Below are 55,875 nucleotides of genomic sequence, written 5' to 3'. Positions count from 1 at the left end.
GGTTCTCAGCTTAAGGATGATCCGCCACGGTACCGGCACTCCCGTACCCATCGGGCGGTAATGCCACTCCTCATTGGCAGGCACATCGTCGCTGACGGCTACGTGCGCGGCATGCAGGAGATCTGAAACGGCGTCGATTCCCTCATCGTCAACCCGCCAGGGCTGATCAACCCGGCTCGTCGACCACACCTCCACCGACGGGTAGCGATGCCCGAATCCAACCGTCATGACGGCGCCGTCATTGCAGGCCAGCACTAGACCATGCTCTACCGCAAAGTCGGGTCCCCACCGATTAAAAATGCCCGGGTCGAGGACAGCCTTCGGCAGCACCGACTCATTATCGGCACCGACCTAGTCAATTGCCACCACCTGCTTATGCAAGTGATCGAAAGAAGCCCCAGCCGGCTTAAGCCAGTTCTGGAAAACCACCACATATCGCACATGTTCGTTGTGACGATGCAGCTGAGCCATTGAATCGACGGTCAGCGCCATGAACGCCCGATGCTCGTTGACGGAAAGACTCGCCGATCCAGCAATGTCGGCGGTTGTCGTGCCCTCATCGGTGTAATGGCGACGAGCGACGATGACGTCATGTCCGCCGGCAAAGAAGGCTGCGGAAGCCTCGCGTAGTTCTTGGGGACCGAGGTCCTCGGCGCGCCGGTCTGACCCCACCGCCTTGAACTTGGCGTTAAGGCCCGACCTCACGTGAGCCTCCCCTGACGGGTTAGACAGGTATTCCTCCTGCCAGTCCCGCGCTGCCCGAGGCAAGCTCATCCCCCAGTTGAGCTGCCAATACCGCCACGACAGGATCTCGAAAAGATTGGGGACGCGTCGAAACTCCGGCACCGTCGCGTCGAGTCGGTCAGCCGGAACGCAACGGATGAGATCATGGCCGCGCACCAGGCCGCCCGCCCGCTTCACCAGCCGGGTCTTCTCCGGCGGCGTAGACAAATAATTATCGGGACAGAACACGCACGCGGCACGACGGTCATGGTCGGCCAATTCCCGAGTTTGCTCGGCTGGCTTACCCAGTGGCCGCGCACCGCGGCCCGGAACCGTCCACACTTTCGTTCCAGTAAACGGGTTAACCTGCTTAATCGTGCCGTCGGGCAGCTCCCGGTAGTACGGGTCGTCGTTCACTTCACAGGCTCAATGAACTCACGCCCACCCAGATAAGGACGCAGTGCCTCGGGTATGCGCACCGAGCCATCAGCCTGCTGGTGGTTCTCCAACAGCATGATGATGATGCGAGTCATCGCGCATAAGGTGCCATTGAGAGTGGCCAGGGGTTCAACGCCGTCAGGTCCGCGATGGCGAATAGACAGGCGCCGGGCCTGGAAGGTAGTGCAGTTCGACGTCGAGGTGATCTCACGATAGCGGTTCTGGGTTGGCAGCCAGCCATAACAATCGAACTTGCGGGCAGCAGACAGGCCCAAGTCACCGGAAGCAACGTCGAGCACCTGGAACGGGATTTGTAGCGCGGTAATGAAGTCCTTCTCGAAACTCAGCAACTTCTCATGCCAGGCCTCAGCCTCCTGCGGTAGGCAATAAACGAACATCTCGACTTTGTCGAACCAATGAACGCGAAAGATACCGCGGGTGTCCTTGCCATACGAGCCAGCCTCGCGTCGGTAGCATGGAGAAAAGGCGACGTAGCGTTTGGGCAACTCGGCATCGTCGAGAATCTCGTCAAAATGGAAAGCTGCTAGAGCCACCTCGGAAGTTCCGACAAGGTACTGGTCATCCTTGGGTAAGTAGTAAACGTCATCGGCAGCTTGACCGAGGAATCCGGTACCCTCCATAGCCGACGGCTTGACGAGGGCCGGCGGGATCATGGGGGTGAATCCCCACTGAGCCGCTTTAGACATCGCTAGGTTGAGCAGCGCGAATTCCAACTGAGCGCCAACGCCGGTGAGGACGTAGAACCGGGATCCAGAAATCTTTGTGCCGCGCTCCATATCGATAGCGCCGAGGGCTTCACCGATCTCGAGGTGATCCTTAGGCTCGAACCCTTCAGCGGCAAAATCGCGGGGAGTTCCGACGGTTTCCTTGATGACACCTTCATCCTCACCACCAGCAGGAACCCCGTCAATAACGATATTGCCGAGAGTCTTGGCAAGCTCGGTAAACTTGGCATCTGCCTCGTCCGCGGCTTTCTTGAGGTCAGCAACCTCACCGGAAATCGTCTTAGTACGGGACAGCAACTCCGCCTTCTCGTCACCGGATGCTTTAGCGATTCGCTTGCCGAGTCCCTTCTGTTCTGCACGCAGGTTCTCATGGGCAGCAATAGCCTCACGACGAGCCTCATCTGCGGCGACAACGTCGTCCACAACCGAGGAGTCCTCGCCGCGGGCGGCCTGGGAGCGACGAACGGCGTCCGGATCCGTTCGCAGGAGCTTGGGATCGATCATGTGACCGATCCTACCGGCCTAATGGCATCCCGACGCAGACAGAGGCCCAGGCCGTAGGAATCTGGGCCTCACCCGTCGTCAGTGCATCACTTGGTGTGCTTGGCGTTATCGATGTCGATCTGCTCCTTGGCAACCTTGCCGGACACGGTCTCGGTGTCCTGCACGGCCTCCTTACCAATCTTGATCTTCTCGACGCCGACAGTCTCCTTATTGACGACCGGGCGCTCCTCATGGGTCACGATGTCCTGGGTGCCCTCGGAAAGCTTGGCATCGTCAGCGGCGACCTTTTCGTCAAGGGGAACGCGCTCGACGTGGATCTCCTCACGCTCAACCGGAACCTCCACGGTCTCAGTGTCGTGAACGACGTGCTTGCGGATACGCATGCGTCCACTCTCGACTCGCTCCTTGCCCACGTTGAGGCGCTCCTCGTGGCGGACGACCGAACCATCCCCGGCGACCGGGGACTTCTGATCAGCCGTGGTCTGAGCCTTGGTATCAGCGGCAGATTCGGTGCCGGCAACCTTCTGACCAGCAACACCCTGGTTCGTGTTTGTATCGGCGGCCTTCGAGTCCGAAGCGAAAGTGTCGGAGTAGTAACGGTAAAGCTCGTCAGTCTCGTCCTCAGAGAGGTGACCGTCGGGGTCAACGTTCGGGGCATCCTTCACCTTGTCCTTGGTGTAGGGAGCGCGGATCTGGTCGCCTGAGGTCTCCAGGCCCTTGAAGGGGACGAAGGTCTCATTGCGTCCGAAAAGCCCAGTCTTGACAGTCACCCAAGCCGGCTGGCCTGAGGCGTCATCGAGGTAAACCTGACCGATCTCGCCGATCTTGTTACCGGACTGGTCAACAACACTGCGGTCGTAAAGAGCGTCGATAGTAGCGTTCGTAGGCGTCTTGTCGTTCGTCATTCTTATGTCCCTTCGTTTTGATTTCTACCAAATCCCGCCGGGGAACCGAACGGGCTCGGTTGATGTGTTCAACGATACGGACCGGGGAGTCACACACAAACCATCCTGACGACCGACTTCTACAGAATTCTCCAAACCCTTGTTCCGACAACCTAACCGTGGTAAGGTGCGCGACTCCCGGGAAGGCGAGACCGTCATTATTTTCCAGCGACCTGGGCAATCTACTCCTCGGCCGCGACATAGTCCTCATCACTGAAAGCACGGACCGCGCTAGGTCCTTCTAGCGAGGTAAAACCCCTTGTGAAGACACTTTTGATAGAACCTAAGAAAGATCATCATTCGGCTGCTTCGATACAACCCTTTCAGCGCATCAGCTATCCTCTCGTCCTCGACGTGGCCGATGGCATCGATAGAGAAGCAGTACCCACCGAGGCGGTCCTTCGTAGGACGGAACGCAATTCTCGACATATTAATTTTCCGGAAAGTGAAATGTTGCAAGATTTCCAGCAAGGTACCCGGATGGTCACTCGAGGGAACGATGACAACAGCGGTTCGATCATCGCCGTTCGAGCCATCATCTGACCACCTCTTGCAACCAGAACGAATCGCGTTATGGCGTCACGATTATCGGCAATTTTCTGTGCCGCAGCTGTGAGCCCATATATCGTTTCCGCGACCTCTGTGCATACTGCAAGTTTCGAAACCGCGACTCCGCTAGTTGGTCATTTTTCGCAATCGCTCGAGTAGGTGACCGCCATTCCACGCTGGGTCATCTAGACTCGTCCACTGTGGGCTCGGACGCTCAAGGGCGTCGGAAAGAAGGGCAAGGTACTCAGCGCGGTCCACATCGATGACGCCAAGTCTGGCCAAATGTGGAGTGCTCCACTGCACGTCAAGGAGACCAGGGCCAAGTTCGCAGACCAACCTCATCAGAGCCGTCTTGGAGGCATCACGGCCATACTCCGGGTCGTGAAACATAGACTCACCACTGAAAAATCCCCCAACACTAACGCCGTAGAGGCCTCCTACCAGACGGCCTTGCGCGTTCCACGTCTCAACTGAATGGGCCCACCCGCGATCATGGAGGTACCGGTAAACTTCCATAACCCGATCGCCAATCCAGGCATAGGGGCGCGTCGGGTCTGCACACCGCGTGATGACCTCATCAAAGGCGCGGTCGACGGACGTCGTGTGGTGTTTGGTCGTTTTGCGCAGGCTGCGGGCGACCTTGAGCTGGCCGGGTAGCAGGATGCCGCGGCGCATGGGAGACCACCACGCCGTCGCACCTCGGAGTTCCCGCGGCACCTCATCGCCGGTAATGGGCATAGGGAAGACACCTTCGTGGAGGGCCGCCAACACTAGGTGCGGACTGAGCACTCCCGTAATCGCGATAAGGTCGTCGTCAGGCCATTGATCCGGGTCTCCGAAAAGTTCTGGAACCGTCACTGGCCTGACCTCCTGAGTTCGCTGCCGGTCTATTGTCCACCCGGCGGCAACATATCAGCGCCTACGTGAGGTTTCCCCTCACGCCTCGCCTGCTCTCGTACCCCCTTTTCCACTCCCGACGAACACCGCTCTGCTACCCGGCGATTTTTGTCAGCCAACGTCACGGCCAGGCACTCCAGTGCCCTTTCCCCGGCTGTGCTGACATTTTTCGCACCACACCTCAGTCGGCGCCATCGCCGCCCCTATGGGGACTCAGGTAGCTGGATTCAGAAACGACATTGGTTGAAATTACATCCATGTGAGTTGTCCCCAGTTGGTGGATAACCCTGTGGATAACTCCTGAGGAGACTTGTTTCGGACCCTCGGGTACCCCTCCCCCAGCAAGGACCTCCGCCCATTTAAAAACTCAACCGTTTCGTAATTGCTGTAACCTGGCCCCCATGGCCAAAACCCAATGTCTCGCACGGATCCGCGAGGTCCGCCATGACATCCCCCATGTCATTTCGATCGACTTCGAGCCTTGCGGTATGCCATCCATCACCTCGGTCGACGAGCACGTCAAAATCGTCCTGCCATCTGATGGCTCTGACTTGCGCCAACCCGTCCGTGACGATGCAGCACTGCCGTTTCTACGCACATACACCCGGCGCAGGTGGTTCGAGGATGGGTCGTGGGGCATTGACGTCCTGGTTTGGCCCTGAGTCCGGAACCGAAGCCCATCGTGGGCCCGGCACCCAGTGGTCCCAGGCCGTCCAGCCGGGAGATCAAGTCGCGGTTCGTGGACCGGGAGGTCACTGACAGACGCCCGACGACATCTGCCACCTGCTCGCCGTCGCCGACGCGGTGGCCCTCCCCGCGGTCGCGAATACCCTTGCCACCCTACCGATATCGGCCCGAGCGACCATCGTTCGCGTCAACAGCCACCACGATTACCCCCTTCCCCTAACCGACCGCGTCACCGTCGTGACGGCGCCTCGCGACCCCGACGGGATCGTCGCCACCGTCCAAGGCCTAGACCTTCCCCAGAACACCCACGCCTTCGTTCACGGAGAGGCCGCCATGGTCCGTCCGATGCGCCGCCACCTGCGGCTAGAACGTGGGTTGCCCAGGGACCGCATTCACCCGTCGGCCTACTGGTTCGCTGGTCGCGACGCTGACGGTTGGCGCGCAATAAAGCAGGACTTCAACCGCTCCATGGACGCCGAGTCGGGAGACTAAAACGGTCCACCTGGGGCATTCCCTGCTCACACCAAGCTTGTCGCATTTCAGGTCAGGCGGTGACGACGTTGGACAGAATCAGACCAATTATGATGAGCCCCACGACGACGCGGTACCACATGAACCCAGTGAACTTATTCGACGAGACGAACTTCAGCAGCCACGCGATGGAAACGTAGGCCACGATGAGGGAGACCACGGTCGCCAGAATCGTCGGCCCCCAACCGATCGCGACAGCACCACCTTGAGCGATGGAAATGTCACTAGCGGCGGAGACCGACTCGTAAATCCCGGCCGCAACCAGCGCCGGAATGCCCATGAAGAATGAGAGTCGGGTGGCTGTGGCACGGTCGAACTTGCGGAACAAACCGGCAGAAATCGTCGCACCCGAACGGGAGATACCAGGAAAGAGCGGGGCCAGAGCCTGGAAACACCCGATAACAATGGCGTCGACGATGCCAATCTCTTTCATGCCCCTGTTGAGGCCCAACTGACGATCGCCCAACCACATCACACCGCTCCAGAGGATAAGAGCAATGGCAACCACCCACAGAGAGCTCAGCGTGGTCTCGATGGCGTCCTTGAATACCAGCCCTACGACGCCCACCGGAATCGAGCCCAGGATGATTCCCCAGCCGAGGGTGTAGTCCGGGTCGTCACGGTCTTCTTTGTGGGCCAGACCCTTGCACCATGCGACGACGATGCGCACGATGTCAGACCAGAAATACAGAATGGCGGCAATGATCGCACCAACCTGAATGATCGCGGTGAAGGCAGTGATCCCGGCACCCTGGATGTCGTACCCCAGCAGCTTCTCCACGATACGCAGATGTCCGGTGCTGGAAACAGGCAGGAACTCGGTGATGCCCTCGACTATGCCGAGGATGATGGCGTGCAGCCAGTTCACGGATGAAAACCTCTCGATTGGGGGGCCGTGCGGATGGGGGTCAGTGCACCCGGGCTCACACACTAGACGCTGAGAGCGACAACGTCCGCATCCCTGTCACCTCATATTGGCAGCCGTGACCGGGACCGGGTTCCCGTTCGTTACGCGCGCCACAACCGCACAGCGATCATGGCGCAGGCCGCGCATATCGTTTCCCGAAAGAGGTCTAACGTCACCCTTCGTTTTCGGTGGACTCCACGTTGCGGGAACCAAGCTCAGCGTCGAGACGGAGCAACCCCGGGCCGTCGTCCCCAATGAGTTCAATGCGACCGACGATTTCGTCAACAGTCGCCTCTTCCTCGATCTGCTCATTGATGAACCACTGCAACAGCGGAATCGCGTCGATATCACCAGCTGAGGTGCAGGCACGGTAGAGCTCGCGAATAGCCTCAGACACCTTTTCCTCGTGGGCCAGAGCAGCCTGGAAGATCTCGAGCGCAGAGAGGCCGACTTCAACCTCAGGGGCCTCGATAGTGCCGATACGCGGATGGCTACCGCGATCGAGGGTGTGATCAATGAACTTGTTGGCGTGAACGATCTCCTCGTCAGCCTGATGGCGTAGCCATGCAGCCATCCCGGAAAGATCCTGTGCGTCGGCCTCGATAGCCAACTGGCGGTAGGTCATGTCGGCAGTGAGTTCGAGGGTGATCTGATCGTTGAAAGCTTTGAGGATGTCATCGGACATGTTCATGTTTCAATGTTATGTGGGCGATCCAAGCGCAGACCGGTGACCGGCGGATGGGTGTCGAAAAAAGTCACCTCGGGTCGCGCCGCATCATCTCAGTGACCCTTCTTTACTCGAGGCGACGTTTTTCGCATTTATTCACCCTCGCCCTGGCCACGAGTCCCCAGCTCGGCGCCGAAGGCCTTCAAGGCTGGGTCATCCGCACCCGCTTAATGATTTCCCGCGGCCATGGATTCCTCACCGCCTAGGCCCGCACCCAGGCGGCGATGCCCGGGATAGCCCGCAGTGGCGAGGGAAATCTGACGGTACGTGAGATCAGCGATCTTCGCCGCCTAGTCAGGGCCACAGACGGTAGGCGTGGCCATCACCTACCCGCCAGACTGAGACCCCTGCTACCCCCACTTCCAAAGACCCCACGCCAGCGACAATTCTGACGGCTCGCCCTTGTAGTTCGGGCGGAACTTGATACCCCATCGTGACGTGGGGGTTCCACCACCTAGGGCCGTAATAGTTGAAAGCGATGACCCCCGCCGCAGCCAACCGCCGGTGCAGCAACTCATGAGGTCGCCGGAGGTCCTCCGGTAGACAGGTCAGCGCGCGAAAACTACCAACAGAGGGAGGTGCGGAACACAATTCCGGCTCCCCCTCGCTCGAGGTGTCAAAAATCGTCACGGGGTCAGAAGAGGTGGGGTCGTGAGGGCACAACCCGACGACGCCGTCGGAATTAGGAAGGCGACATGATTTCGTGAGCGTGATTCTCTCGGGCCACCCGACATCAACAAGATGAGAGTCGACTCCCTCCATGGTCGAAACCGCCGCGACCGTGATATGGGCTGGCTGGTGCAAGACAGGTACGCCAACTGCCATGAGCTGGTCCCGGATACTTTGAAGGATCTCTTGGGCCTTGTCGTCGAGGGTAAGGGACAAGGTGTGGGTGAACACAATACCGGGCTGCCAGTCGACGTCGTCTGTCACAACTCACCCCCTCACATGTGTTATAAAGCTGTGAACACTGTCACCTTTTCCTTCAAGGACGGGCCGCGTTCCAACCACGACGCTGAAGGAGGTGCCAACGGTGGCAAGTGAAACACAGCGCGAGGAGCACAGTGCCGGACGAGCTGCACTCAACACCATCGCTACCTGGGGTTGACACATCATCTTTGGTATTGGCGGCCGCGCGCGAAACCCCTGAAGCACCGTAATGAGATTACTTCGTCATTTACTTTCGCCGGTGGTGACGGAGCAAAGGGAGGGCACCCAGTTGGATGCCCTCCCTTATGTCTGCGTGTACGTCAGATCACGCGGCGGGAACAGTCTCGACCGTGACGTGACCCTTAATAGCGTCATGCAGCTTGACGCCGACAGTGTGCTTGCCGATGGTCTTGATCGGCTTGGTGATCTCGATGGACCGCTTCTCGAGGGCGGGGCCACCGGCCTTCCTGACTGCCAGCGCAATATCGCCAGGAGTCACGGCCCCGAACAGACGACCGTTCTCGCCGACCTGGACAGTCACCTGGACGACCAGGTGCTCCAGCTGCGAGCGGATCTGCTCAGCCTCCTCCTTGGACTTGATCTCCTTAGCCTTACGGGCGCGAGTGATGTCCTTGATCTGGGCCTCAGCACCGCGCGTCCACTTGATGGCGTAATTCTGCGGCAGCAGGTAGTTACGGCCATAACCGTCCTTGACCTCGACGATGTCACCGGGGACACCGAGCTTGGCCACCGGAGCAGTGAGAATGAGCTTCATGTCTTCCCCCTTCTCAGCGAGCCGTCGAGGCGTACGGGAGCAGTGCGAGTTCGCGTGCGTTCTTAATCGCAATAGCGACCTTGCGCTGATCCTGGACAGACAGCCCGGTGACGCGACGTGCGCGAATCTTGCCTCGCTCAGAGATGAACTTGCGCAGCAGGGCGGTGTCCTTGTAGTCGACCGCGCCAATATGCACGGTCTTGATGGGGACGACCTTCTTCTTGTTCACAGACTTGCGCTGTGGACCGGCCATTGTGGTGCTCTCCTTCGTATGAAAGCCCGGCTCTTGCCGGAATGTGCCTTGTCCGCGACCCCGAATAGGGGCGCCGAACCTGATGTTTGTTGATGACGCCGCTTGTCAGCGGTGTAGCCCTACCGATCAGAACGGGGGCTCGTCGGTCTGGGCTGAGGCCCAGGGATCGACTCCACCACCACGGTTGGCGTCACCGTTGTTATAGGACCCCTGGTTCCCGGGGTTTCCACCCCAGTTACCACCCTGGCCACCATTGCCACCAGACCAACCGCCTTGGCCACCAGCGGAGTTTCCACCCCAGTTACCTCCGCCGGAGGACTGGTTACGCGAAACCTTCGCCGCAGCGAATTTCAGCGACGGGCCAATCTCGATGACGTCAATCTCATAGGAGGTGCGACGGTTGCCGTTGCGGTCCTCATAGGAGCGAGCCTTGAGGTTGCCGCTGACGATGACGCGCATTCCCTTGGACAGGGACTCAGCGACGTTCTCGGCGAACTGGCGCCACACCGAGCAGTTGAGGAACATGGCCTCACCGTCACGCCACTCATTAGTCTGTCGGTCAAAGGTTCGCGGGGTTGATGCCACCGTGAAGTTCGCGACAGGCACCCCGTTGGGGGTGAAGCGCAGCTCAGGATCGGCGGTTAAGTTGCCAATCACCGTGATGGGTGTTTCGCCAGCCATGTCAGTCTCCAGATCGCAGTAGTTCTAGTAGTTTGCAATCAATGGTTCCAGTGTGCCGTTCACCCTGGACAGTCTCCCATGTATCGCCTGGGAAACAGGGCAAACAGACTTGTGGGACCCGCGATCCTCAGTGGATCTCGGGACGCATGACCTTAGTGCGCATAATCTTCTCGTCGATGGCGAGAAGACGATCCAACTCCTGGATGGTCGCGGGCTCGCAGGTCGCGTTGACGACGACGTAGATGCCTTCCGACTTCTTCTGAATGTCGTAAGCGAGACGACGCTTGCCCCACACGTCGACATTGTCGACGGTGCCCTTCTCGTCAGTGATGACCTTCAGGTACTTCTCCATGAGGGAATCGACCTGACGCTCTTCGACGGTCGGATCAATGATGATCATGACCTCGTACTTACGCATACGCTGACTCCACCTCCTCTGGTCTCAGCGGCCACGGGTACATCCCGTGGCAGGAGGGCGAATGCCACCGATCGGGGTCTTCCCGATCGGCCAGCTGTCATGACAGGCAGCTAGTGAAGAAGGATACCGGGCGACCCGCCGTTCTCCGAATTCAACACATTGCTACGGCTATTGCAACATGGCGATCCCATCCGATCTCGCTCACTACCTGGCCACACCGACGGATCGAACCGTTCCGCAACCCCACACCGCCGCTACCAGCTGCCTTCCACCGGCGGTGATCCCGCGATCGGTCTACCCGGAATTGCCGGGATCGTCGGCCTGGGAGCAGTCATCACCACGACAGTCACGGCCACCCATAAGTCGCGCCGCTGACGCATGACGACGCATCTCTCTCTTACCGATCAGTAAGAGGGAGATGTTTTTGTGGGGATTGTTATGAAGTGCGCCGGGGTGGAACATAGCCTCTGTTAAGGAGGAAGTGCGGCGCAGACGCTGACACCCGTTTCGCGAGGTTAGCTTCAGCGACCTCGTGGCGGACCAGGAATAAGAATCTCCCCACCCGCGCGCCAAGCATGCAGCCCAGAGGCGAGAAAGTCGCAGTTGTAGCCCTTTTCCCGCACCGGAGCTACCAGATGACCGGACCGAAACCCCGTGTCACACACCAGGATGAAATGGGGGTTGGGTTCAGCCAGCGGGTCATCGCCATACACAGCGGTGAAGGGGTCAGCGAGCAACTCCTTAGGACTAACGAGCCGGGCCCCGGGCGCATGCCCGGCTTCATACTCACGAGCTGTCCGCACATCAACGAGTACCGCACCCTTAGCGAGAGCGTTCAGGACGTCCGGGAGATCAAGGCCGCCCTCGGCCATCCCATGATTCATCAGCAGGTCACGCAATCCCATGGCTGCACAGTTTAGGGAACCCTGCCGATCGGTGATTCACACCCCGTCCAACTCATCCGATGGCGAAAATTCCCGACACGGCGCAGCCTGGGGAACGGTGGTGCCCATCCCCCAGGCCAGCTGACAAAAATGGTCACTCCCGCCCGACTTCGTCAAACATCGTCGGGCTGGAATATGTCAGGCGCTGATGCCAGCCAGCACCTCGCGAACCTCCTGAGGAGTAGAGGCGGCCAGGAGCTGGTTACGGAAATCAGCCTTGACTAGGGAACGCGCCAACGAAGCGAGAATCCGCAAGTGTTCATTACCAGCGGCAGCCTCGGGAACAGCGATGAGGAAGACCAGGCTGGCCAAAGAACCGTCCGGGGCTCCCCACCTCACACCCTCGTCACTACGGGCAAAAGCCAGTGCCGGGCGGTCGACACCGTCGCACTTACCGTGCGGGATAGCGATGCCGTCGCCGAGTCCTGTGGTGCCTGCCTCCTCACGGGCGCGGACCGCTTTGATAAGCACGTCGCGGTCAAGCAAGGCGCCACTAGCATCGACGAGATCGACCATCCTCTCGATAGCGTCGTCCTTGTCTCCTGAGCTGAGGGATAGATCGATAGATCTCTCGTCAAGCAGATCTGCGATGGTAGCCATGTCATAACTCCTTTCGAGGTGACTCACGCGGTGACAGCGCGATCCTTCTTGCGGGCGGTAATTCTCTTGAGGGCCAGGGACATGAAAGCCGTCACCAAAGCGCCAATGAGGATCGCCGTAAAGAACCCAAGCAGAGGCTTGCACGCTCCGAGAACACCGACAATCGGACCGCCATGCATGACGACGTCATGAACGCCAAACATGCCAGCCAGCACAGCGGCAACGGCTCCACCCACCATGTTCGACGGGATCACGCGGGCTGGGTCAGCCGCGGCAAAGGGGATCGCACCTTCGGTGATGCCAAACAAGCCCATAAAGAGGGCAGCAATACCGGCGTCACGCTCTTGCTTGGTGAACAGACGACGATCGATGAGAGTGGCCAGGCCCATGCCGAGCGGGGCAACCGGGATGGCAGCCGCGGCCAGTCCCATGACCTTGCCCTGATCAACGGCAATCATGCCCCCGGCGAAGAGGAAGGCGACCTTATTGACTGGACCGCCCATATCGAAGCTGACCATGAGGCCAATGATGATAGCGAGGACGGTTATCGACGACGTTGTCATGCTGGCCAGGAAGTGGGTTAACCCGTTAAACAGGGCAGCTAGCGGACGGCCGAGCACATAGACGTACAGCAGCGAGACGATCGCAGTGCCGAAAATCGGGACGATCAGGATCGGCACGATCGGCTTGACGTACTCGTGCCACGGGATCTTCCTCATCCACTTGGCGACGTAGCCAGCGATGAAGCCGATAACGATGGCACCGATAAATCCGGTATTGAGGCCGGTCTTTGTGCCACCGGGGCCTGTTGTTGTCAGGTAGGGAAACTGTGCGCCGCTATTGGCGATGAAACCGGAGACCATACCGACGACAAGACCAGGACGGTCAGCAATGGCCTGGGCGATGAAACCGGCGAGTATCGGGATCATGAGGGAGAAGGCCAACGTGCCAACTTGCAGGATAGTCTGCCAGAAACTGTCCTCAGGAACGGCGACGCCACCAGCAGTGGGTTTACCACCGATGCCCAAAGCCAGAGCAATCATGATGCCGCCGCAGACCACAAACGGGATCATGTGGGACACGCCAGCCATGAGGGCGGTGTACAAGGTGTGACCAACGGACTCCTTGCCATCCTTACTGGCCGAGGTAGTTCCCGTTTCGGCGGCTGGCTCGTCGGAAGGTTCGGCAGCCCCAGCGCCCCCACGGGTCGGAGCGGTTAAGGCCTGTTCCAAAAGCTCGGCTGGGCGTGAAATACCGTCCTGAACGCCGGTTACCAGGACCCGCTTGCCGTCGAAGCGGGACAGATCGACCTCAGTGTCGGCGGCAACAACCACAGCATCAGCCTCGCGAATGTCATCAGCTGTGAGCTCATTCTCAACACCAATCGATCCCTGGGTCTCAACCTTGATCTGGTTACCGGTCTCCTTGGCGGTTTCCTCCAGCTTCTCGGCAGCCATGTAGGTGTGGGCAATACCGGTCGGACATGCTGTGATTCCGACGTATTTCTTCATCGTTCTCCTTGTTGAGGGGACGCGCTCGCCCGGCTGCCAGCGAGCGCTGGAATGGTTGCTGCCGACCTCCATGGCCGGCGTAGCCCCACCGGCACCGAGCCATCACACGGCGACGTGGGCGCCCGGAAAGCCACCTTGTTCAGCGGGGTCGGCACTCATCAAGATTCTACTACTGGCCTTGTCACCGGGGCCCATGACCTGGCGACGAAAAACCCCGGCCCAGGCGAGGGTGGAGCACGGTAGTGCTGCGACCGCCCTCGTGCTGACAAAAATTGACACGCTCCACGGGTACCACCCAGCAGATGGATCCGATCGTGGTGCACCGCACCGACGCACTGCGCCAACGGAACAACGCCGAGCGAACCCGCCCGCGCCCCCGAATCAGTGCTTGGAGTCTCTTTTACCAGCCCTTCGTCGGGCCGCAAGCCGCGCGTACATCTCTTCAACGATCTCGGTGAATCTCTTCTCCACCTCACGTCGGCGTACCTTGAGGGTTGGAGTGAGCAGTCCGTTGTCTGTGGTGAACTCGTCCCACAACACTCGCAGATCACGAATCTGCTCTTGATGAGGCAATTTCTCGGTGATCTCGGCCACCCGGCGACGAATTTCCTCCGCTAGCTCCTCGGAACGCAGCATTTCCGGGCCCGTCATTGAGGTGATATGCAACCTCTCGGCCAACTCTTCTACCTGAGGCAGCGACGGCTTAACGAGCAGAGTCAGGCACGGACGGTTATCGCCCAGCAGCACCGCGTGTTCGAAGAGGGGGTCCTTCATGAGCGAATTCTCGATCGGCTGAGGCGAAATATTCTTGCCGTTAAGGGTGACGATGATGTCTTTGAGGCGATCGGTAATGACGAGAAAACCATCTTCGTCGATGTGCCCAATATCCCCAGTGTGCAACCAGCCATCTTCGATTGCTGCGGCAGTGGCCTCAGGGGCCTTCCAATATCCTTTCATGACGTTGGGACCACGGTAGAGAATCTCCCCGTCCTCAGTCGTTGTCATCTGACTACCCACTAGCGGCCTGCCAGCAGTGCCGAACTTGTATCCGCCTGGAGAGTTGAAGCTCACCAGCGGGGAGGCCTCTGTCAGCCCGTATCCCTGGCACACCAACAGCCCGCAGGCGGCGAAGAACTCTTCGACCTCTTTGCGCAGTGGAGCTCCGCCGGCCGCAAGCACAGTCTTGGGTCCACCGATGGCGTCACGGATGGCCTTGAGGACGAGACGATCGGCAACCCCATGACGCGCTCGCAAAGATACGCTGGGGCGCCGTCCCTCCTGCTCGGCTTGCCACCACTCGCGGCCAATCCGTATTGACCACTCAAAGATTTTGAGCTTGGCCGGAGAATCAGAAACCTTCTCACGGGCCACGCTCATGACTTGTTCGTACAGTTTCGGCACTGAGACGAAAAGGGTTGGGCGGACCTCAGCCAACATTGCCGAGATCGTTTTCGGGTTGGGCACGAAGGTATTGAGGCAACCATGTCGAATCACCGCCATCGACCATCCCCACTCCAGGGCGTGCGAGAGCGGCAGGAAGCTCAGCGAGTGATCAGCTGGGGTGACGTCGAAGAAGGCGTCAAGTGCCTGCAGCTCAGCCAACGCGGCCCGATGGCTGATCATGACCCCCTTGGGCTCACCCGTGGTTCCCGAGGTGTAAATCAACGCGGCAACATCGTCGGGGCATGACTGCCCCATGCGCTCCTCGACGACCGTCTGTATCTCCTCCGAAACCCCAGCCTGACGCACCTGTTCCAGGGACAGCACCGTCAAACCGTCATGATCACCAACCTGATCTGCCGGATTTATCAGGATCACCGTCTCAAGGCCGGGCATCTGATCGCGGGCCTCGAGAATACGGTCGAGCTCCTTGGGACCAGCCGTGATGATGACACGCACCCCAGCATCAGTGACGATGTGAACAATCTGATCAGGGGTCGACGTCGGGTAAATCGGCACCGGGATCACGCCAATCGTCATGCCCGCGAGATCAGCCTCGATCCACTCCGGGCAATTACCGGCGAACAGAGAAATACGATCCCCGCGCTGCAGGCCATCCTCGGTGAGCAGCCCGGGAGTGACAAAGGCCCGGGCGAGCCCGGCTACGCGACGCCCAGTCTCCGCATAGGTGCGGATAATCCACTGACCGCCCTGACGAACCCGAGTCGCGGGACGGAACCCGTGGTTGGCAACCGTGGCGCGGAACATGTGGGCGAGGTGGCTCTCAATGAAGTTCTCCCCCGGTACAGGTTTACCGAGAAGCTCCCCGGCCGGGTCAAGTTCAGCTCTACCGGGCTGATGTGTGCTCGCTGCCATGACCATTCTCCCTTACCGGTATCGACCTAACCCCCCATCGTAATGTGCTGCGATCACCCCGCGCAGGCGCCGGTCACAAGCGCTCACGCAGCCAGGCGATGTCGCGGGCCTGACCCTCAGCCTCCCCTGGGGTCTCGACGACGACCGGGGCCTCCGCAGCACGGATGACATCGACGAGGGTATCGGCCTCGCACTGACCTTCCCCCAGGTTGGCGTGGCGATCCCGCCCCGACCCGACAGCGCCCTGAGAATCATTAGCGTGCACCAGGTTGATCCGACCCGTAATGCCACGCACATCGTCGACCAGACTCGCCATGTCGAGACCGGCCGCGAAAGCGTGGCAGGTATCCAGACAGAACCCGACGTTCTCGTGCCCTGACGCGGCACCGATGGCCTCCCACGTACCCGACAACCTCTCCAGGAACCGCGCCATCGCATTGTCCCCACCGGCGGTGTTTTCGACAAATAGCGGCACCGACATTTCAAGGCCGTCAATAGCCTTGCGCCAGTTGTCCTGACCTTTCTCAATCGGCTCCCCGGCACGCACGTGGCCACCATGGACGACAACCCCCATCGCCCCAACTTCAGCAGCGGCATCAAGGGTCTGTTGCAACAGTTTGCGACTAGGAATGCGGATACGGTTATTGAGGGAAGCGACGTTGATAACGAAAGCAGAGTGCACAACCAGCGTCAGCCCAGCCTCCCCAGCGGCCTCCCGCAGCGCCAGCGAGCCGCCGGGAAAGTCACACACCGGCTTCTTCCAAGACTTCGGATCGCCCAGGCTGATCTGAGCGATGTCGGCTCCACGTGCTGCCGCCTGCGCTACGGCGTCAGCGGTGTCAACATGACCGCCAATGATCCACTTCGTCATGTCGATACTGTGCCATGAGGTAGCGACTGTCCGACGTTCGTTATGACGGAACGCTGACGAAAGTCGCTGCGATGATGGTGACCATCCCCGCAGTGCCGTAGATTGGACGGTATGGCAACGAGCATGGTCACGGGCGGAACATCAGGCATCGGCCGCGAATTCGTCACCCAACTGGCTGCCCGCGGCGACGACATCGTCATCGTCGCCCGCGATACCGAGCGCATGGCCGCGATCAAGGCGGACGTTGAGGCCCGTTACGGGGTTTCCGTCGAGACCATTGCAGCAGACCTATCGCGCCGCGAGGACGTCGACCAGATCACCACTCGGGTGGAGGACCCCAACCACCCCGTCGATCTATTGGTCAACAACGCCGGGTTCGCAGTGCACGCCAAGATCCTCGACCCTGAGGCCCTTGAACTACACGACCGCGCCGTCGAGGTCATGATGCGGGCAGTCCTGGTGCTCTCAGCAGCAGCAGGACGGGCAATGAAGGCCCGCGGACATGGGGCCATCCTCAACCTTTCCTCGTCAAGCGCTTGGATCAACACTGGCAATTACTCCGCCATCAAAGCGTGGGTACTCACCTTCACCGAGGGCCTGTCCAACGAGCTGGCCGGCACCGGCGTCAAGGCCATGGCGCTGTGCCCGGGATGGGTACACACCGAATTCCACTCACGCGCCAACGTCACCGCCAACCATCTGCCGGACTTTTTCTGGATCGACGCCGAAGTCCTGGTACGCGAGGCTCTCAACGACCTTGACCATGACAAGGTAGTATCCATTCCTACCCCGCTCTGGAAGTTCTTCATCGCAGTGGCCACACATACCCCACGTTCCGCTATGAGATTCCTGTCACGAACTCTGTCCTCGTCTCGAGACAAGGACGACCACCCTCGACACACTCCGGGAGGCGAGGCCTGAGATGGCCAGCGTCAAACCCACTAAGGACCGGGGCCGGTACACCAATGATCTGTCCGCCGCGACGCGGCAGGCAGCGAACATGCTTCTGCTGCGTCCTTTGGTGTGGAAAGTCGTCAAAGTGAGCGTCCACGGAGCCGACAACCTCGACGGGCTCGACGGTGCCTACGTCGCCGTCGCTAACCATTCCTCCCACCTCGACGCGCCGCTCGTTTTTGGGGCCCTTCCCAAGCGGCTGTCAAAGTACCTAGCTACCGGGGCCGCTGCTGACTATTTCTTCACCGCCTGGTGGAAGGCCATCGCTCCGGTGCTCTTCTTCAACGCGTTCCCGGTCGACCGAGGCAAAGGCAAAAGTAAGCAAGGTGCCCGTAGTCCCCGTTCCCACCGCGGTATGGCTGGGTCACTGCTGACAGATGGCGTCCCCCTGCTGATCTTTCCGGAGGGCACCCGGTCTCGCACCGGTGCAATGGGCACCTTCAAACCTGGGGCTGCCGCATTGGCTATTTCACGTGGGGTTCCGGTTATCCCGATTGCTTTAGTAGGAGCATGGGCGGCTATGCCGTCCGAGCAAGCCGGGTTACCAAAAGGACGCCCATCGGTCCACGTGGCTATTGGACACCCTATGGACCCTGTTCCCGGCGAGATCGCCCACCAATTCTCCGAACGGATTCGTCGCCAGGTCATTGAGTTGCACGACCAAACCGCCCGCGCCTACGGCATGCCAACCCTTGACGAATACGGACGCCACCGCGCGCTAAGCCAGGCCTCCGAGAGCGGCGACACCGCATCCACCAACCACTCGACGTGCACAAGCAAGGAGCCGGCTGAGCCACCTCGGCCAAACGGAGGTCAATAATGGATCGCCCGGTCAATATCAGGGAGGTCGAGGCCTGCCGGGTCATTTCGATGACCCGGGTGGTGTCCATTGATGAGCTCGGCCCCTTCATGGACGAAGCCTTTGGGATTCTTGAGCGCCTTGCCCCAGGTGATCCCACCCTCGGCAAAGCCTCCCCGTTTGTCATTTACCACGATGGTCTCACTGCCGAACATGACGGAACCGTCGAGGTATGCCAGCCGATCCGAGGCACTATCGATGACGCTGTGCTCCCCCTTGACGTCGCTGTCCGCACCGTTGAGGCCCATCGGGAAGCGTGGGTCACCGTTACCAAAGCCGAACTGGAATACCCCGACATCGATGAAATCTACGATGCCTTTGACGCCTGGCTTGAAGAAGCTGGGCTAGTGCGCAGCGCCGCACCACGCGAGGCCTACTGGGCCGACTGGGACACCACCGGCATGGAGGAACCGGTCTGCGACGTGTGCTTTCCCATCGAATGAGGCGTCTCTTTGGTGCGAACGACTCAGGGCTGCCGCAGCAGCACACCAAGCGCCGTCAAACAGGCTGTAATCAGCTGTAGCGGACGGTCACCAGACCCTGTCCGGGAGCGATAGCGTTCATCGCGGCCGTTGAAAGATCAAGGCACCGTCCGCCGACGTAAGGACCGCGATCGTTAATGCGCACAGTCACAGTACGACCATTGCTGACGTTCGTGACGCGGATAGTCGATCCAAGCGGAAGGGTCTTCGACGCAGCAGTGAAGGCTGACGGGTCGAAGGTCTCACCGGAAGCAGTAGGGCCACCAGCAGTACCGTCACCCTCACCGTAGGTAGATGCCAAACAGGTAGTACCACTGGTCACCGGATCGGACGACTGAGATGCTGTCGAACGGTGCGAGGCGGAGGACGAACGCGTCGAAGGAGAACTCGACGACGCAGTCTTAGTGCCAACCTTGACGACCTGGGTCACAGGGGCGTTGACGACCTTGCTGGAAACCTTCTTCTCGGACACCTTCTTGCCGTCCTTAAAGACGACGGTCCAGGTTTCCTCGTTGATGCCGTTGACACCCTTAGTGATGACCTTGATCTCGCCCTTGGGCAGGCTGGAGTCCTCGACCTTCTTGGTGGAGAAGGGCACGGCGACACGACGCTTCTGAGACTTCTGGTCAACCATCGTCAGGGTAATCTTCATGCCATCGGACAGTGGCGTACCCAGACCCGGGTTAACGGCATCGCTCGAATCAACCTCGACCTTCGCCGCCTTGAGGGCGTCAGCAACGGTTCCAACCGCGGTAATCTTCTGAGTTTTGCCACCGATGGTGACCGTGACATCCTTAGCCGTCTGCATCGAGAAGGACAGCCCGGCACGCGAAATATCCAGTGAACGCGACACCGACACGAGGTTGTCAGGATCTGACTGGTTCAGCTGAGCCAAAACCTCGGCCACGTTCTTAGCCGTGGTCCAACGGACCACCTTCTTACCGTCAATAGTGACCACGACACGGCGACCGTAGTTAACGGTGATGACCTGGCCACCGTGAATCTCAGAATCCAGCGAGGGTTGCACATCGTCGTGCGGGCCAACTGTAATCCCCTGCTGGGCGAGAGCTTGCTTGACCGTGCCTGGCTTAACCTTGGCCTGCTGGGAGACTCCGTCCACGGAGAAGGTCACGGTATCTCGATCAAGTGCCTGGACCATCGTCAGGCCGCCAGCCGAGGTAAGGCTGAGGGCCCCGGCAATCGCGGAAGCTACAACTTTCGACATTCGACCATTTCAGTATCGGGGGCTCGAGGGCCCGGTACGGAGATCGGCGTCAGCCACACTGGCACGCGCCAACGTACCTCCGGTGGAAGGCACGGGCAACACCATAGAGCAGATCATCCGGAGAATCCAAAGATTTGCTGAGAAACTTAAGATTCGCTCGTTTTGAACGCATGCTCGGCGCGGATCACATCGACGTCGCCGAGGCCCCAGACTTCGTGGAAACCGTGCTATAAAGCCATTCTCCTGACGAGACCCCGGCGGTGGACCCATCCCAGGTTCTCAGTTTGAATCGCTCATCCCAGGATGCCAACGCACCAGCCTCATCGAGTTCGTGACAACGAAGATCGAGCTAAAGGCCATTGCCGCAGCCGCGATAACCGGGCTCAACAAGCCCACGGCGGCGACCGGAATAGCAATCACGTTATAAGCGAAGGCCCAGAACAAGTTCTGGCGAATCGTGCGATCCGTGGCGTGAGCAAGAGACAGGGCGTCAACCGCCAAACGCGGATCACCTCGGGTACAGATGATGTCGCTGGCAGCAATAGCGACATCGGCGCCAGTTCCCATAGCGATGCTCAAATCTGCCGTTTGGAGGGCAGCAGCGTCATTGACCCCATCCCCCATCATCGCGACGCGGGAGCCGTCCGAACGCAGCCGAGTGACAACGTCGACCTTGTCCGCGGGCATGACCTCACTCATGACCTCGTCAATGCCCAATTCTGACGCCACGTGAGCTGCAGCGCCGGAATTATCACCCGTCACCAGCACCGGGCGCACGCCAGCTTGAACCATCCGCTTCACCGCAACGACAGCTTCCGGCTTGATCTCGTCGCTCACCGCGATGGCACCGAGAATGTCGTCGCCTCGCCCCACCACAAGCACCGTACGGCCCTCAGCCTGGGCTCGCTCGACATTTTTCGACAACGTGTCAGGGATGGCGTCAAAAAGCGACACCCGCCCAGCCTTGGCCGGCAACCCGTTCACAGTCCCACTGACCCCAAGGCCAGGCAGAGCCCGAAAGTCCTCGGCGGGGGCCACACCTGGGCACGCCTCAACGATGGCCCGCGAAATCGGGTGCTCCGACCCCACTTCAAGCGCTGCTGTAACAGCAAGTGCAGGTGGGTTGTCAGAAATGTTCACCACACGTCCAGATTCATCCCACACCGCGACTACGGCCATCCGGCCAGTGGTGAGGGTGCCGGTCTTATCCATCGCCATAACGTCGATACCGCGGGCCCTTTCCAGGGACCCCGCACCTTTAATAACGATTCCCAACCTGGCACCGCGACCCGTGCCAGCAAGCAGGGCCATGGGGGTCGCCAAGCCCAGGGCACAGGGGCACGCAATGATGAGAACCGCCACCCCAGCGGTGAAAGCCGCCGTGACCCCCTGACCCAATACAGCCCACACAATCATCGTCAGGGCCGAGATGATCAAAACTGTCGGCACAAAAATCGACGAGACTTTGTCGGCGAGATCCTGGGTCTTAGAGCGACTGGTTTGAGCAGCCTCAACAAGGGTGGCGATGCGAGACAGCTCGGTATCTGAACCAACGGCGGTTGCCTCCACAACAAGCCGTCCAGAGGTGTTAACGGTGGCGCCGATCACCTCGTCACCGACCGCCACCTCGACCGGCAATGACTCCCCGGTAACAAGAGACGCGTCGATCGCTGAGCTTCCCTCAGCAACCCGACCATCGGTGGCGACCTTCTCCCCCGGCCGCACTACGAAGTGATCCCCCACCGTGAGGGCCTCGATCGGGACGGTGACCTCCTGCCCGTCACGGATCATCCGCACCGACTTGGCGCCCATCCGTAGCAACGCTTGCAAGGCCGATCCGGCCTCAGCGCGGTTACGGGCCTCAATCCACCGCCCAATGAGGATAAAGGTAATAACGCCGACTGATGCCTCCAGATATAGGGCAGAGGAAGGATCAGTGCGCTCCAGGGCCCATGTCATGCGGTGGCGCATACCGACATGTCCAGCACTGCCCCACATCAGCGCCCAGACAGACCACCCCAACGAGACCAAAGAGCCGAGGCTAATGAGAGTGTCCATTGAGGTTGCGCCATGCCGCAGGTTCGTCCAGGCGGCGCGATGGAAACCCTCCCCGCACCAAAAGACGACCGGGAGGCTAAGAGCAAGCGCCAGCCACTGCCATCCGTCAAACTGCAGGGCTGGAATCATCGAGAGCAGCATGACCGGCACCGCGAGAATGATGGCAACGATCAGTCTGGCGCGAATTTTCGCCGCGTGGTCCTCGGGTGGTGCGGCCGGCGTGGGGACACTAGCCCCGTAGCCAGCAGCCTCGACCACCCCGATGAGATCGTCGACCTCAATAGGCTTGGTGGTGAGGACATGGGCCTTGCTAGTCGCGTAGTTGACGGTGGCCTGGGCCCCATCAACCTTGTTGAGCTTCTTGGCGATGCGGGCGGCGCACGATGCGCAACTCATACCTGTGATGTCGAGGTTGATGGAGGTAGGTTCCGTCGCGTCCTTCAGCTCAGACTGCGCGTCGGGGTGAGTCGGGGTAGACATGTGTTTCCTTCGTGGACGACCCACCGGAATCCGGGATGTCGGGGGTTACCGGCTCTCTTACCGGCAGCCCCAGCGATCCAGGAGGCCGGTGGGTTGTAGGGAAAGTCAACGTCGGGGGTCGGGGTCTGACGGCGTCATGCGGTCCGAACCCGGGGCCCGACGTCAAGATCTCAACGGAGACTAATGGCTCAGGCTTGGTGACCGCCGCAGCCGCAGCCGCCTTTACTAGCGTGCTCGGCATGCTTAGCAGCAGCCTCCTCGGAGTGCTGGTGTCCGCCGCAGCCGCAACCCGATCCTTCAGCTTTCTTCCCGGCGTGGCCATGACCTCCACAGCCGCACTGACCACCGGGGTGACCGGCAGTATCAAGAGATGAGGCTTCGGCAACGGTGTACTCTCCGGCCTCATCAACGGCATCGGCGACCTTGCCAAAGGGGATCTCTTCAGCCGAGTCGATCGTCATTGAGCCTGATTCGAGGGAGACAGTGACGTTGTCGACGCCGTCAAGGGCCGAGACCTCTTCGGTGATCGCCTTGACGCAGTGCTCGCAGGTCATCCCATTGATGGTGTAGGTCTTGTGCATTGTTCCTCCAAGTGTGCTTGCCATCAGGCTTTGACGAGGCGGGCAATGGCCTGGTTAGCCTCGGCGATTTTATCCTCGGCCTCCTGCCCACCAGCTTGTGCCGCACGAGCAACGCAGTGGCTCATGTGCTCAGCGAGCAGTTCCAAGGAAACGGATTTGAGTGCTGAGGTGACTGCTGAGACCTGAGTCAAAATATCAATGCAGTACTTCTCCTCATCAACCATCCGCTCCAGGCCGCGCACCTGCCCTTCGATCCGCTTGAGACGGCGCAGGTGCATGTCCTTATGCCCGAGGTATCCATGCTGGGGGTGGTTACAACCACATGCCCCGCAGGTTTCCCCAGGCGCCGAAGATTCGACGTCATGATCCCCCGCGACATGGTCACCGCCAGGGGCACAACAGCCGTCACCCGAGTTGGTCATGCATCCTCCTCTGCACCAGAGAGTACCCCGAGGGGGTATCTCAGACAAGGGCGCAATCTCCCGGTGACCTCACGTCACACTCGCCGGGCCTGCCGATGGTTTGACGGACCATCTAACCCGCTCCGGAGGCCACCATCCATATCCACAGCCCCTGTGGATAACGTGTCGCTAGATGGCACTCACGTCGCATTCAAACCCTACTTGTACACATCCCAGCCGAACACCGTCTCCCCCGCGACACGCCGAAAATTTTCGTCCAATAACTCACACAGCGACTATAACCCCTAGTCAAAGGGTAGTTACTAGATAGTATTCCACGGCATATCCCCCGATCCACCGAGTTATCCACACGTTATCCCCAGGCGGTCCACATCCATCCAGGCATTACCCACAAGACCTGTGGATAACTCTTATCCGGGAGTACTTAAAAACGTGGCACACTAGCCCCCTGTCAGCCGTGAAGGAGCCGCCATGTCCAGCGCACCCGCCGAGCCGGGCCCGTCCTTGGACCGTAACCCTCCCCAGGACATTGACGCCGAAAAGTCCGTACTAGGTGCCATGTTGTCTTCCAAAGACGCCATCGCCGACGTCGTCGAAGAGATCAAGGGCGTCGATTTCTACCGCCCTGGACACGAGCTCATCTTCAACACCATCACCGATCTATACGGTCGCGGCGACCCTGCCGACACCGTCACCACCGCCGATGAACTAGATCGCCGCGGCGAACTCGAGCGAGCCGGCGGACGCCTGTACCTCGCAGAATTGCTAACCAATGTCACCGTCACCGCGAACGCGGCATACTACGCCAAGATTGTCGCCGAGAAAGCCGTTCTTCGTCGCCTCGTCGAAGCGTCAATCCGCATCGCTCAGATGGGCTACCAGGGACAAGGAGAGGTCGCCGACATCGTCGACGCCGCCCAGCAGACCCTCTACGACGTCTCCACCCGCAAAACCAGTGAGGAATACCACCCACTCTCGGAATTATTCGAGAGCACCTTTGACGAGCTTGAGGCCATTGAGGCTCGCGGCGACGCCATGGCCGGCATTCCTACTGGGTTCACCGACCTTGATGAGCTCACCAACGGGTTCATGCCCGGCCAGATGATCATCGTCGCCGCCCGTCCGGCCATGGGAAAATCCACTCTGGCCCTCGACTTTGCCCGCGCCGCCGCGATCAAGAACCATCTCGCAGCTGCAATCTTCAGCCTCGAGATGGGGCGCAACGAGATCGTCATGAGATTGCTATCTGCCGAGGCAGGGATCGAGCTGTCCCGGATGCGTGCGGGGCGCCTGTCCGAAGAGGATTGGCAGCGCATGGTCGACAAAACAACACAGATCTCGTCAGCACCGTTGTTCATCGATGACTCCCCTAACCTGACGATGATGGAAATCCGCGCCAAAGCAAGGCGGATGAAGCAAAAATTCGACCTCAAGCTCGTCATCATCGATTACATGCAGCTCATGACCTCCGGCAAAAAGGTGGAGTCGCGTCAGCTGGAAGTCTCGGAGTTTTCTCGCCAGATCAAACTGTTGGCTAAGGAGCTCGAGATCCCTGTCGTGGCCCTTTCCCAGCTCAACCGTGGCCCCGAGCAGCGCACCGACAAGAAACCCATGATGAGTGACCTGCGCGAGTCCGGGTCACTCGAGCAGGACGCTGACGTCGTCATCCTGTTGCACCGAGAGGACGTTTACGACAAAGAGTCCCCGCGCGCCGGCGAGGCCGATATCATCGTCGCCAAGCACCGCAACGGGCCGACACGGACCGTGCCAGTGGTGTTCCAAGGCCACTACTCGCGTTTCGTCGACATGCAGCGCTAACAGCGGTACCCAAGCAACCCGGTCGGCACTACCGTGGGGTCATGGAAAGCATGCACGCCGTCGCCATCACCGGGCCCCTGCCGGTCTCCGATCCCGAATGTTTCGTTGACGTTGACCTGCCAATACCGGAGCCGGGCCCGCACGACCTGCTCGTTGAGGTCCAAGCCGTCTCGGTCAACCCCATCGACATCAAGCTGCGTAAGGAGGCTGGAACGCTCTCGCATCCCCGCGTGCTGGGGTTTGACGCTGCATCCGTCGTGCGCGCAGCCGGATCGGAGGTCAACGGTTTCAGCGTCGGTGACGAGGTGTGGCATTCCGGAAACCGCGATCGTCCCGGCACCTACTCGCAATTCACCCTGGTTGACTCGCGGATCGTTTCGAAACGCCCGCCATCGTTATCTATCGCCGAGGCCGCATCCCTGCCACTCACTGCTCTGACATCATGGGAAGCCCTCATCGACCACATCCGTCTGGGTACCCCCGAAGAACGCAGTAACAAAGCCTTCCTCATGATCGGCGGCGCTGGTGGCGTCGGGTCGGCAGCCATCCAACTAGCTCGTGCTATTACCAGCGGGCCGGTCGTTGCGACCTCCTCGCGCCCAGAGAGTGCACAGTGGTGTCAGGATATGGGAGCCACCGGAATCATTAACCATCGTGAACCGCTCGCCCCGCAGGTCAACGACTTCGGCATCACCGGGTTCGACGGCATTCTCTCAGCTTATACGCCACCAGCATCGACTTTGGCTGAGATCATCGCACCGTTCGGACATCTGGTCATGATCGACGGAACCGACTCATTCGATCTCATGGCCTTCAAGTCAAAGTCATTAACGGTGACCAGCGAGTCGATGTTCAGCCGTCCACAGTTCGCGACGCCCGACGTCGCCGAACAAGGCCGGGCACTGGCCAGCATCGCCGACCTCGTCGAGAAGAGGCAGATCCGTCCGACGATGACCCGCCATATCGAGGGTCTGACAGCCCAGCATGTGCGTGAAGCCACCGCAGCCGTCGAGTCCGGTGCCATGATCGGAAAAGTCGTCATTACGCTGTGATCCTTCGATAACACACTCGCCCTCGGCTTACCGGGCACCAGTACGTCTAGAAGATGGGCGGTTCGCGACACCTTAAGGCGACTGACGATCTCGACCCGAATCGGGGTTTACCCGGGCGTCCTAAGCCGCCCAGCTAGACTCGGGGCATGAAGCTGAACAGGGCAGAAAACGTCAACACCGCCGAGGTGGCCGGCCTCGGGCTCGTCGGAGGATGGCTCACTGCTCGCACTACCGGGGTCCGGCCACTGGGCGGAACCGTGCTCGCGGCTGCTGGCTGCTGGGCTGGCCGCACCTGGCTCGCTAAGAGCGGACCGACGATTGCTGGCCTGCTGGGCGCAACCTACCTGGCAGCTTTCGGAGCTTCTCACGGATTGGCAAAGAAGATCGGTGCTTGGCCAGCGGTCATCACCGTGACCGCCGCTACCTGCACTGCGTGCCACTTCCTGTGCGACACCAAGGCATGATCGACCTCTCGGCTCCCGCTATCGAGGTCGCCCCGCTCCTACTCGGGGCAACGATCTGGCGCGGCCCGGTGGGGATCCGTCTCACCGAAGTCGAGGCGTACATGGGACTCGACGACCCAGCATCCCATGCCTTTCGTGGGCCAACCCCGCGCGCCCGCGTGATGTTCGGGCCGCCTTCTCACATATACGTGTACTTGTCTTACGGCATGCATCGCTGCGTGAACCTCGTGTGTTCACCAGACGGGGAGGCATCTGCCGTGCTACTGCGTGGCGGGCAAGTCATAGCAGGCCACGATGATGCTCGTCGGCGTCGCGGGAACGTCGCCGAGAACCGCCTTGCCTGCGGACCAGGAAATATGGGGTCAGCTTTGGGTGCCAGTCTCGAAGAGTCTGGAAACCCGGTGAGCATCATCGGCAATGGTGCGATATCTGCCTTGGGCTGGCGCCTCGAACCCGCACCGGAGATTGCCGAATTCCGACAGGGCCCGCGAGTAGGGATCAGCCGCAACATTGACGCCCCTTGGCGGTGGTGGATTCCCCAGGACCCCACGGTCTCGGGCCCCCGAACATAAGCCACAACGGTCGCAAGGTCAGCACCCCCTGACCTGCCGTGCCCTCCCACCCCCCGGTGACAAAAAATCCCGACCTACAACAGGCCACATCACAGCAGTGATCGGACCCGCCTCGAACCGGCAATTTTTGACCAGCCACGGCAAGACGACCCTCGACGGCCGGCCGGCGACCCCAGCCGGAAGTTGCGCCCGACATCGCAGCAGCACGTGAAAGGGCCGGGGCCCGCCCCCACAGCAGGTCCCGGCCGACTCCGGATCGCAGGAGGTCCGGCGAAGCTGAACCCTCACGCCATCGAAGAGCGGTAAGGTCCAGCAGGTTTCGATCAGTCGAGCAGGTTGTTCGACAGCCCGAGCGAGTGGTGCAGCAGCCACACCGGATGCACGATCTTGACACCCGAGGACTTGGAAATCTGCCAACGGCACGTCTCGGTATCGCACACTCCAACGCCCTCGTTGTGATCCTGCATGTGCTTGAACACACCCGCACCGATCCTCTGAGCGACCTCATAGCGCTCGGCCTTCAGACCGTAGGTACCGGCGATGCCACAGCACGGCTCGTTAGACTCCAGCACCTTGACACCCGGGATGAGCTCCATGAGCTGAACCGCTGGGAATCCCATGCCCTGGCTCTTGACCTGGCAGGGCTGGTGATAGGGAACCGTGATGTCGATCGAACGGAATTGCGAAGTGTCGAGTTCACCATTGCGGTACTCGTCCATGAGGAACTCTGAAAAGTCCCGGGAACGCACCGACACATCGTGCAGCCGAGGATCGTCAACACCCATAATCTCGTGAGCCTCGTGCTTCATCATGCCGACACAGGAGCCGGACGAGGACACGACTGTCAGACCCTTGCCGAGGCTGATGATCTTGTCGCACAGGCTGAGGATGTCCTTGGTGGCACCCTCGAACAGACCGTTCGACTGCTTAGCCAGACCGCAACAGCCCTGCTTCGGGACGAGCACTTCATAGCCCAGGTGCTCAAGCACCTCGATAGATTTCTTGGAGGTCTCGGTCTCGAAGTAACCGCCGGCGCAGCCTTGGAAGAAGACGATCGGACCCTTGGTAGCTGGCTTGGCGGGCTTGTGATGGCGCATCCACTTGCTGAGAGTCTCCGTTTGAGCGGTCGGCATCGGGGCATCACGATGGACCTTGATGATCTTCTCGACGGCGATGCGGATCGGCTTCTGATTGAGGCCCCAGTTAGCCAGCGGGGCGATCGGGGACAGCACACGTCCTTCAAGAGTGGTCAGCGGAATGAGGCGGTCACGCAACGGAACACCATTCTGGTGCTTCATCTTCGCAGCGGCCTGTTCGTTGAGCTCCGCGATCTTCACCCCTTGCGGGCAGTGCAAGGTGCAGATGCCGCAGAAGTTGCACCACTCGAGGGAGTGGTCAACGGAAGCCCCGTCACGGTAGCGTTCGCCTTGCGGGCCGTTGTACTTCGGACCGGTGTAGAGCGGGGTGGCCTTGGCGACCGGGCACATCGTCTCGCAGATAGTGCATTTGACGCAGGCGTCGAGCGACTGGCGCGAGACCTCGTGTCCGGCGAATGTCTCCTCGATAACACCCATGATCAGTTCCTTTCCTTGGTCGCGGCGCCTGCCCCGACCGACGACAGGATGGCATCGGCAGCCTTGATGGCCGAGCCGAGGGCGATACCCTCACCCGACTTCTCCTGCCACCTGGTAGCACCGGCGATCACGCCGCCGGCGGCGTAGACATTGGAATGGACGGGCTTACCCTGGTAGGTGACGAGCATGGTCTCATCGACCTCAACACCGCACAGGAAGAGCGGCTGTGGGGAACCCCAGTAATCACCGTGGATGAGATCCTCCTCCTTGACGCCTTCCGGCATGGTGACCGGCAGGTCGAGGATGGTCTCATGCAGGTGGCCGTGAGAGTCAAGCTTGAGGGCCCCGGACTCGAAGCCACCGCCAGCGAGGACGACGGCGTCAGCCTTGATCTCCTTGCCGGCACCAGCGGTTCCGACGGTCACGGAGACAACCTTGCCGTCGGCCACCGTGCAGCCGGTGACTTTCGAACCAAGCACGTAGTCAACACGCTCGTTCTTAGCGGTCGCAACAAGCTTGTTGTTGAGGCGCATGCCGGGCACGCAGGGTGGCAGGGATGCGATCTCGAACACCTCGGCGCCGAGGATCTTCTTGAAGTCAGCGAGGACCTCGCTGTGGTTATCGATGCCGAGCACGGCCGGCAAGGCGACAATCTCACCGGGATTGACGAATCCCCTAAGCCCCTCAGCCAGCATTCGACGGGTACGAGCATCGTCGAGGGAGCGAGCGATCGCCAAGCCGGTGGCGTCGTACTCGCCCTCGCGGGGCTCAAAGTCGACCACGACAGCGCGGGCGGAGGCATGGCCACCGCCAGGCAGCGTTGTGCGGTTGATGTTCTGAGCGATGAGACCAGCGTGGAAGTCTTTGTACTGGGCTAACCCAATGACAACGACCTTGTCACCGTCCTTAAGATTGCCGTTGATCATCGACGGCGGGACTAGGGCCGTGGGACGAATCGCACCGACGGCGGTCGGCACGTTGATCGTGGCCTCCCCGTCACCAAGCAGGTAGGAGTCACCGACAACCTCGCGCAGGAAGTCGATGCCCTCCTTCACGGCTTCAACGCCGATCTTGGCGTAGGGATGCGCAGGGTGTTGGGACGCGAATTCTTGGACAGCCTGGTAGGGCTTCTCGACGCGATCCGGGGTGTAGCCGAGGATGTCGATAGTGCCCTGACCCAACTGCAGGCCGCCGACGCCCTTGGTGACGAGGGTCACCCGGGCGCCACCGCGGCGCAGGCGCAGGGCGGTGGTTAGGCCGGCGAGGCCGGATCCGATGACGACGACGTGCTGAGCGCCGAAACGGTCGGCAGTAACCGACTTAGTGGGAACGGTTGCGGTGCTCACAGCTCAACCTCCTGCTGCGGGGTGGGAAGGTGCTCAACGTCGAAGGTGCCCTGGAAGATCCAATCGTCAAGGGCGGTCTGCCGAACCTGCTCGCCGTAGAGAATCGGCCACAATCCGATCCACCGGTTCTTGAGGAACAGACGCAGCAGACCGGTGGCGCGCTCGGCGTCAATGGTGCCCTCCTCAACAGCAATTCCGGTAGCGCGCATCGAGCAGAAGCCACCCTGGCAGGGACCCATACCCAAACGCAGCTGGCGGCGCAGGTCGTCGAAGGTAGCGTCGGGCTGCTCGGCTAGCAGATCGGTGAACATCTTGCGGCTCATGAGCTCGCATTCGCAGATGACCTGGTTGTCAATCTTCTTCGATGACGGCACGGTTTTCGGGTCGCCACCGCGGACCAGACCAGTCCCGGCACGACGCTCTTCGTTCTCGCCCAGACGGTGGGTGATGAGGTAGTTCTTGCCGACGGTCGATCCGGGCACAGCCTCGTCTGCGGTACGGCAGGGACGGTCGTCGCCAAGTTGCTCACACATGACGTCGACAACGTTCTTGGCCATCAGACGATAGGTGGTGAGCTTGCCGCCGATGATGGAAACGATGCCGTTAACACCGTCGCGAGAACCGTGGTCGAGAACGCTCATACCGCGGGACATGTGGCGGGTATCGGTGGCAGAGACTCGCTTGTCTTTGAATAGCGGGCGGGCACCGGCCCAGGCATGTACGGCACGGGCATCGCGGAATCCGGGGACAAGGGCCTCGCCGGAATCGAGCATCTGCTGCACTTCGTTGCGAGGAATGGCCAGCCGCTCCGGATCGTCAGCTTTGACGTCGGTGGTGCCGATGATCGACACGGTGTGCACCGGCACTAGGATGTCGCCGTCAGCAGGGTAGATACAGCGGTTGACTACCGTGTTCACCAGGCGGTGGTTCATCGCGATCATGATGCCGCGGCCTGGCACAACGTCAACGTCATAGCAACCGACAAGCTCAGCAATGCGTCCCGCCCACGGGCCAGCAGTGTTAATAACGAACTTGCAGTCGATGCGGATCTGCTCGTCGTGCTTAAGGTCGTGGGCGACCACGGCGGTGATCTGGTCTCCCTCGCGAATGATCTCGGTGACGGCAGTGTAGGTCATGACTTTGGCGCCGTATTCGATGGCGGAGTGGGCGGCGCCCCACACCATCTGCCAGCCATCGACCGAACCGTCCTGAACGGCGAAGGCGCGCTTAATACCGGGGTTCAGACGAGGCTCGCGACGCAGGGCCTGCGCGGTGGAGATTTCCTCGAAGGGAACCTTGGACTTCTTGGCTCCCTCAACCCACTGATCAGAGAACTCCAAGTCATCTTCTGGGGTCACCACGAACAAGCCGCCGGTCTTCTCAACGGCGTCAGCGTGGATCCGGGTGACGATCTCATTTTCCTCAGCGCATTCCGTCGCCGATCCGGGGTCAGAGACGACGTATCGTCCACCAGAGTGGAGCAGGCCGTGGTAACGACCGGTGGTTCCTTGGCCGAGGTCGGCCTTGTCCAACAGGACGGCGCGGTATCCACGCATCGCGACGTCCCGCACGACGCCCGCACCGGTGGCACCGCCACCGATGACAACGACGTCTGCGTCCATGGTCCTCATTGAATGCTCCCTTCGAAACCATCCGGCGTGTGGGGGGTGGCTCAGGGATCTCGATGCCCCGCCACCGTTGCCAGGTACGTGACAAGGTTAGGGAAAGCGATGTGTAACAACCACCGAAAACGGCTTTCGTGCATGTTCGTGCACACCCCCTAGAACAGACGTGCAAACCGCGCTACAACGCGATTTCCGTGTCACAAGACCCCGTCTTCAACGCCATGATTTAGATAACTAATCGGTTGTTTAAATATAGAAAACAGGACTGCGGAAATAGCCACTTCCACACGCCTTGAGACAATTCTGACCGCGTCATTGCGTGCTTTCCTTCACGTCAAAGAACACAGCTGAGCCCGGCTCTCTGCGACGAAGTTCCGCCAACGAGAACCGGGCCTACCACATCAACGCTGTGAGCGAACGAATCACTCCACCGGGGTTTCAGCCGGCTTACCGTCAAGGACCTTGGCGATATTGCGAGCAGCCAGACGACTCATCGCTTCGCGGGTCGGCAGCGCAGCCGACCCAAGGTGGGGCAGCAGCACGACGTTCTCCATCGTCAGCAAGTCCGCAGTAATCGTCGGCTCCTCCTCGAAAACATCCAGACCTGCACCAGCAATCGCACCCGTTTTAAGAGCCTCCACCAGGGCAGCCTCGTCGACACAGGCGCCACGAGCGGTATTAACGAGGTAGGCGGTCTTCTTCATCGCAGCCAAGGCGTCAGCGTCGACGAGATGACGGGTCTCATCAGTGAGTGGACAGTGCAAGGAGACAACGTCGGAGGTTGCGAACAGTTCGTCGAGCTCGACGCGACGAGTGGGCTGGGTATTGAGATTGACGGCGTCAATCGCCGCGACATCCTTCTCATGGCGGGCGTTGTAGATGACATTCATGCCGAAGGCTGCTCCGCGTCGAGCCATAGCCTCACCGATCTGTCCCAGACCGACAATGCCGAGGGTAGCCCCCTGTAAACCAGCGCCGAGCATGAAGGTGTGATCGTAGCGCCAAGCCCTGCCTGCACGCACCCAACGTTCAGCCTCGCCAGTACGACGAGTGACCTCAAGAAGCAACGTGAAGGCAAGGTCAGCAGTGGCCTCGTGGAGGACGCCTGGGGTCGATGTGACGACAACCCCAGCCTGCTTAGCGGCGTCAAGGTCGATGTTATTAAAACCAGCGGCGCACTGACCGATGACCTTCAGGTTCTTGCCTTGACCAATCATCTCGGCGTCGAGGGGATCGGACAAGCTCGTCAGTATGGCATCAGCGGTAGCGATCTGGCGCGACAGTTCCTGGCGGTCCATGAAGTGGTCGCCACCTACGACCTCGTGACCGGGGAGCTCCTCGTTAACGACGGACATGAGCTGCGGTGCGGTGACAATAATGCGGGCCGTAGCATCACTGTAGGTGACCGCGCCACCGACACACAGCACGTCGCCAAAACTAATGCAGTGTGCAACAATTCCGCTGTGCAGATATCGCGGGATGCAACGAACGGGCTGACCCCCGATCACACTGATGTTGAAATCGCTTTGCAAGCATCGTGGGCCCTCATTGACGTGGCAGCCCGCTCCCTGGCGGAACTTGCCGAAGATGTCAGCGCGCCGCAATACCGACTCCTCGTCCTCATCGACGCCGGAGTGACGCGCGGAGTCGATCTGGCTCGTGACCTTGAAGTCCACTCCTCAACCATCGCGCGCATGGTTGAGCGTCTCGTCGCCAAAGGGTTCATTGACCGTTCTCCCGATCCTGACGATCGTCGGGCCAATGTGCTCTCCCTGACGAAACGAGGGGCCACACTCGTGCAGAACGTCAATGAGCACCGTCGTCGTCAACTCGTCGACTTACTCAGCCACCTCGAGCCCGGCGAGATCGACACTGTCGTCACCGGATTCACCTTATTTACCCGCGCAGCCGAGGCCAGCGGACACGGCACCCCCAACCGCCCTTGCGCAGAGGATTCCAACCAGCAATGACCGAGACTGCCATCCACCCCGAGGCCCGGGCCGCATGGGCCAAACAACTCAGGCGCCTGCGCCGTGCCCTCGTCCCGCACCGTCCCAAGGCCTTCCGAGACTCCCTAAACCGTTGGCTGCTTATGGGCACAGTCATCGGTATCGTCTCTGGCGTCGGTGCCATTATCTTCTTCTTCTGTCTGAAAACCGGCACGCATTGGCTACTCGAGACGTTGGGCGGCTATACCCCACCCGGCACCTTGGGGGAGGGCGGCGGTGTCGCCGGCACCAGGCTCACCCGCCCCTGGGCCATCCCGCTCATCGTCGCCGGAGGCGCCCTGGTTTCGGGAACCTTGGTGTACTTCGTCGCGCCTACCGCCAAAGGCCATGGCACTGACAACGCCATTCATGCCGTCCATCACGACCCGACAGCTCTCAAGGGAAAAGTCGCAGCGGTCAAGATCATCGCATCCTCCCTCGTAATAGGTTCCGGCGGTTCGGGTGGACGTGAGGGCCCCACTGCCCAGATCAGCGCGACCGTCATCTCCTCACTGTGTAAGAAGCTCAAAATCGCCACCCCAGACGCCCGGATTGCCGTCTCAGCAGCCACTGCCTCAGGCATCGGTGCCATCTTCCGCGCCCCGCTGGGCGGTGCGTTACTAGGTGCGGAGCTGCTCTACCGCGACGACATGGAATCCGACGCGATCATGCCTTCCCTGGTGTCGTCGATCGTCGCCTTCGTGGTCTTCGGGTCGGTATACGGATTCGAGCCAATCTTCGGATCGCTCAGTGGAGTGCAATTCTCCCAGCCTTTGCAACTCATCTGGTTCGTCCTACTGGGCCTCACTGCTGGCCTCATGGGCAAGCTTTATGTTGAGGTCTTCTACAGCGGCACCACGCTTTTTGACCGTCTCGACAAGGTTCCTGGCTGGCTCGTCCCGGCTATCGGTGGTCTGGGAGTCGGGCTGCTTGGACTCCTCATACCGGCAGCACTGGGCACCGGTTACGGCTCAGTGCAACAAGAGATGTTCGCCAACAACCTCGTGCGGATGCCGCTGCTCATGGTGCTGGCAATCCCCTTCGCCAAGATCCTCTCGACGACCCTGTCCATCGGATCGGGCGGTTCCGGCGGCGTCTTCGGCCCTGGCATGGTCATCGGCGGAGCCACTGGCGCGGCACTGTGGCGCCTCCTCGAGGGGCTGCCAGGTATCCCATCCTCACCGATGAGTTTCGTCATTGTCGGCATGATCGCCTGCTTCGGTGCGGTTGCCCATGCCCCACTCGGCGTGCTGCTCATGGTTGGCGAGATGACCGGAAACCTGTCGATGCTCGCTCCTGGCATGATCGCCGTCGCCGTCGCTGGCCGAGTTGTCGGGGACACTTCGATCTACACCTCTCAGCTCAAGGATCGCCTGGAGGGCCGACGCGTCCATGCCATGGGGCGCGTCACGAAACTATCAGAGCCTAAATCTGACGACGAGGTAGCTAGCCCGAAGCCCGCTATCAAGAAGCCATCCGGAAAGAATGCTTCCCTCTCGAAGCCTGCTGCTGAGCCGCTTGCCAAACCGCAAGCCAAGCCCGCAACCGTTCCCTCCCCCCATCCGACCACGGCTCCCACCCCAGCCACTCACCAACGTGATACGCCTCGGATCGTCCCGGAAATTATTCGGGCCAAAGACCGTAAACACGAGCTGCTCGCTCGGTCCCCCAAACCCCCGAACGACCCGGGACCGTCATCCGCTTGAGTTCAGTCGGTCGTGGGATGGAAGGGGCTGCGTCCGGCGTGATGGGACCATCCCACTCCAATGACATAGAGGATGACGACGAGCGCCCCCGTTGACATCAGTTGAGCTCGTACGTCGGGGGAAAACATGCCCAGTACAACGATGCCAATCAGCAGGATCATTGCTGCCCAGTTCACCACCGGAAACCCTTTCAACCGCATCGGCAGCGGGGCGCCCTCCTTCTCAGCGCGGCGACGCAGCACGTAGTGAGAGCAGATGGTGAAGAAGTAGGTAACGATGATGGTTGAACCGACGATATTAAGCAGAGTACCGAGTACGGCGTCGCCCCATTCGAAAGTAGCCAGCACACAACAGAATCCAAAGGCGACGCTGGCCAGCACCGCAACCGTCGGCACCGAGCGTCCCCTGGTTCGCATGGCGACGCGAGGGGCCATGCCGCGTTCCGCTAAAGAGCCAAGCATCCGGGCAGCCCCATAAAGATTGGCATTGAGGGAACTCAGCAAGGCCAACACAATGACCAAGGTCATGACCTCGGAGGCTGCTGGGATACCGGCCCGGTTAAGGACGGCCACGAAGGGGGAAGCGCCGAGTTCGGGGTCGTCCCAAGGCACCGCGATAACCATGATGGCTACTGAACCCATGTAGAACACCAGGATTCGCCAAACGATGGTGCGCACAGCCCGGGAGACATTGTGGGCAGGGTCTTCGGTCTCGGCGGCCGCCACCGCCATGATCTCGATGCCACCGAAGCTGAAGGCGACCAAAAGCAGGGCTGTCGCCACCCCAGACCACCTATTGGGCAGGAATCCGCCGTGGCCGACGAGGTTGGATGTTCCCGCCGCGGGAGCCGCCAAGACTCCGCAAATAAGCAGCACACCGATGGTAAGGAAGACGACGACGGCGACCACTTTAAGCAGGGCAAACCAGAACTCGAACTCTCCGAATCTGTCGGCTCCCAGCAGGTTGATTGCGGTGAGGACGACCAGGAAGATGAGGGTAAGCAGCCAGACAGGGGCTATTGGCCACATAGCAACAAGGGTCGACGCCGCCGCGATCGCCTCGGCCGCGACGACGACGACTAGTTCGATCCACCAGACCCACCCCATCGCAAAGCCAGCTGCTGAGCCCATGGCTCGGGATGTGTAGACCGAAAACGCCCCGGAGTCGGGATGGGCTGCAACCATCTCGCCGAGCATGTACATGATGGCGATGACGAGTAACCCGGCGACGATATACGCCACCAAGGTTGCTGGTCCAGCTGCAGCCACACCCTTGCCAGACCCTACGAAGAGTCCGGTTCCGATGGCCGAGCCAAGGCTCATCATCACCAGGTGACGACCCTTCATGCGGGGTTTGTCCATAGCGGGTTCGCCGGATTCCGCCGGGATGCCCGTGGCCGCTACTGCCATATGTGCTCCTCATCTGCGTCGGTGGGGCTGATGATAAAGCTGGTACGGTCCCGCGGATGTGACCGTTTCCCTAGGTGGGACAAGACGTGACGTGACACGGCGACGTGAAGTACCTTCAACTGTGGTCTGTGGGGTTGACCTTGCCTTCTTCAGCGAGACTCTGGCAGATTCGCGAGAGAATGGCTTCGAGGTCGTTGAGGTGGCCGCAATCAAGCCCACCAAAAACGACGCGTCGGATCAGAGCAGCGTGGCCCGGGACGGCCTGTTGTAATGCCGCCGTGCCCTGATCAGTGAGGTGAATGATGGCCCCTCTGCCGTCCGAACAGCAGACGCGACGTTCGATGAGGCCTCGCTTCTCCATACGCGTGAGGTGATGGGACAGTCGGGAGCGTTCCCATCCCATGTGCTCTGCAAGGGCCACAACTCTCATGTCGCCGCCGTCGGTCTCAGACAGACGCACAAGCACCTCAAAGTCCTGCACCGACAATTGCGAATCGCGGGACAACTGGCGGTTGAGCACGGCAGGCAAGGTAGTCGATACTTCCAGCCACAAGCGCCATACGCGCTGCTGGTGGTCGTCGAGCCAAACGGCGGAGTCCTCAGTCACCGTGCCTCCTTTGTCGCTGAGTATAAGGGGCGATAAGCACATCTTCTGTCACCGAAGCACTTTCTTTGTTGACACGTCCAACGTCTCCGTTGAGGTGACTGCCTAGACCGCGTCCCTGACCCCCTAACGCCGATCGCGACGCCCACGTGAAGTCCGCTAACTTCCTCGACGTCGAGACGCCCGACGACGACCTTCCGCTCCACCTCCGCCGCTACCAGCGCTATCAAGCAGAACTGAGCGTCGGATTATCGCTAAGACTGGCCCTGACAAGCCAGAACATTACCGGAACACGCGTACACAAATAGTATCGGAGCCATTTCCTATCATGCTGCCATGACGAGATTTCTCCACACCTCAGATTGGCAACTGGGGATGACTCGGCACTACCTGTCGAAGCGCGGCGACGACGACCCACAGGCACGGTTTACTGCCGATCGAATCGAGACGGTACGCAGGCTAGGCGACGTTGCCCGGCAAGAGGGCTGCGAGTTTGTCGTCGTCGCCGGAGATGTCTTCGAAACCCACAATGTCTCCACTCAGATCATTGCCCGCGCGTGTGAGGCGATAGCCTCCATTGATCTCCCCGTGTACCTGCTGCCCGGAAATCACGACAGCTTAGAGCCGGGGTGTCTCTGGGATGGGCCAGAATTCGCACAGCGCTGCCCGAGCAACGTCCAGGTGCTACGAGACCACGCAGAGACCCAGATCGCTGACGGCAACGGGGTCGTCATCGCTACGATCGTTGCCTCTCCGCTGACGACCCGCCACCCGTCAACTGACCCCCTCGCCGACCTTGTGAAGAACCTGGAGCCCGCCCAGACACCACGCATCCTGGTCGGCCATGGCCAGCTTGAGGGGCTATCGGGGGATGCTCGTGAAGCCCTCATCTCGCGAGCTCCTCTCGAGGACGCGATTGCCCGAGGTGCGCTGAGCTACGTCGCTTTGGGCGATCGTCATATCGCGTGGCCGACCAACGATAACCACGCCGCCATCCGGTACAGCGGAACCCAGGAGACAACGAGCTTCAACGAGGAGAGCGTCGGCACTGCGGTAATCGTCGACCTCGGTGATCCTCTTACCTGCCAGACGATCAATGTTGGCACGTGGCTGCATGCCCGAGTGAGTCAGGAGGTAGCCAGCGAGGCAGATCTACAGGCTCTGCGCGATAGGTTCGACTCCTTCAACCGCCGAGATCGCACCATCATCCGCTACGACCTTCACGGACAGGTCACTATCTCTCAGAAGGCAAAGCTCGACGAGATCATCGCTGATTATGAAACTGTCTTCGCAAGCCTCGAACCGAGTGAAACCCGCCATGACCTCACCGTGGTGGGAGACGATATCAGCCTGACTGAGGCTGATGTGCCCGGTTGGGTACGAGATGCTGCCGAAGAATTGTCGGACATGTGCGCCACCAATGAAGACGCCGTCGCTGCGCTCACCCTGCTGCACCATCTCGTCAGCGCTGAAGGAGCCAGTATCGCATCTACTGCACACACTGCGGAGGTGTCACGATGAAGCTGCACCGCATCCACGTCGAAAATTTCAAAGCGATTGACGAACGCACCCTCGAGTTGCCCGATTGTGGGGTTGTCATTGCAACCGGACGCAACGAGATCGGCAAGACCTCCATGGTGGAAGCCCTCGACCTGCTGCTCGATACCAGCACCAAAGCCTCATCGAAGTCTCGCAAAGTCCGAATCGCTCAGCCCTATGGCACATCTCTGCAGGTGGTCGTCGAAGCTGAGATGACGATCGGCGATCACCGCTTCGTTCATCGCAAGTGCTTTCTCAAAGACAAGGAATCTTCACTGAAGTTCCTTGCCGGGCCTCGTGCTGGCCAGACCATCACTGGCGACGAGGCTGTCGAGATGATGGAAACTCTGTTGTCCGGCACAGATATGACTCTGTGGAACGCGCTGCGTCTCATGCAGGCCAGCGGACTATCTCCGTTGCGGCTGGATTCTTCCCAGGCCCTTACCGCTGCCTTAGAACAAGCTGGCGGGCAGCAACCTGACGAGGGTTCCGGAGGCGGACTCATGGATCGGGCTCGAGCGGAATATGACAAGTACTTCACGCCCGGGGGATCAGAGCGTCGCAACGTCTTCGCAGATCGCGACGAGCTCGAGGAGATCCGCAGCAACCTTGCTAAAGGACAAGAGAGGCTCGCAGAGGTCGACGAAGTCGTCGACTCCCTCAGCAGAATCAACGAACAAATCAGCCACGATCAGACCGTGGTGGCATCCAAAAAGACCGACTGCCAGAAAGCTGAGGCTGCCCTTGCGAGCCTCACCGAACTCGAGAAGGAGGTCGAGACCACCAAACGTACTGCCAAGGAAGCAGCGCAGCGTCATGCCGAGGCCAAGAGGGCCCACGACATGAGGGCCAAGCTCATCGACGATCTCGCGACGGCCCAGGACAAATATGAACACTGCCAGCGCGTGGCCGCAGAACTATCGGAGCTGGGCCGAAGCGTCGCCGAGGAACGCGAGGAAGCCAAGACAGCTTTCGATGAGGCTCAGAGGAAAGTTACCCAGGCCGAGGAGGCCGAAACCCAGGCTCGGCAGACCCTTACAACAGCGCGTGTTGGTGAAGAATCGACCAAGGCTCGGCAACAGCTCGACCGGATCAATGAGCTCAAGACGCGCATAACGGCTGAACAGCAACGCCTCGACACCGAGAAAGTGACCGGCAAGGCACTATCCGCGCTAAGGGAAGCCGTCAAGGCCGACGACCTTGCCCGCGATAAGGCATTGATGGCTAGCCCCCAGTTAGCCATCGAACACCTCGCCGACGGGGTTTCGCTACGCATTGACGGCGCCGACCTCGATGTACCGATCGGTACGACGAATCAGCGCCGGGTACATGGCGAGCTCGTCATGGAGATGGGTGAGGCTTGGCGAGTGCGAATCTCCCCCACTTCTGAGGTCATGACCTTAGGGAACGATGCCGAGAAGGCCCACCAAACCGTGGTGTCACAACTCGAGGACTTAGGTGTGGCGAGTCTGGAGCAGGCAGAGTCTCGTCTAGCTGAACGCAGGGTCATGGAGACCCACATCTCTTCCTGGCGGGAACACCTCGAGGAAGAGCAGGGCGAAGTCACCATCCAAGAGCTTGAAGCCATGGCTGAGCGCACTACCGAAACCGTCAGCATCACGGCCGCCGAGGCTCAGAAGCTGGAAGAAGAGGCTGTCGCCGCAGCGAATGAAGCGCGTACCGCCCAACGTCAGGCTGACAACCGGTTAAGAACGGTGGAAGAGCGCCACGTCGAGGCTCATGAGAAGGTCTTCCGGGCAAATATCGACGCTGAAAAAACCGCCGAAACGGTCACCAGGCTTTCTACCGAACTGACGGCTGCACGCAAAATCACCAGCGATGAGGCCCTCACCGAGACGCTCACAACCGCCCAGGAGCAGGCTCGACTCACACAGGCCGAGGCCGACCGCGCCCAGGCCGCGCTAGCGGAACGCAACCCCGAGCAGGTCCACACCGAAGCTGAAGGAACACGGGTGGCACTGACGACCGCAAGGGACCGCCTCGAGAACAACATCCGTCGTCGGGCAGAACTCAACGGACAGCTGCAGGGGCTTGGCCGCCAGCAGCGTCAGACCGAGGTCGACTCCCTCACCATCAAGGAACACCAACTGGCTCGACGAGTGACTGGATTGGAGCAGCGTGCACGGTCAGCCAAGTTGCTGTACCAGACTCTGGCAGCCCACCTGGAACACGTGCGACAGTCTTACGTGGCACCTTTCACCACCCAAATCGACCGGATTGGACGCGGGGTCTTCGGCCAGGAGCTTCACGTCGAGATCGACTCCACCTTGTCGGTCGTGGCACGTCAGCTTAATGGCTCCCGGCTGGAATGGGACCAGCTGTCGTCAGGGGCCCGCGAACAGTTGGGACTGATCGTCCGGCTGGCCGCCGCTCGGCTCATTGACCCCGACGATGGAGTGCCGGTGATCCTCGACGACGCCCTGGTCTACTCCGATCCTGTGAGGGTCAGGCACGTCCTCGCCGAGGTAGCCCAAAGTGCTCAGACTAGCCAGATCGTGGTGTTTACTAGCGCCCCAGAGAGGTACGACTCCGTACCCGGAGCGCAGCGCGTGGACTTCGAGTGACTTTGGGATGGCCCGTCGACCACAGGCCGCTAACCCTCCTTCAAGCTCCCAAAACCCGCTCAGGCGCCCGTCCTCATCCAGGCGTCTCCGCGCGCACGCCATGCCAGGATTGCACACCGCACGATCATGAACCCGCTGAAGGCAACCCACAGCCACACCACTGCAGCGGCCGGGTCTGACGGCGCCAAGAGGTGCACAGCCCAGGCCATCGGTAGATACACCAGGAGCATGACAACCTGAGCACCCGACAACCATCGGCCGTCGCCAGCCCCAATGAGCACCCCATCGAGGACGAAAGCCGGGCCAGCAACGATCTGCTGAGCTGCCACGACAAGCAAACCAGCAGCGACCGCTCGGTGTACGGCGGGGTCGTCGGTGTACAGGGCAGGAACCACCTGATGAAAAGCCGCCAGCACGATGCCAATAACAACGCCCGCCACAAGCCCCCATCGCGTCATCGTGGCCGTCAGTGACCGGGTACGACGGACGTCACCAGCTCCCAGGCTCGCCCCGGTGAGGGCCTGGCCGGCAATACCCAGGGCGTCCATGGCCATGAGTAGCAAGTTCCACATCGTCATCGTCACCTGATATGACGCCATGGTGATCGCTCCAGACCGCGCGGCGACCCAGGTTGTCACGTAGAGAGCGGCACGCAACGCCAGGGTTCGAATGAGCAACGGGATACCATCACGCAAACTTGAAGCAATGCCGCTCAGGTGCGGCACCAAACTTAAGTCGAGGCCGCGAGTTCGTATCCGCAGCACCCACACCAGAGCCACCGCCATGGCTATCTGGCAGACGAGGGTGCCTATGGCGGACCCCTGGATGCCCCAACCCATACCAAGCACGAACCACAGATTGAGCACCAAGTTCGCACTAAAGGTGACGACCGTCACAACTAAGGGCGTGCGAGTGTCTTGAAACCCACGCAACACTCCTGTGATCGCCATGGTGGCGAGCATCGCGGGCACCCCAAATCCAGTGATGCGCAAATAGCGTCCCGCCTGTTCCGCAACCGCGCCGCTAGCTCCAAACCAACCAGCCACCGTCGTCGGAATAGCCACCAGCATGATCGCCACAAGTAGGCCAATGATGACAGACAGCCACAAGCCATCCACACCAGCCTGGGCAGCTCCCTGACGGTCCCCCGCCCCCATTCGACGTGACGATGTTGCCGTCGTCGCGTAGGCAAGGAAAACAAAAAGCCCTGTGAAGGTCGTCAAGGCCGCCGAAGCCACACCCAGGCCTGCCAACTCGGCGGTGCCCAGATGCCCGACCACTGCGGAGTCTGCAACGAGGAACAGCGGCTCAGCAATCAGGGACAAGAAAGCAGGCACTGCCAGATTCAGAATCTGACGGTATCCGGCCCCAACCTCGGAGCCCGGATCGCGACTCCCTCGAACCATCAAGCTCGTGCTATCGCACCGCGCAGGGACGCACGAATGACATCGAGAACCCGGTCAGCCCACTCCGGAGTTTTCTCACCACGCAGGGGACCAGAAGTCGACAGCGACGCAAAACCGTGAAGCACGGACCACAGAAGAATGACGAGGCTCCGGACGTCAACCCGGTCAGAAAGCGTGACTTCTCGATCTGAAAGGACATCTTGGATTACCGAATCGGGCAGATTCGGTGCTTTCGACCGGTCCACGTTAAGAGCGTCAAGCCCCGTATCCGAAATGCGATACGCCACGTCGAAGAGCCCCGGCTCAGTCAGAGCGAAATCAAGATATGCACGGCAGGCAGCCACGAGTTGGGAAACTGCCACGCTCTCATCGTCGATGGGCTGGGCCTCAGCCACCGCTTCACGCATGACGACACCGATCTGGTCGGCAGCCGCCAGACCCACCTCATCAAGAAGGGCCTCGCGATTCGCGAAGTGACGGTACGCGGCGTTAGGTGATACTCCTGCGCGGCGAGTAGCCTCACGCAGCACAACAGCCTCGGTGCCACCGCTGCGAGCCATCTCCAGACCCTTCTTTACGAGGACTTCGTGAAGATGACCATGATGGTACGTCTGACGTGGTTGCGACGAGTGATGCGTCTCCGTCATTAATGATCCCCCGGTCCGTTAGTAGCATGGTGTCAACCTGACTGGCTGAACGCTGACGCCCAACAATACGTGACATCTGTGGCCCCGGCTGACAGCCCCTATGACCACTCAACCATCACTCAACTAGGCTGAACGCATGAATTCAAGTGTTCCATACTTGCTAGCCATCCTCGGTAAAGGGGTCGTGTCACCATCCACGATGGTGTGCCATGCAGACGATCTCGGGCTGGTGCGTGGGGATGGCGTCTTCGACACAACTCGTATCGTGACCGCGCAGGATGGAACATCGCGAATCGACCACCTCGACGAGCACCTGTCCCGGTTCGCCCGCTCTATCGCTGGAGTGAACGGCCCCACCCCCGATTTGGACTCCTGGAACCACCTCATCGAAGAAGCGGCACGCACCTGGCGTATCCCCGGCGAAGCTGCCCTCAAACTCGTCTACACCAATGGTCGTCAGGTCGTCCCCGGACCGCCTCGAGGTTTTCTCATCATCTCTCCCCTTTCCGAAACTGCAATCGAAGAACGGGAGGGAATCGACGTGCTGTGTCTATCCCGTGGGGTCACTAGCGACGCCTTCGCCGATGCTCCCTGGCTCCTCGGTGGGGTCAAGACCCTGTCCTATGCCGTCAACGTCGCAGCTCTGCGCTATGCCCGATCCCAGGGCGCCGACGACGCCATCTTCACCTCTACCGACGGTTACCTGCTCGAAGGACCAACCTCTGGGTTAGTCATCGCGGCTGACGACGGACTGTGGACAACCCCCACCGGTCCCACCGGCATCCTGAACTCCATTACCGTCAGTACCGTCTTCGAGGCCGCTGGTGAAGACGGGGTCCAGACATCTACCCGGCTCATGAAACACGGTGAGGTGTTGCGTGCCCAGGGGGCTTGGTTGTTGTCATCGGTGCGTGGCGTCGCCCCCATCCTCAGTATTGACGGCCACCCAGTTCCCCAAGACGAGGACATGACCCACCGGTTGCGGACTTGGGCGGGATTTGAGAACTGATGCCTGCGTCTGACTCTGCATCTGCGGCAACCAAAGCCCTTGCCAAGGCCAAGATCCCGCATGTCCTGCACAGCTACGACCACGATCCGTCCAACCATCATTTCGGCGATGAAGGGGCCGCGAAGCTTGGGTTCGACCCATCCATCATGCTCAAAACCCTGGTCGTCGAGTTGGTCCCCTCGGGCAAGCTTGCCGTCGCCGTCGTTCCGGTGAGCCGCCAGCTTGATCTTAAGGCTTTTGCCTCAGCCGTAGGTGCGAAAAAAGTCGCTATGGCTGACCCAGCGGCAGCAGAGCGCGCCACGGGGTACATCGTCGGGGGAATTTCTCCCTTGGGGCAGAAAAAGCGGCTACCCATCTGCATCGACGAGTCGGTGCTAGGGCAGCCGCGGGTGCTGGTTTCAGGCGGGCGTCGAGGTCTGTCGGTGGAATTGTCACCATCGGACCTGGTGACTGTCACCGGAGCGGTGACGGCAAAAATCTCCTGCTAACGCCAACCCCGGTCACTTACTGGAGTTCTTGCCGATCGACTGCGGTAGGACGAGCAGCCCGATCACAATGACGACACCAAGTACCACGTGAATCCACTTGATGGCGCCACCACTGCTCAGCTCACCGAGGACATACTGAACAAGGATTAGCACCGCCATACCGACGGCGTGACCGACGACCGCCGACGATCCACCACGGCGCTTCCACATGACGGCCAAAACGGCCGCGACGATAGCCGCCAGCAGGGTCACAATGCCGAAGCCCATGTGCACGTCGCCGAGACCGTGAACTCCGGAAAGCATGAAACAGGCCAAAACAGCCTGGACAATCACGGCCCCAACGGCAACCCAGGCGGAAATTGTGAGAGCCTTAGGAGCAGAGGGGATAGTCGAGGTGTGCTGCTGTGTCATGAGCCACACTCTAGGCCAGGGCTACAGCTTTATCGTGAACTTCGCCCCACCATCACCCATGGCCCCCACCAGCATCCCAATGCACTGGCTGTCACAACGGCTGGCCATGAGACCTCCACCACCGCAGACAAGTCCAAGATGAGGGCATAGAGACCAGCTGCTCCAACTAGAACCGTCACTGCCCCGACGACCCCACCAGCGATGCGTTGGCTCCTCCGCCGGACGAGGCGTCCGCCCAACAGAGCCGCCATGAGGACGACCGGGATGATGAGAATTACCGTTACTCCCATAGCGTAAAGCAGCCCGATCAAAAGGCAGCCAAACCATCCTTGTACCGGCATGCCCGCCCTGGTGCCGTCAGCTCCAGGGCTCGTCGCCCAGATCGCCAAAGTCAGCCCCCACACCAGTCCAGTTATGGCCATAGCAGTGGTGAACACACCAGCCGACCTACCTACCCGCGCTGACTCAGTGGTAGCACCCAAAATGTCCGAGTTGCGCTGATCGACGTTGTGACCTAGTCGCGCCCTCACATCGATGATGTTCTCCTCGCTGCGTCGACGGCTCACCGCACTTTCACCTTTGTGCCCTCATGAGCAAATCTGTAGAGGGCCTCAGAATCTTTGGGGGCCAGCCGAGCACAGCCGTGACTTGAATATCCGGGCAATCCCAAGGTGTAGACAGGCTGGGCAGGTTTCTTGGTCTTTTCGTCCCAGGGAATCTGGTGGAAACCGATAGTTCCCGTCGCGCCGGGGCGTTGATAAAAAGACAGGAAATTAGGTATATACCAGCGGATGCCATCCTCAGTAAAAGCCGCGTGCCGCATCTTGTATTGAATCTTGTAGTTCCCAACAGGGGTCTTCCACGGCTCAGCAGTAGTGAGCATGACCCGTTTCACTAGACCGTGAGCTACGAGGTAAACGCGATTCTCCGCTTTGATCCACAGGACGTAGCTGCCAGGTCCAGCTGAGGATTTCGCACCGACGGTAAGAGATGCTGCCGGTGGGGTTGGGGTAGGAGTCACCGGGGCTGAGTCGTCAGCCTTCGGGCCCGTAGAATCTTCGGGATCATTGACGCCCTCATTGCTTGACGGCCCATCTGGATCCGGTTGTTTATGCGCAGCCTTAGCGGCCGATTTCGGGGACGCCGTAGGGCACGTCACCGGATATTGCTGACGGGAACGCATATCGCCCGCACCAGGGACGAAGTCGATACATGGCTCTGAGGCAGCGGGCATTGACGATCCGCAGCCAGCAACTAAGCAGACCATTGTCACTAGGGCAACAAGAAAACCGCCGCCACGCCACGGGCCTGAGCCGACGCGCGGTTCCGGGTTCGAGGTACGTCCGGGGGCATGCATCGGGTTAAGTTTAGAGGCCCCACCGTAACCGTACGAATACAACGTCGGTAGCAGAACTGCGAAACTCCCCTCAAAGCCCGACGACTCATGCCTCGGGAGAGACGTGTAGGGGCCGACAGGGAGGAGAGAACCATGCCGGGGGCACTTGTTATTGGGGAGTCATTGATTGATGTTGTCAATGATGGGGCGCAAGGGGTGAGCATCCTGGGGGTCCCCGATGAATGTCGCGATTACCGTCTCCCGCACCGGCGCGAACCCACCGCGCACCGCCGAATTAGGGTGACCGAAGATTCCTCACCCCCGCGTCAATGTCTGCGAGACTGGCATCATGAAGGGGAACTTCCACTCGACCTATGACCAAGGATTTGCGCGAGTCGCCGCCTGCACCACGACGGTGCATATCGGTGACCCCGCCTCGAACGTGGCGGGGATTCTCGACACCTGTCGGGAACTCAGCTCCCGAAGCGTCGCGATCGCCGTGTTCCCCGAGTTATGTCTGACGGGCTACGCCATCGACGACCTGCTGCTTCAAGACGTCGTGCTTGACGCCGTACTCGACGCCATCGAGACTGTGCGCCAAGCTTCCCGTAGCCTCTTCCCGGTCATCATCGTCGGGGCGCCGTTGCAGCGTGGCAACCGGCTTTACAACTGTGCGGTCGTGATCCACCGCGGGCAAGTCCTCGGTGTGGTGCCAAAGAGTCACCTCCCCAACTATCGGGAGTTCTACGAAAAACGTCATTTCGCCGTCGGCGCGGGCACTACCGGGATGATTGACCTATCGGGGCGACAAAAATCTCACGCGGCTTCTACTGAGATCCCCTTCGGACCCGACCAGCTCTTCCGAGCCACCGATCTGCCTGACCTCACCTTCCATGTAGAGGTGTGCGAGGACCTCTGGGTGCCAGTCGCCCCGTCCTCCCAGGCCGCTCTGGCCGGGGCCGTCGTGGAGGTAAATCTCTCGGGCTCCCCCATCACCGTCGGAAAATCCCGCCAGCGCCACGAGCTGTGCAAAGTCACGTCTTCGCGCAACCTGCAGGCCTACGTCTATGCGGCCGCCGGTCCCGGAGAATCCAGCACAGATCTGTCCTGGGACGGCCAAACAATGATCTACGAAAACGGTTCCCTCCTTGCCGCCACCGACAGATTCTCCCCCGAACCGGGCTACTGCCTCGCCGATATCGACCTCGACCTGCTGCGGCAGGAGCGGTTGCGTCAGGGGTCCTTCGACGACAACGCCCTCGCCCAGCCCGCTCAAGCTCCATGGCGCACCACCATCTTCACTCTTGACCCGCCCCACGACGACATCGGCCTGGAACGCCCCGTTAATCGCTTCCCCTTCGTCCCCAACGACCCTGACCAGCTCGCCCAAGATTGCTACGAGGCCTACAACATCCAGGTCTACGGACTGCGTCGTCGACTCGAGTCAATGGGATCACCGAAAATCGTCATTGGGGTTTCCGGCGGTCTCGACTCCACCCACGCCCTGCTCGTCGCCGCCAAAGCCATGGACCAGATGGGCCGGCCGCGCACCGACATCCTTGCTTTCACAATGCCGGGGTTCGCTACCACCGACCACACCAAAAACAACGCCCTAGATATGTGTCGCGCCCTCGGCATTCCGTGCGAAGTGTTGGACATCCGGCCGGCTGCCACCCAGATGCTCAAGGGAATGAGCCATCCCGCCGGTGACGGCGCCGAAGTATACGACGTCACCTTCGAGAACGTCCAGGCGGGGCTGCGCTACGACTACCTCTTCCGGATAGCCAACCAGCGCGGCGGCATCGTGCTGGGCACCGGTGATTTGTCGGAACTAGCACTGGGCTGGTGCACCTTCGGGGTCGGCGATCAGATGAGCCACTACGGGGTCAATACCGGGGTACCCAAGACCCTCATTCAGCACCTCATTCGGTGGTGCATTTCGTCGGGCCAGTTCAACGAGGCCACTAATGTGGTGCTCGAGTCGGTGCTGGGAACAGAAATCTCCCCCGAGCTCGTCCCCGCTCGTCCCGGCGAGAAGATCCAGTCCACTCAAGCGAAGATAGGTCCCTACGAGCTGCAGGACTTCACCCTGTACCACCTGCTGCGCCACGGGATGCGCCCCAGCCGGATCATTTTCCTGTCCCACCATGCCTGGCGGGATGCATCGGTAGGCTCCTGGCCTCCCGGGTTCCGTGACGAGGACCGACACTCCTATGACCTGTCAGCAATCAAGGACTGGACGCGGCTGTTTCTGCGCCGGTTCGTCGGAAATCAGTTCAAGAGGTCGACTCTTCCCAACGGTCCCAAGGTCGTCGCAGGAGGTTCACTGAGTCCGCGCGGTGACTGGCGGATGCCCTCGGATGCCGTCGTCCGGGCCTGGCTTGACGACCTTGAGACAGTTCCCGACGAGCGGTTCTAAACCGTCACGGTCTGTTCGTTACGGTCTGCGCCCGGGGGATAATCCTCGCCCCGAGCCCCAGTTTTGGGCGCCTTCTGCGACCGGTGACGAAAAATCCCAGCAGCCAGGACGAGCAGTCACAATTCACCTGATACCCACCCGCGCGCGGCAATATTGATCTGTGCATGTTGATGACGAGATGAGGCTCACCCCCACTCTCCCCGACGGTCATGGTCTGCGCATTGGCATCCTGACCAGCGGTGGCGACGCTCAGGGCATGAACGCTGCTGTGCGGGCTGTGGTGCGCTCTGCGCTAAGTGTGGGAGCCGAGGTCTATGCGATATACGAGGGCTACCAGGGAATGATCGATGGTGGCGATGGCATCCGTAGGTTCGGGTGGGACGACGTCGGCTCGATCCTCAACCGTGGCGGCACCGTGATCGGAACCTTCCGTTGCAAGGGGATGCGCGAACGTCCGGGGCGCCTGAAGGCTGTCAGAAATCTCCTCGAACACGGGATCGATCGTCTCGTCGTCATCGGCGGTGACGGTTCGCTCACCGGCCTGGATGTGCTGCGCACCGAATGGACAGACCTGGTCGCTGAACTCGTCGACACCGGCCAGGTGAGCGCCGAGGTAGCCCGGGAACACCCCGCCCTCATGATCGCCGGGCTCGTCGGATCCATCGACAATGACCTCGTCGGATCCGATATGACCATCGGTGCCGATACTGCTCTGCACCGTATTGTCGATGCCATCGACGACCTCGCCTCCACCGCGGCCAGCCACCAGCGATCCTTCGTCGTTGAGGTGATGGGCCGCCACTGCGGCTATCTCGCCCTTATGGCAGCAGTTGCCGGCGGAGCTGACTATGTTCTTATTCCGGAACGGCCGCCCGAGGACGGTTGGGAGGACCGCATGTGCGCCGAGCTCAAACGTGGCCGTCAGGCGGGCCGACGTGACTCGATCGTCGTCGTCGCGGAGGGCGCCACCGATCGTTCCGGGAACCGGATCTCCTCGGAGTACGTCCGCCAGGTGCTTGAGGACAAACTCGGTGAGGACGCCCGGGTTACCATCCTGGGCCACGTCCAGCGCGGCGGACGACCGTCAGCCTATGACCGCTGGGCGTCGACCTGGTTGGGTTATCACGCGGTTCACGAGGTGCTCTCGACCACTCCAGAGGCCGAGGGGCGCGTTATCGGCACTGGGTCCAACCGCATACATCGCCTCCCCCTGGTCAAGGCCGTCGCTGACACGAAGTCGGTGCCCGGTCTCATTACGGAGGGCCGTTACAACGAGGCCATGCGGATGAGGGGACGTTCCTTTGTCGAGATGGACGCGATCTTCACCGAACTCAGTGAACCAGCTCGTACCACTTCCGACACCGCTGGTGACGCCGACCGCAAGCGCGTCGCGATCATGCACGCTGGCGGTCCGGCCCCGGGCATGAATACTGCTGCCCGTGCTGCAGTGCGACTGGCGATTTCCCGCGGTCATACCGTTGTGGGAATCCATAACGGGTTCATCGGACTAGCGACCGGGGACATGTCGGAATTGGCCTGGAGCGACGTCGAGGGCTGGGCCGGGGAAGGCGGCGCTGAGCTGGGTACCCGCCGCGAGATCCCTAGCACTCGCGACCTTTATGCTGTCAGCCGCGCTCTGGAGGATCATCACATCGACGCGTTGCTCGTCATTGGTGGCTACTCGGCCTACGAAGGTATCTACACCATGATGACTGAGCGGGACCGGTACCCGGCTTTCCGTATTCCGACGGTGTGCATTCCGGCTTCGATCGACAACAACCTCCCCGGTTCGGAACTGTCCATCGGCACCGACACCGCTCTCAACGTCATTGTCGAGGCGATGGACAAGATTAAAGAGTCGGGTATCGCGTCCAGACGCTGCTTCGTCGTCGAGACGATGGGTCGTGACTGCGGATACCTCGCGCTGATGTCGGGTATCGCAGCTGGCGCTGAGCGGATCTATACCAACGAGGACGGCATCTCCCTGGACGATCTAGCCAACGACGTCCATTGGTTGCGGGAGTCATTCGCCCACGGACGACGACTTTTCCTTGCCGTGCGCAACGAGAACGCATCGCACAATTACACCACCGACTTCATCGCGCGGCTGCTGGAGGAGGAATCACACGGCATGTATGACGTACGCCAGGTGGTACTAGGGCATATGCAGCAAGGCGGCTCACCCTCACCTTTCGACCGCTTGCTCGCCAACCGACTCGGGTATCGCGCTCTCAATCTCATTGACGACGAGTTGGCGGCGCATCAGGACGGTTCATGGTTCATTGGCGTCAACGAGTCGGGCATGCGGCCCTGTTCGATGGACACCATGCCCTCTCTCATTGACGCCGCTCATCGTCGTCCCCGCGAACAGTGGTGGCTGCAACTGAGGACTATTGCCAGGATGGTCTCGGACGAGGTGCGGTAAGTCGCGACGACCTCTCGCGAACTCTAGGTAGGTGGGGGTGGTGTGGTTTCACCCCCACCACCAACCTCACAACACCTCAGACACAGGCACACACTCAATACCCAACGCCTCACCCACCGGCGCACTCACCAACTTCCCACCACAAGTCGCCAAACCACGCCGCAAATCATCACGCGACCCACACGCACCCCTCCAACCCTCATCAGCCAACAACAACACATACCGCATCGTCGCATTCGTCAACGCATACGTCGACGTATGCGGCACCGCACCCGGCATATTCGCCACACAATAAAACACCGAACCCCCCACCACAAACGTCGGATCCGCATGCGTCGTCGGATGAGAATCCTCAAAACACCCACCCTGATCCACCGCAACATCCACCAACACCGACCCCGGCACCATCCCCAACACCATCTCATGATCCACCAAATGCGGAGTCCGAGCACCAGGCACCAACACCGACCCAATCACCACATCAGACTCACCACACGCCTCCCGAACCGCCAACGGACTCGAAAACCGCGTACCAATACGCCCACCCCACACCTCATCGATATAACGCATCCGCGCCACATCCACATCAAACACCGTCACATCAGCACCCATACCCGCAGCCACACGAGCCGCACACAACCCAGCCACACCACCACCAAGCACACTCACCCGACCACGACGCACACCCGAACCACCACCAAACAACACACCACGACCCCCAGCAGACTGCAACAAACAATTCGCACCCACCTGAGCAGCCAACCGACCCGCAATCTCCGACATCGGAGACAACAACGGCAACGAATGATCAGCCAACTCCACCGTCTCATACGCAATCGACGTCACCCCACGCCCCAAAAGCTCACGAGTCAACGCCTCATCAGCAGCCAAATGAAGATACGTAAAAAGAACCAAACCCTCATGCAACCGCCCATACTCCTCCGCAACAGGCTCCTTCACCTTCAACACCAAATCAGCATCACCCCACACCGACTCCACATCACCCACAACCCGCGCACCAGCACCCACAAAATCCGAATCCGGAATACCCGAACCCACACCAGCACCAGCCTGAACCAACACCTCATGACCACGACCAACCAACGCATGAACACCCGCCGGCGTCACAGCCACACGAAACTCACTATTCTTAACCTCAGTAGGAACACCAACACGCATCACACACACTCCTTACAACAACACCCGCCAACAACAACGTCGGGGGGGACCAGCATCGATGCTGATCCACAATCGATCTTACGCGTCGCCCTATGCCATTGTCTCGGTTATCCCATCACCAGTGACAGAGACTTATCCCTCATCCCACGTATTGTGATACCTGCCACATCTGAACATCTTTTTATCGACTACCGGCCCCAGTGAACCTATGCAACGTCTAAACTTGTGTTGGTTCTTTGTTCCGCAATGATGCGAGCAGGGGCACCGTTGATACCGGGAGGGTGTAGATGAGTCACATGGATAGCGCCACCCAGGCCACAACTCCAACTGAAGGGCCAACTGAAGAACCCCAGCTTCAGCGCGGCCTCAAGAACCGGCATCTCCAGCTCATTGCCATCGGAGGCGCCATTGGAACAGGCCTCTTTCTGGGATCCGGGAAGACCATCTCCCTAGCGGGTCCGTCTATTTTGCTGGTCTACCTCATCATCGGAGCAGTACTCTTCTTCGTCATGCGGGCCATGGGGGAGCTACTGCTGTCGAACCTGGCCTACAAGTCTTTCGCCGACTTCGCAACAGACCTCGTTGGCCCCGGCGCCGGGTTCTACATGGGGTGGACATATTGGATGTGTTGGGTCGTCATAGGTAACGCCGACACCATCGCGATGTGCGGATACTTGGCCGCTTGGTTCCCTCATCTCGATAAATGGATACCCGCCACATGCATCGTCTTACTATTGACATGTCTTAATATGGTAGCCGTAAAACTTTTTGGCGAGATGGAATTTTGGTTTGCGATGATTAAGATCGTCACCATCATCGCATTAATCCTTGTCGGCGGCTACCTTGCGATCACCGGGTTCCAGCCACCCCGCAGCGGGGTTCCGGCTGCGTCATTTTCTCATTTGTGGGACCGTGGCGGGTTCTTCCCCACCGGATTCATGGGATTCATAGCCGGCTTCCAAATTGCCATTTTCTCGTTCCAAGGTATTGAGATGGCAGGCACCGCAGCAGCGGAAACAGCAGACCCTGAACACAATCTTCCTAAGGCTATCAACTCAATCCCGGCTCGTGTCCTTATCTTCTATGTTCTGACCCTAGGCGTCATCATGGCAGTTCAGCCGTGGGATCTCATCAATCCGCAGGCAAGTCCTTTCGTCGAAATGTTTAGCTTTATTGGGATCCTTATTGCCTTCCATATCGTCAACTTTGTTGTGCTCACCTCCGCTGCATCTTCAGCGAACTCGGGAGTTTTCTCTACTTCCCGAATCCTCTACGGGCTAGCACGCGAGAAAGACGCCCCGCCAGTCTTCGCCAAGTTGTCCAGTCGTCACATTCCTCGCAATGCCCTCATCCTCACTGCGATGTGCATTGCGCCAGCCATCGTCCTCGTCACCCTTGAAGACTCAGTCATGGATGCTTTTTCCCTCGTTGCAGGAGTCTCCTCGGTGCTCTATCTGTCGGTGTGGGGACTCATTCTGGTCTGCTACCTCAAGTACTTAGGTAAGCATCCCCAACGCCATGCGGAATCAGCCTTCAAGATGCCTGCTGGCCGTGTGATGTCGTGGGTCGGCATCCTCTTCTTCATCACCATCCTCATCATGCTGGGCTTCTCGGCAGATTCTCGTCAGGCCCTTATCGCCGCTCCTGTCTGGGTGATATTTATGATGGTGCTATACCGCCTTTTGGCTTCCACCCGTGCCGATCACACTCGTATCGACTTCGACGCCGAGCGGATCCGTGCCCTCGAGGAGCTCCACCGCACGCAAGAGGATGAGCACCAAGCCTGACCGCAGCAATCTGGTCCACAGCCGCTTTCAGCCTCGCGACTCATGACCTCCTAGCTCTACGAGAATGACGGAGTTACTTCAAGTAGACCGGAGAGTGCCGTGACAAAAATCCCCACTACATATATGGGTCCGGGCTCTCGAGTGCCGCGGCCATCGCCACGACGCGAAAACTGCCCGATTCGAAGCGACGATGCCCCCGTATTCCCGCCACGTCGCATGGCACGTGCACGTCCGGTACTCCTCGCCGGGAGGACCTCAACGAGGAGATCGGCCCCGGCCGATCCTCGTGAGCCAGTGGCTTGACGATTTTTGTCAGGCCCATGAGGGAAGAGGCTGTTGTGAGACTCGCCGACCCTCTTCGTGACTTTTCGCAACCCTCTGTCGAACCCTGCGTGGCGTACGTGTCCGACCCATTACCTATGGCAGGGCCGGACGACCCCGTGCTCCTTAGCTTCGAGACCTCCGCGGATCGT

Annotated in this window: 57 protein-coding genes and 2 pseudogenes (2 of these 59 running past the window's edge); 25 read left to right on the top strand and 34 right to left on the bottom strand. The window is 60.3% G+C overall.

Annotated features, from left to right (window positions below; all coding sequences use genetic code 11):
* From ACOYO3_RS00830 to aat, 6 genes and pseudogenes are all read right to left on the bottom strand, one after another.
* Positions 1–1,065: pseudogene (locus tag ACOYO3_RS00830) on the bottom strand (DUF4921 family protein) (it extends 186 nt beyond the left edge of the window).
* Positions 1,066–1,136: 71 nt separating this feature from the next.
* On the bottom strand, positions 1,137–2,411 hold the full coding sequence (gene serS / locus ACOYO3_RS00825; RefSeq protein WP_427305712.1) for a serine--tRNA ligase: 1,275 nt from the start codon (positions 2,409–2,411) through the stop codon (positions 1,137–1,139).
* 86 nt (positions 2,412–2,497) lie between these two features.
* A complete protein-coding gene (locus tag ACOYO3_RS00820; protein ID WP_002516363.1) occupies positions 2,498–3,316 on the bottom strand; it encodes a DUF2382 domain-containing protein in 819 nt (272 codons plus the stop codon).
* Positions 3,317–3,586: 270 nt separating this feature from the next.
* On the bottom strand, positions 3,587–3,784 hold the full coding sequence (locus tag ACOYO3_RS00815) for a hypothetical protein (RefSeq protein WP_002516368.1): 198 nt from the start codon (positions 3,782–3,784) through the stop codon (positions 3,587–3,589).
* Positions 3,691–4,002, bottom strand: a pseudogene (locus ACOYO3_RS00810) (hypothetical protein); the annotation flags it as partial. The pseudogene ACOYO3_RS00810 and the gene ACOYO3_RS00815, both read right to left, overlap by 94 nt.
* A 28-nt stretch (positions 4,003–4,030) precedes the next feature.
* Positions 4,031–4,762: a leucyl/phenylalanyl-tRNA--protein transferase gene (gene aat, locus ACOYO3_RS00805; protein WP_002518151.1), complete on the bottom strand. Its 732-nt coding sequence runs from the start codon at positions 4,760–4,762 to the stop codon at positions 4,031–4,033.
* 440 nt (positions 4,763–5,202) lie between these two features.
* Here aat and ACOYO3_RS00800 point away from each other — a divergent pair, with 440 nt between their 5' ends.
* The 3 genes from ACOYO3_RS00800 to ACOYO3_RS00790 are packed head-to-tail and all read left to right on the top strand — an operon-like array spanning position 5,203 to position 5,980.
* On the top strand, positions 5,203–5,463 hold the full coding sequence (locus ACOYO3_RS00800) for a hypothetical protein (RefSeq protein WP_002518495.1): 261 nt from the start codon (positions 5,203–5,205) through the stop codon (positions 5,461–5,463).
* Positions 5,426–5,560 carry a hypothetical protein gene (locus tag ACOYO3_RS00795; RefSeq protein WP_002516443.1) on the top strand — a complete coding sequence of 45 codons (135 nt, stop codon included), beginning with the start codon at positions 5,426–5,428 and terminating at the stop codon, positions 5,558–5,560. Before ACOYO3_RS00800 ends, ACOYO3_RS00795 begins: the two co-directional genes overlap by 38 nt.
* Before the next feature lie 45 nt (positions 5,561–5,605).
* Positions 5,606–5,980: a siderophore-interacting protein gene (locus ACOYO3_RS00790; RefSeq protein ID WP_002516463.1), complete on the top strand. Its 375-nt coding sequence runs from the start codon at positions 5,606–5,608 to the stop codon at positions 5,978–5,980.
* Between the two features lie 52 nt (positions 5,981–6,032).
* Here the strand turns inward: ACOYO3_RS00790 and ACOYO3_RS00785 are convergent, their stop codons facing one another.
* Positions 6,033–6,887 (bottom strand): undecaprenyl-diphosphate phosphatase, encoded by an 855-nt coding sequence (locus ACOYO3_RS00785; protein ID WP_002516473.1) that lies wholly within the window; start codon positions 6,885–6,887, stop codon positions 6,033–6,035.
* A gap of 211 nt (positions 6,888–7,098) precedes the next feature.
* Entirely contained in the window at positions 7,099–7,617 is a 519-nt protein-coding gene (locus ACOYO3_RS00780) for a ferritin (protein ID WP_002516445.1), read from the bottom strand.
* Positions 7,618–7,628: 11 nt separating this feature from the next.
* Between ACOYO3_RS00780 and ACOYO3_RS00775 the strand changes: the two genes are divergently transcribed.
* A complete protein-coding gene (locus tag ACOYO3_RS00775) occupies positions 7,629–7,859 on the top strand; it encodes a hypothetical protein (RefSeq protein WP_002516437.1) in 231 nt (76 codons plus the stop codon).
* 88 nt (positions 7,860–7,947) lie between these two features.
* Here ACOYO3_RS00775 and ACOYO3_RS00770 read toward each other — a convergent pair whose 3' ends face one another.
* The 5 genes from ACOYO3_RS00770 to rpsF form a co-directional block, all read right to left on the bottom strand.
* The gene (locus tag ACOYO3_RS00770; protein ID WP_002518153.1) at positions 7,948–8,586 is read right to left on the bottom strand and encodes a hypothetical protein; all 639 of its coding nucleotides are present in this window, start codon (positions 8,584–8,586) and stop codon (positions 7,948–7,950) included.
* A gap of 322 nt (positions 8,587–8,908) precedes the next feature.
* Complete coding sequence (rplI, locus tag ACOYO3_RS00765; RefSeq protein ID WP_002514172.1) at positions 8,909–9,358, bottom strand: 50S ribosomal protein L9; 450 nt, start codon at positions 9,356–9,358, stop codon at positions 8,909–8,911.
* Between the two features lie 13 nt (positions 9,359–9,371).
* Positions 9,372–9,611 carry a 30S ribosomal protein S18 gene (gene rpsR / locus ACOYO3_RS00760; RefSeq protein ID WP_002514173.1) on the bottom strand — a complete coding sequence of 80 codons (240 nt, stop codon included), beginning with the start codon at positions 9,609–9,611 and terminating at the stop codon, positions 9,372–9,374.
* Positions 9,612–9,737: 126 nt separating this feature from the next.
* Positions 9,738–10,292, bottom strand: coding sequence for a single-stranded DNA-binding protein (locus ACOYO3_RS00755; RefSeq protein WP_002516468.1), 555 nt, complete (start codon positions 10,290–10,292; stop codon positions 9,738–9,740).
* Between the two features lie 127 nt (positions 10,293–10,419).
* Entirely contained in the window at positions 10,420–10,710 is a 291-nt protein-coding gene (gene rpsF, locus ACOYO3_RS00750; RefSeq protein WP_002514175.1) for a 30S ribosomal protein S6, read from the bottom strand.
* 171 nt (positions 10,711–10,881) lie between these two features.
* Between rpsF and ACOYO3_RS00745 the strand changes: the two genes are divergently transcribed.
* A complete protein-coding gene (locus ACOYO3_RS00745) occupies positions 10,882–11,085 on the top strand; it encodes a hypothetical protein (RefSeq protein ID WP_002516461.1) in 204 nt (67 codons plus the stop codon).
* A 146-nt stretch (positions 11,086–11,231) separates the two neighbouring features.
* Here the strand turns inward: ACOYO3_RS00745 and ACOYO3_RS00740 are convergent, their stop codons facing one another.
* From ACOYO3_RS00740 to ACOYO3_RS00730, 3 genes are all read right to left on the bottom strand, one after another.
* A complete protein-coding gene (locus tag ACOYO3_RS00740) occupies positions 11,232–11,615 on the bottom strand; it encodes a rhodanese-like domain-containing protein (protein WP_002518157.1) in 384 nt (127 codons plus the stop codon).
* 177 nt (positions 11,616–11,792) lie between these two features.
* Positions 11,793–12,254 (bottom strand): PTS sugar transporter subunit IIA, encoded by a 462-nt coding sequence (locus ACOYO3_RS00735; protein WP_002516475.1) that lies wholly within the window; start codon positions 12,252–12,254, stop codon positions 11,793–11,795.
* Between the two features lie 23 nt (positions 12,255–12,277).
* Positions 12,278–13,765: a PTS fructose transporter subunit IIC gene (locus ACOYO3_RS00730; protein WP_002518152.1), complete on the bottom strand. Its 1,488-nt coding sequence runs from the start codon at positions 13,763–13,765 to the stop codon at positions 12,278–12,280.
* Between the two features lie 51 nt (positions 13,766–13,816).
* On the opposite strand from ACOYO3_RS00730, the gene ACOYO3_RS00725 reads away from it, so the two are divergent.
* Positions 13,817–14,008: a hypothetical protein gene (locus ACOYO3_RS00725; RefSeq protein ID WP_002518150.1), complete on the top strand. Its 192-nt coding sequence runs from the start codon at positions 13,817–13,819 to the stop codon at positions 14,006–14,008.
* A 138-nt stretch (positions 14,009–14,146) separates the two neighbouring features.
* On the opposite strand, the gene ACOYO3_RS00720 is transcribed toward ACOYO3_RS00725, so the two are convergent.
* Both ACOYO3_RS00720 and ACOYO3_RS00715 read right to left on the bottom strand, forming a co-directional pair.
* Positions 14,147–16,087 carry an AMP-dependent synthetase/ligase gene (locus ACOYO3_RS00720; protein WP_002518498.1) on the bottom strand — a complete coding sequence of 647 codons (1,941 nt, stop codon included), beginning with the start codon at positions 16,085–16,087 and terminating at the stop codon, positions 14,147–14,149.
* Between the two features lie 67 nt (positions 16,088–16,154).
* A complete protein-coding gene (locus ACOYO3_RS00715; RefSeq protein ID WP_002516464.1) occupies positions 16,155–16,952 on the bottom strand; it encodes a deoxyribonuclease IV in 798 nt (265 codons plus the stop codon).
* Positions 16,953–17,063: 111 nt separating this feature from the next.
* Here ACOYO3_RS00715 and ACOYO3_RS00710 point away from each other — a divergent pair, with 111 nt between their 5' ends.
* From ACOYO3_RS00710 to ACOYO3_RS00700, 3 genes are read left to right on the top strand one after another with little or no spacing between them, the layout of a single operon-like run.
* Entirely contained in the window at positions 17,064–17,873 is an 810-nt protein-coding gene (locus ACOYO3_RS00710) for an SDR family NAD(P)-dependent oxidoreductase (protein ID WP_002518159.1), read from the top strand.
* A 1-nt stretch (position 17,874) separates the two neighbouring features.
* Positions 17,875–18,726 carry a lysophospholipid acyltransferase family protein gene (locus tag ACOYO3_RS00705; protein WP_002516470.1) on the top strand — a complete coding sequence of 284 codons (852 nt, stop codon included), beginning with the start codon at positions 17,875–17,877 and terminating at the stop codon, positions 18,724–18,726.
* A complete protein-coding gene (locus tag ACOYO3_RS00700) occupies positions 18,726–19,208 on the top strand; it encodes a GyrI-like domain-containing protein (protein WP_002516449.1) in 483 nt (160 codons plus the stop codon). The genes ACOYO3_RS00705 and ACOYO3_RS00700 overlap by 1 nt, the downstream gene beginning before the upstream one ends.
* A 70-nt stretch (positions 19,209–19,278) precedes the next feature.
* On the opposite strand, the gene ACOYO3_RS00695 is transcribed toward ACOYO3_RS00700, so the two are convergent.
* From ACOYO3_RS00695 to ACOYO3_RS00680, 4 genes are all read right to left on the bottom strand, one after another.
* Positions 19,279–20,472, bottom strand: coding sequence for a septal ring lytic transglycosylase RlpA family protein (locus tag ACOYO3_RS00695; protein WP_002518139.1), 1,194 nt, complete (start codon positions 20,470–20,472; stop codon positions 19,279–19,281).
* Positions 20,473–20,751: 279 nt separating this feature from the next.
* Positions 20,752–23,010 (bottom strand): heavy metal translocating P-type ATPase, encoded by a 2,259-nt coding sequence (locus tag ACOYO3_RS00690; protein WP_002524512.1) that lies wholly within the window; start codon positions 23,008–23,010, stop codon positions 20,752–20,754.
* A 188-nt stretch (positions 23,011–23,198) separates the two neighbouring features.
* Entirely contained in the window at positions 23,199–23,591 is a 393-nt protein-coding gene (locus ACOYO3_RS00685; protein WP_002514189.1) for a heavy-metal-associated domain-containing protein, read from the bottom strand.
* Positions 23,592–23,614: 23 nt separating this feature from the next.
* Entirely contained in the window at positions 23,615–23,869 is a 255-nt protein-coding gene (locus tag ACOYO3_RS00680) for a metal-sensitive transcriptional regulator (protein ID WP_002518499.1), read from the bottom strand.
* A 615-nt stretch (positions 23,870–24,484) separates the two neighbouring features.
* Here ACOYO3_RS00680 and dnaB point away from each other — a divergent pair.
* The 4 genes from dnaB to ACOYO3_RS00660 all read left to right on the top strand — a co-directional run bounded on the left by dnaB (position 24,485) and on the right by ACOYO3_RS00660 (position 27,919).
* Positions 24,485–25,831, top strand: coding sequence for a replicative DNA helicase (gene dnaB / locus ACOYO3_RS00675; protein ID WP_002516454.1), 1,347 nt, complete (start codon positions 24,485–24,487; stop codon positions 25,829–25,831).
* A gap of 41 nt (positions 25,832–25,872) precedes the next feature.
* The gene (locus ACOYO3_RS00670; RefSeq protein WP_002518500.1) at positions 25,873–26,883 is read left to right on the top strand and encodes a zinc-binding alcohol dehydrogenase family protein; all 1,011 of its coding nucleotides are present in this window, start codon (positions 25,873–25,875) and stop codon (positions 26,881–26,883) included.
* Positions 26,884–27,029: 146 nt separating this feature from the next.
* Entirely contained in the window at positions 27,030–27,347 is a 318-nt protein-coding gene (locus tag ACOYO3_RS00665) for a hypothetical protein (RefSeq protein WP_002516441.1), read from the top strand.
* A complete protein-coding gene (locus ACOYO3_RS00660; protein WP_002516444.1) occupies positions 27,344–27,919 on the top strand; it encodes a DNA-3-methyladenine glycosylase in 576 nt (191 codons plus the stop codon). The genes ACOYO3_RS00665 and ACOYO3_RS00660 overlap by 4 nt, the downstream gene beginning before the upstream one ends.
* A gap of 323 nt (positions 27,920–28,242) precedes the next feature.
* Here ACOYO3_RS00660 and ACOYO3_RS00655 read toward each other — a convergent pair whose 3' ends face one another.
* From ACOYO3_RS00655 to ACOYO3_RS00640, 4 genes are all read right to left on the bottom strand, one after another.
* Positions 28,243–29,493 carry an anaerobic glycerol-3-phosphate dehydrogenase subunit C gene (locus ACOYO3_RS00655; protein WP_002516460.1) on the bottom strand — a complete coding sequence of 417 codons (1,251 nt, stop codon included), beginning with the start codon at positions 29,491–29,493 and terminating at the stop codon, positions 28,243–28,245.
* A 2-nt stretch (positions 29,494–29,495) separates the two neighbouring features.
* Positions 29,496–30,839, bottom strand: a complete 1,344-nt coding sequence (gene glpB, locus ACOYO3_RS00650; RefSeq protein ID WP_002516442.1) for a glycerol-3-phosphate dehydrogenase subunit GlpB — start codon at positions 30,837–30,839, stop codon at positions 29,496–29,498.
* Positions 30,836–32,470 carry an anaerobic glycerol-3-phosphate dehydrogenase subunit GlpA gene (glpA, locus tag ACOYO3_RS00645; RefSeq protein WP_002516474.1) on the bottom strand — a complete coding sequence of 545 codons (1,635 nt, stop codon included), beginning with the start codon at positions 32,468–32,470 and terminating at the stop codon, positions 30,836–30,838. Before glpA ends, glpB begins: the two co-directional genes overlap by 4 nt.
* 416 nt (positions 32,471–32,886) lie before the next feature.
* A complete protein-coding gene (locus tag ACOYO3_RS00640; protein WP_427305910.1) occupies positions 32,887–33,819 on the bottom strand; it encodes a 2-hydroxyacid dehydrogenase in 933 nt (310 codons plus the stop codon).
* A gap of 108 nt (positions 33,820–33,927) precedes the next feature.
* Here ACOYO3_RS00640 and ACOYO3_RS00635 point away from each other — a divergent pair, with 108 nt between their 5' ends.
* Both ACOYO3_RS00635 and ACOYO3_RS00630 read left to right on the top strand, forming a co-directional pair.
* Positions 33,928–34,434 carry a MarR family winged helix-turn-helix transcriptional regulator gene (locus ACOYO3_RS00635; RefSeq protein ID WP_002518141.1) on the top strand — a complete coding sequence of 169 codons (507 nt, stop codon included), beginning with the start codon at positions 33,928–33,930 and terminating at the stop codon, positions 34,432–34,434.
* The gene (locus ACOYO3_RS00630) at positions 34,431–36,158 is read left to right on the top strand and encodes a chloride channel protein (protein ID WP_002519742.1); all 1,728 of its coding nucleotides are present in this window, start codon (positions 34,431–34,433) and stop codon (positions 36,156–36,158) included. The genes ACOYO3_RS00635 and ACOYO3_RS00630 overlap by 4 nt, the downstream gene beginning before the upstream one ends.
* A 2-nt stretch (positions 36,159–36,160) precedes the next feature.
* On the opposite strand, the gene ACOYO3_RS00625 is transcribed toward ACOYO3_RS00630, so the two are convergent.
* Both ACOYO3_RS00625 and ACOYO3_RS00620 read right to left on the bottom strand, forming a co-directional pair.
* Positions 36,161–37,567, bottom strand: a complete 1,407-nt coding sequence (locus tag ACOYO3_RS00625; protein WP_427305709.1) for an amino acid permease — start codon at positions 37,565–37,567, stop codon at positions 36,161–36,163.
* A gap of 115 nt (positions 37,568–37,682) precedes the next feature.
* A complete protein-coding gene (locus tag ACOYO3_RS00620) occupies positions 37,683–38,174 on the bottom strand; it encodes a MarR family winged helix-turn-helix transcriptional regulator (RefSeq protein WP_002516471.1) in 492 nt (163 codons plus the stop codon).
* Between the two features lie 333 nt (positions 38,175–38,507).
* Between ACOYO3_RS00620 and ACOYO3_RS00615 the strand changes: the two genes are divergently transcribed.
* Both ACOYO3_RS00615 and ACOYO3_RS00610 read left to right on the top strand, forming a co-directional pair.
* Positions 38,508–39,692, top strand: a complete 1,185-nt coding sequence (locus tag ACOYO3_RS00615) for a metallophosphoesterase family protein (RefSeq protein WP_002524511.1) — start codon at positions 38,508–38,510, stop codon at positions 39,690–39,692.
* Complete coding sequence (locus tag ACOYO3_RS00610; protein WP_002519745.1) at positions 39,689–42,295, top strand: AAA family ATPase; 2,607 nt, start codon at positions 39,689–39,691, stop codon at positions 42,293–42,295. Before ACOYO3_RS00615 ends, ACOYO3_RS00610 begins: the two co-directional genes overlap by 4 nt.
* 59 nt (positions 42,296–42,354) lie before the next feature.
* On the opposite strand, the gene ACOYO3_RS00605 is transcribed toward ACOYO3_RS00610, so the two are convergent.
* Both ACOYO3_RS00605 and ACOYO3_RS00600 read right to left on the bottom strand, forming a co-directional pair.
* Positions 42,355–43,701: an MATE family efflux transporter gene (locus tag ACOYO3_RS00605; RefSeq protein WP_002516439.1), complete on the bottom strand. Its 1,347-nt coding sequence runs from the start codon at positions 43,699–43,701 to the stop codon at positions 42,355–42,357.
* A complete protein-coding gene (locus ACOYO3_RS00600) occupies positions 43,701–44,348 on the bottom strand; it encodes a TetR/AcrR family transcriptional regulator (protein WP_002516452.1) in 648 nt (215 codons plus the stop codon). The genes ACOYO3_RS00605 and ACOYO3_RS00600 overlap by 1 nt, the downstream gene beginning before the upstream one ends.
* 136 nt (positions 44,349–44,484) lie before the next feature.
* Here ACOYO3_RS00600 and ACOYO3_RS00595 point away from each other — a divergent pair, with 136 nt between their 5' ends.
* Together ACOYO3_RS00595 and ybaK are read left to right on the top strand one after the other, a co-directional pair.
* Complete coding sequence (locus ACOYO3_RS00595) at positions 44,485–45,357, top strand: aminodeoxychorismate lyase (RefSeq protein WP_002518154.1); 873 nt, start codon at positions 44,485–44,487, stop codon at positions 45,355–45,357.
* Positions 45,357–45,845, top strand: a complete 489-nt coding sequence (ybaK, locus tag ACOYO3_RS00590) for a Cys-tRNA(Pro) deacylase (protein ID WP_002514208.1) — start codon at positions 45,357–45,359, stop codon at positions 45,843–45,845. Before ACOYO3_RS00595 ends, ybaK begins: the two co-directional genes overlap by 1 nt.
* A gap of 12 nt (positions 45,846–45,857) precedes the next feature.
* Here the strand turns inward: ybaK and ACOYO3_RS00585 are convergent, their stop codons facing one another.
* Genes ACOYO3_RS00585 through ACOYO3_RS00575 form a run of 3 tightly spaced genes read right to left on the bottom strand, consistent with a single transcriptional unit; the run spans position 45,858 to position 47,613 of the window.
* On the bottom strand, positions 45,858–46,256 hold the full coding sequence (locus tag ACOYO3_RS00585) for a hypothetical protein (protein WP_002518503.1): 399 nt from the start codon (positions 46,254–46,256) through the stop codon (positions 45,858–45,860).
* A gap of 29 nt (positions 46,257–46,285) precedes the next feature.
* Positions 46,286–46,822 carry a hypothetical protein gene (locus tag ACOYO3_RS00580; protein WP_002516455.1) on the bottom strand — a complete coding sequence of 179 codons (537 nt, stop codon included), beginning with the start codon at positions 46,820–46,822 and terminating at the stop codon, positions 46,286–46,288.
* Positions 46,819–47,613, bottom strand: a complete 795-nt coding sequence (locus ACOYO3_RS00575) for a L,D-transpeptidase (RefSeq protein ID WP_074323599.1) — start codon at positions 47,611–47,613, stop codon at positions 46,819–46,821. Before ACOYO3_RS00575 ends, ACOYO3_RS00580 begins: the two co-directional genes overlap by 4 nt.
* A gap of 132 nt (positions 47,614–47,745) precedes the next feature.
* On the opposite strand from ACOYO3_RS00575, the gene ACOYO3_RS00570 reads away from it, so the two are divergent.
* The 3 genes from ACOYO3_RS00570 to ACOYO3_RS00560 all read left to right on the top strand — a co-directional run bounded on the left by ACOYO3_RS00570 (position 47,746) and on the right by ACOYO3_RS00560 (position 52,436).
* Positions 47,746–47,970 carry a hypothetical protein gene (locus ACOYO3_RS00570; protein WP_002522712.1) on the top strand — a complete coding sequence of 75 codons (225 nt, stop codon included), beginning with the start codon at positions 47,746–47,748 and terminating at the stop codon, positions 47,968–47,970.
* Positions 47,942–50,011 carry an NAD(+) synthase gene (locus ACOYO3_RS00565; RefSeq protein WP_002518158.1) on the top strand — a complete coding sequence of 690 codons (2,070 nt, stop codon included), beginning with the start codon at positions 47,942–47,944 and terminating at the stop codon, positions 50,009–50,011. The genes ACOYO3_RS00570 and ACOYO3_RS00565 overlap by 29 nt, the downstream gene beginning before the upstream one ends.
* Positions 50,012–50,189: 178 nt before the next feature.
* Entirely contained in the window at positions 50,190–52,436 is a 2,247-nt protein-coding gene (locus ACOYO3_RS00560; protein ID WP_002519750.1) for a 6-phosphofructokinase, read from the top strand.
* Between the two features lie 66 nt (positions 52,437–52,502).
* Here ACOYO3_RS00560 and ald read toward each other — a convergent pair whose 3' ends face one another.
* Complete coding sequence (gene ald, locus ACOYO3_RS00555; RefSeq protein ID WP_002518507.1) at positions 52,503–53,615, bottom strand: alanine dehydrogenase; 1,113 nt, start codon at positions 53,613–53,615, stop codon at positions 52,503–52,505.
* Between the two features lie 287 nt (positions 53,616–53,902).
* Here ald and ACOYO3_RS00550 point away from each other — a divergent pair, with 287 nt between their 5' ends.
* The 3 genes from ACOYO3_RS00550 to ACOYO3_RS00540 all read left to right on the top strand — a co-directional run.
* Positions 53,903–55,402, top strand: a complete 1,500-nt coding sequence (locus ACOYO3_RS00550; protein WP_002520310.1) for an amino acid permease — start codon at positions 53,903–53,905, stop codon at positions 55,400–55,402.
* 99 nt (positions 55,403–55,501) lie between these two features.
* On the top strand, positions 55,502–55,705 hold the full coding sequence (locus ACOYO3_RS00545; protein WP_002519567.1) for a hypothetical protein: 204 nt from the start codon (positions 55,502–55,504) through the stop codon (positions 55,703–55,705).
* Positions 55,702–55,875, top strand: partial view of a hypothetical protein gene (locus ACOYO3_RS00540; protein WP_002519566.1) — the 5' portion only. It continues 141 nt past the right edge of the window; only the first 174 of its 315 coding nucleotides appear in the window; the start codon lies at positions 55,702–55,704; the stop codon falls past the right edge of the window. Before ACOYO3_RS00545 ends, ACOYO3_RS00540 begins: the two co-directional genes overlap by 4 nt.

Origin of the sequence: Cutibacterium sp. KBN10P07758, assembly GCF_050286205.1 — a bacterium.
Taxonomy (GTDB): domain Bacteria; phylum Actinomycetota; class Actinomycetes; order Propionibacteriales; family Propionibacteriaceae; genus Cutibacterium; species Cutibacterium acnes.
The sequence above is the reverse complement of the archived record's forward strand: the minus strand, read 5'-3'. Positions and strand labels throughout refer to the sequence as shown.

Coding starts and splice junctions, on each gene's coding strand:
- serS (WP_427305712.1), bottom strand. CDS start 2,411: ATGATCGATCCCAAGCTCCTGCGAACGGATCCGGACGCCGTTCGTCGC.
- ACOYO3_RS00820 (WP_002516363.1), bottom strand. CDS start 3,316: ATGACGAACGACAAGACGCCTACGAACGCTACTATCGACGCTCTTTAC.
- ACOYO3_RS00815 (WP_002516368.1), bottom strand. CDS start 3,784: ATGTCGAGAATTGCGTTCCGTCCTACGAAGGACCGCCTCGGTGGGTAC.
- ACOYO3_RS00800 (WP_002518495.1), top strand. CDS start 5,203: ATGGCCAAAACCCAATGTCTCGCACGGATCCGCGAGGTCCGCCATGAC.
- ACOYO3_RS00795 (WP_002516443.1), top strand. CDS start 5,426: ATGGGTCGTGGGGCATTGACGTCCTGGTTTGGCCCTGAGTCCGGAACC.
- ACOYO3_RS00780 (WP_002516445.1), bottom strand. CDS start 7,617: ATGAACATGTCCGATGACATCCTCAAAGCTTTCAACGATCAGATCACC.
- ACOYO3_RS00775 (WP_002516437.1), top strand. CDS start 7,629: ATGTGGGCGATCCAAGCGCAGACCGGTGACCGGCGGATGGGTGTCGAA.
- rplI (WP_002514172.1), bottom strand. CDS start 9,358: ATGAAGCTCATTCTCACTGCTCCGGTGGCCAAGCTCGGTGTCCCCGGT.
- rpsR (WP_002514173.1), bottom strand. CDS start 9,611: ATGGCCGGTCCACAGCGCAAGTCTGTGAACAAGAAGAAGGTCGTCCCC.
- ACOYO3_RS00755 (WP_002516468.1), bottom strand. CDS start 10,292: ATGGCTGGCGAAACACCCATCACGGTGATTGGCAACTTAACCGCCGAT.
- rpsF (WP_002514175.1), bottom strand. CDS start 10,710: ATGCGTAAGTACGAGGTCATGATCATCATTGATCCGACCGTCGAAGAG.
- ACOYO3_RS00740 (WP_002518157.1), bottom strand. CDS start 11,615: ATGGGATTGCGTGACCTGCTGATGAATCATGGGATGGCCGAGGGCGGC.
- ACOYO3_RS00735 (WP_002516475.1), bottom strand. CDS start 12,254: ATGGCTACCATCGCAGATCTGCTTGACGAGAGATCTATCGATCTATCC.
- ACOYO3_RS00730 (WP_002518152.1), bottom strand. CDS start 13,765: ATGAAGAAATACGTCGGAATCACAGCATGTCCGACCGGTATTGCCCAC.
- ACOYO3_RS00725 (WP_002518150.1), top strand. CDS start 13,817: ATGGTTGCTGCCGACCTCCATGGCCGGCGTAGCCCCACCGGCACCGAG.
- ACOYO3_RS00720 (WP_002518498.1), bottom strand. CDS start 16,087: ATGGTCATGGCAGCGAGCACACATCAGCCCGGTAGAGCTGAACTTGAC.
- ACOYO3_RS00715 (WP_002516464.1), bottom strand. CDS start 16,952: ATGACGAAGTGGATCATTGGCGGTCATGTTGACACCGCTGACGCCGTA.
- ACOYO3_RS00710 (WP_002518159.1), top strand. CDS start 17,064: ATGGCAACGAGCATGGTCACGGGCGGAACATCAGGCATCGGCCGCGAA.
- ACOYO3_RS00705 (WP_002516470.1), top strand. CDS start 17,875: ATGGCCAGCGTCAAACCCACTAAGGACCGGGGCCGGTACACCAATGAT.
- ACOYO3_RS00700 (WP_002516449.1), top strand. CDS start 18,726: ATGGATCGCCCGGTCAATATCAGGGAGGTCGAGGCCTGCCGGGTCATT.
- ACOYO3_RS00695 (WP_002518139.1), bottom strand. CDS start 20,472: ATGTCGAAAGTTGTAGCTTCCGCGATTGCCGGGGCCCTCAGCCTTACC.
- ACOYO3_RS00690 (WP_002524512.1), bottom strand. CDS start 23,010: ATGTCTACCCCGACTCACCCCGACGCGCAGTCTGAGCTGAAGGACGCG.
- ACOYO3_RS00685 (WP_002514189.1), bottom strand. CDS start 23,591: ATGCACAAGACCTACACCATCAATGGGATGACCTGCGAGCACTGCGTC.
- ACOYO3_RS00680 (WP_002518499.1), bottom strand. CDS start 23,869: ATGCACCTGCGCCGTCTCAAGCGGATCGAAGGGCAGGTGCGCGGCCTG.
- dnaB (WP_002516454.1), top strand. CDS start 24,485: ATGTCCAGCGCACCCGCCGAGCCGGGCCCGTCCTTGGACCGTAACCCT.
- ACOYO3_RS00670 (WP_002518500.1), top strand. CDS start 25,873: ATGGAAAGCATGCACGCCGTCGCCATCACCGGGCCCCTGCCGGTCTCC.
- ACOYO3_RS00665 (WP_002516441.1), top strand. CDS start 27,030: ATGAAGCTGAACAGGGCAGAAAACGTCAACACCGCCGAGGTGGCCGGC.
- ACOYO3_RS00660 (WP_002516444.1), top strand. CDS start 27,344: ATGATCGACCTCTCGGCTCCCGCTATCGAGGTCGCCCCGCTCCTACTC.
- ACOYO3_RS00655 (WP_002516460.1), bottom strand. CDS start 29,493: ATGGGTGTTATCGAGGAGACATTCGCCGGACACGAGGTCTCGCGCCAG.
- glpA (WP_002516474.1), bottom strand. CDS start 32,470: ATGAGGACCATGGACGCAGACGTCGTTGTCATCGGTGGCGGTGCCACC.
- ACOYO3_RS00640 (WP_427305910.1), bottom strand. CDS start 33,819: ATGTCCGTCGTTAACGAGGAGCTCCCCGGTCACGAGGTCGTAGGTGGC.
- ACOYO3_RS00630 (WP_002519742.1), top strand. CDS start 34,431: ATGACCGAGACTGCCATCCACCCCGAGGCCCGGGCCGCATGGGCCAAA.
- ACOYO3_RS00625 (WP_427305709.1), bottom strand. CDS start 37,567: ATGGCAGTAGCGGCCACGGGCATCCCGGCGGAATCCGGCGAACCCGCT.
- ACOYO3_RS00615 (WP_002524511.1), top strand. CDS start 38,508: ATGACGAGATTTCTCCACACCTCAGATTGGCAACTGGGGATGACTCGG.
- ACOYO3_RS00610 (WP_002519745.1), top strand. CDS start 39,689: ATGAAGCTGCACCGCATCCACGTCGAAAATTTCAAAGCGATTGACGAA.
- ACOYO3_RS00605 (WP_002516439.1), bottom strand. CDS start 43,701: ATGGTTCGAGGGAGTCGCGATCCGGGCTCCGAGGTTGGGGCCGGATAC.
- ACOYO3_RS00600 (WP_002516452.1), bottom strand. CDS start 44,348: ATGACGGAGACGCATCACTCGTCGCAACCACGTCAGACGTACCATCAT.
- ACOYO3_RS00595 (WP_002518154.1), top strand. CDS start 44,485: ATGAATTCAAGTGTTCCATACTTGCTAGCCATCCTCGGTAAAGGGGTC.
- ybaK (WP_002514208.1), top strand. CDS start 45,357: ATGCCTGCGTCTGACTCTGCATCTGCGGCAACCAAAGCCCTTGCCAAG.
- ACOYO3_RS00585 (WP_002518503.1), bottom strand. CDS start 46,256: ATGACACAGCAGCACACCTCGACTATCCCCTCTGCTCCTAAGGCTCTC.
- ACOYO3_RS00575 (WP_074323599.1), bottom strand. CDS start 47,613: ATGCATGCCCCCGGACGTACCTCGAACCCGGAACCGCGCGTCGGCTCA.
- ACOYO3_RS00570 (WP_002522712.1), top strand. CDS start 47,746: ATGCCGGGGGCACTTGTTATTGGGGAGTCATTGATTGATGTTGTCAAT.
- ACOYO3_RS00565 (WP_002518158.1), top strand. CDS start 47,942: ATGAAGGGGAACTTCCACTCGACCTATGACCAAGGATTTGCGCGAGTC.
- ACOYO3_RS00560 (WP_002519750.1), top strand. CDS start 50,190: ATGAGGCTCACCCCCACTCTCCCCGACGGTCATGGTCTGCGCATTGGC.
- ald (WP_002518507.1), bottom strand. CDS start 53,615: ATGCGTGTTGGTGTTCCTACTGAGGTTAAGAATAGTGAGTTTCGTGTG.
- ACOYO3_RS00550 (WP_002520310.1), top strand. CDS start 53,903: ATGAGTCACATGGATAGCGCCACCCAGGCCACAACTCCAACTGAAGGG.